The organism is Gemella sp. zg-1178, assembly GCF_018790995.1.
GTDB lineage: Bacteria > Bacillota > Bacilli > Staphylococcales > Gemellaceae > Gemelliphila.
In genome coordinates this window covers 1-48,311 of record NZ_JAHKEI010000002.1, presented here as the reverse complement: position 1 = coordinate 48,311, position 48,311 = coordinate 1, and the positions used below count along the sequence as shown (strand labels likewise).

Here is a 48,311-nt window from a genome sequence, read left to right as displayed (position 1 = left end):
AAGCGATAGACACAAAAAATATTTTATGCTGAATTTTGCGGTTGAGCAAAATAAAGCGATAGACACAAAAAATATTTTATGCTGAATTTTGCGGTTGAGCAAAATAAAGCGATAGACACAAAAAATATTTTGTGCTGAATTTTGCGGTTGAGCAAAATAAAGCGATAGACACAAAAAATATCTTATGCTGGATTTTGCGTGTTAGCAAAATAAAGCGATAGACGGAGGGTAATTTTAGGTGTAGAATTTTGTAGTTTATAAAATAAAGTCTGCAATTCGTCTTTTCTTTACAGTGTCTTATGCTGAATTTTGCGGTCGAGCAAAATAAAGCGATAGACGGAGGGTAATTTTAGGTGTAGAATTTTGTAGTTTATAAAATAAAGTCTGCAATTCGTCTTTTCTTTACAGTGTCTTATGCTGAATTTTGCGGTCGAGCAAAATAAAGCGATAGACGGAGGGTAATTTTAGGTGTAGAATTTTGTAGTTTATAAAATAAAGTCTGCAATTCGTCTTTTCTTTACAGTGTCTTATGCTGAATTTTGCGGTCGAGCAAAATAAAGCGATAGACAGGAAATAATTTTAGGTACAGAATTTTGTAGTTTATAAAAATTAAGTCTGCAATTCGTCTTTTCTTTACAGTGTCTTATGCTGGATTTTGCGTGTGAGTAAAATGAAGTGCTAGACGGATGATAATTTTATGTGCTGAATTTTGTATATAAGAAAAATTAAGAAATAACCATTCGTATAATATTTTAATTTTATAAAATACAGATATAAATTCTAAAAAATATAAAATAACAATTTACTTGACAAAAAGAAATAAAAAATATAGAATTAAATTAAGCAAAATTATTTAGAGTTAATATAATAAAAAGACAGGAATGGCGGTTCCTGTCTTTTCTTTTTCAAGGCTAGTTGCTTATTTATTTCTGTCTAACCATTTGCAAATATAATAAGCCGTTATACTTGCCATAACAGAAAAAATAAAATTATTTAGAGTTAACATAATTCCACCTCCTCCTATTGCTAGGTATCGGTAAAGCAACACTAATATTATAACATAAAATAAAAGTAAAATAATAATTTGCTTGACAAAAAGAAATAAACAATATAGAATTAAATTAAGCAAATTAGTTATTGTGAACACAATAAAGAAGACAGGAGGTCAATCCTGTCTTCTTTTACATTTTTTATGTAATGTTTTGTGGCTAAGCAAAGCGAAGCGATAAATACAAGAAAATTTTAATTTTATAATAGATGAAAAAGATAAAATATAAATTATTAAGTATAATAAAAATATAAGATATATTAATATAGAAATTTTAATAGGTATATTAGATTAGCAATTTTATAATTACAGGTAAAAATTATAATATATTGACTATTAGTTTTCAAGAGGCATTATATATATTTATAAGTAAATATAATCTTCTTAACAGTTAATAAAAATAATATTTATTGTATAATAATATAAGATTAAAATTAAGGAAGAATGTTATGAGTATTTTTATCGAAAGAATAGACGATTTTACAAAAGAAAAAAAATATCCGCCAACACCAAGTCAGTGGCAAGCTATAGGTATGAATGGTTGTGATATTTTAGTTTCTGCTGCTGCTGGTAGTGGAAAAACGGAAGTTTTATCAGAAAGAATATCCCGCAAAATAGCTTGTGATAAATGGAATATAGATAGGTTATTAGTTTTAACATTTACGACTGCGGCAGCAAAAAATATGCTGATAAGAATAGAAAATAAAATAGAAGAAAGATTATTAAAATCTGGTAGTAAGGAAGATTTACTCCATCTAAAAAATCAAAGATTATTAATGGGAGATGCTAAGGTTACAACAATAGATAGTTTTTGCCTAAATGTATTGAAAAAATTTTATTATTTAGTTGAAGAAAGCGTGGCAGGTAAAATAAGATATTTATCACCAAATTTCAAAGTTTTATCTAACAATAAAATTTTATTAAAAGATACTGTTGATTACACAATAGAACAATTTGCCCATGAAGATAAAAATTTATTAGATGTTTTGTTTGAAGTATTTGACAGTAAAGAAAAAATTATGACTTTTTTGATAAATTTCTATACAAAAATGCTAACTATTCCCAACTATAAAGATTATATTAAAAATAATTTAGTAAAAAATTTAAAAGAAGATACTAGCTATCAAGACATATATACAAGATTAAAAAGTATTAATACAAATAATATTTTTGAAGAATTAGCAACTATCCAGCAAGCTGTGTCAAGTTTATTAGCAATAAAAAATAAAGAAAATAATTTAGATTTTGCAAATTTAAGTAAGGAAAGACAAGATTTTTTTAATAAGCAAATAAAAAATTTAGACCTAGATGAAAGTTTTAATAATAAACAAGTTTTAAAAGAAGTTTTAACTAGTATCTTGCTTGATATAGAAAATAAAGATGTAGGAGCTGTGTATAATAAAATTTTGCAACTGTTAGATTTTTTAGAAGCAAAAGTAAAAATAGAATTATTATCCCTAGCTATTCCGAAAATATTATTGACTATTGATGACAATTTTATTTTGGAAAAACGCACACAAGGATTTTTAGATTTTTCTGACTTAAATCATCTAGCTATTAAGGCTTTGGAAAAAAATATTGATGGCAAAAAATATCCGACAGAAGCAAGTGAATATTATAAAAAATTATTTTTAGAAATATATGTAGATGAGTATCAAGATAATAACGACTTGCAGGAATATATTTTAAATCTTATTAGGGCAGAGGATACTTATTTTTTCAGAGTGGGAGATGTTAAGCAGTCTATTTACGGTTTTAGGGGTTCAAATCCAGACTTATTTGAAGAAAAGTACCAGACCTTTACTAAAATTTCTGATTTGATAAGTGATAATGATTTTGACGTTAATAGGGAATACAAATTCGATAAAAAACTCAAGGGAGTTTATGTTGTCCTAAAGGAAAATTTTAGAAGTTATGACAATGTTTTAAAATCAAGTAATTTTATTTTCAATAGGTTAATGTATAAAAAAAATGCAGGGGTAAGCTATGACAAAGACAGTGCCTTGTATTTTCCTAGCGTAAAAGAAAAAGAAGAACAAAGAATTGCTACCCATATTTTATGTGCTAGACCAAAACAAAAACTAAATAATGAAGTTATTATCCATAATATTGCTAGGGAAATTTCTCACGGTATCTCACAGGGAAATAATTATAGCGACTATGCAATTTTACTTCGTAGTGCCTTTAATATAAAAAAATACAAGGAAATTTTAAATTCTTATGGCATACCAGTATATTTTAAAGAAAAAGAGGGGCTAACCGAGTCGCACAGTTTTAATCTTATTTTAAACTTGATAAGATTTTTAGATAATCCGTCTTTTGATTATGCCTTGTCGGTCTTACTTCATTCATCTATTTTTAAATTTAGTAATGAGGACTTATTGAAATTATCCTTACTAGACGGAAAAAATCTTTATGAAAAATTAAAAATTTCTAAGGAAGAAAAAGCTAAATATGCCTTGAGTATGTTGCAGAGATGGTTGAACTTTAGTTTTAATTTCAAGCCTATAGATGTAGTCTTGCAATTTGCAAAAGATATTGATTTTATGGAATATATGCGAACTAAGGATATGGACGATACAGAAATTGATTATTACGAAAATTGTTTAGATATTATAAGAGAAGCTAGTAATAATATTAATCTTAGCTACACTTTAAAAGTTTTAAATGATATTAGAGAAGCTGGCGAATATGATACAAAAAGAAAATCTTCTAAAAATAGTGTAACAATTTCGACAATACACATTTCAAAAGGTTTGGAATACGAATATGTTTTTGTTGCAGAGTTAGAAAAAGAAATTAGTAAAAAAGATTATAGCGATAAAATTATTTTTTCAAGAGACTTAGGTTTGAGTATTGATGAAAAAATGTGGTATCCAGCTACTAACAATAAAAATTACTATTTAAACAGTTTATTTATTAAGAAAAAGTCTTATGAAGAGGAAATTCGTAATTTATATGTGGCACTAACAAGGGCTGTAAAAGGTTTATACTTAACGACAACAGCAGAAATAAATCTAGGTGGGGAAGAAAGTTTAGAAATTAATGATAAGGAGCAGACACTTGCAAAATTTGAAAGTGTAAAAAGTTTTGCTGATATGCTAAATATAGTGGCATCTTATTATGATATGGATAATTTAGCTGATGAAACAGAAGAGGATAGCTTGTTTAAAATTTTTGAAATTGATACAGTAGCAGAAAATGAAATAACAAGTGAAGATGTAAATTTTGATTTTCTAAATGAAGAGGTAAGTTTAGAAATAGCAGATTTAAACTTAGCAAGTTCTAGTCAAATAAAAAATGACACCTATCCAGCCAAAACTTCCTACTCAGCCTTAAAACAAGCTAACAATAAAACAAAAATCTCTCAAAAAGAAAAAAATGAATATTTGCTTTTAAAAAATCTAAGCAAAAAAAATAAGGCTAGCCAAGCCATAATGAAGGGAAATATTATTCATAAACTTTTTGAAAGAATAGTAATAGATTTTAGAAATAATAACTTAATTTCTGATATAAATTCTTATCTTGCTAGTTTGCTAAAAAGTTCAGATGATTTTTTAAATATTAAAGAAAAAAGAATTTTGAACCTAGAAGAATATGAATTAATAAATAATGAAATAGATATTAATTTAATTTCTACTTTTATAAATAGTAGGGTTATGGATATGGTAAAAAAATCTGACAGACTTGCCACTGAAATTTCATTTACCAGCCCAGCTCTAGCAAAAGAATTATTTAAAAATAGTAGTAGTGATATGAGTGTGATATTGCAAGGGGTGGTGGACTTGTTACTAATTGAAGATAGTAATAATTATACGATTATAGATTATAAAACGGATTATGTTACAGAAAAAACAGGTTTGAAAATTTTAAAAGAACGTCATGGAGAACAATTAGAACTTTACGCCCAAGCGGTTAAAAAATATTACGGAGCAAATATAAGTGTCAGAAAATATATTTATTCATATATATTAGGTCAACTTATAGAAGTCTAGTAAAATATTAAAATTAGACAGAAAAAATTGATTATGCTATAATTCAAGGGGTAAAAATTTTTGGAGGCTAATATTGGATACTATTAAATTTTTAATTGATTTTGTTTTGCACATAGATAGACACTTGAGCGAATTGATGAACACATATGGCACTTGGTGGATGTATGCAATTATATTTTTAATTATTTTTATTGAAACTGGCGTGGTTTTTATGCCGTTTTTACCGGGAGATTCTTTACTGTTTGCTAGTGGTACCTTGTGGGCTACGACAGGGAATAATTTTTTCATGCTTTTATTCTTGTGTCTAGCCGCGGCGGTAATAGGAGATAATTGTAACTATTTTGTCGGTAGAAATTTTTCAGATTATCTAAAGAAAAAATCTTGGTTTAAAAAATTCGTAAGTGATAAAAATTTGGAAGATGCAGAAAAATTTGTTGCTAAACATGGCGGAAAATCAATTTTTCTAGCAAGATTTTTCCCAATTATTAGAACGATTGTCCCTTTCATAGTTGGTGCAGGAAAAATGGAATACAAAAAATTTAGAATAATAGATTTTTTCGGTGGGCTAACTTGGTGTAGTTCATTTGTTACTGTGGGCTATCTATTTGGCAACATAACTTTTGTTAAAGAAAATTTTTCTTTGCTAATTATTGTAATAATATTAATAAGTTTAATACCTCTACTTGTTGGAGTGGTAAAAACAAAATTAAAAAAATAAGCTTGCAAGCATTCAGAATTTTTTCTGGATGCTTATTTTTTAAATTAAAATAATTTCTCAAATTTATATTTTATTAAAAATAAAAATTAAGAATTGCTAAATAATATTGAAAAAGGTTACAAGTAAATGTTATAATAGAAGAAATAAATATAAGGAGAATTAAATATGCCAAGAATAGTTGTTAAAGGAATGCAAAAAGCTGACTTAAAAGCTGTGAGTACAGAACTTTTAGAAAGAGTAGAAAAAATTATAGCTAGACCCAAGAATGCTTTTACGCTAGATTTATTAGAAAGTGTCGCTATCTATGACGGCCAGGAAATTTCTCGTGTCTATGTAGAAGTTTCTTGGAAGAGTAGACCTGTTGAAGTTTGCAAAGAAGTTGCAGAGTCTATCAATAATATTATAAAAAAAGCTGGTTACGAAAAAGTATTTGTTTACTTCAAAGATTTAGACTTAGAAAAAGAGTTTGAATTTTAAAATCTTAATTTAAAAATCTTGTCTTGTACAAGATTTTTTTATTTTGCAGTAAATTTTATTTTGCAGTGAATTTTTATTTTATATAAAATTAATAATTTTTTTATTTTTTCCTGTAAAAGTCTAAAATAATGAAATTTCATAGCAATATTTTTTTTATTATGTTATAATGAATATGGATTTTTAAGAAAGGAAGAAAGAAATATGAAAAATAATTTTAATGATAATGACCTTCTTGATAATGATTTAAAAGTAAGAGCAGAAAAAAATAACAAAGAATCATATCAAGAGCTATTAGAAAAAATAAAGACTAAAGTCGAAGCAGAAGCTACAAAAGCTGTAATGGAAAAAAATGATTTTGAAGAAACACAAATTATTAACAGAGAAGAATTAAATAGGGCCTTAGGTCGAGCTAATGCAAAAGAAGAAGAGGTTATAAAATTTAATAATGAATTTGTGGCTAATGAAAGTGGTAATTTTTTAGAAAATAATGAAACTCCTGACCAAAGACCAAAACCAGTGGTGGAAGTTTTGGGCATAAAAAAACGTATCGGTATAAAAACAATAGTTGAAGATATAACATTTGATATGTATCCAGGAGAAATTATTGGTTTACTTGGCCCTAACGGAAGTGGAAAAACAACTATTATGCGTATGATGGTTGGGCTGACAAAAATTTCTAAGGGGGACATTTATTGTTTTGAAAAACCACTCGGTATAGGAAAAACTAAGATGCTAGCAGAAGTTGGTTCGATGATAGAATCACCAGAATTTTATAACTACATGACAGGCTACGCCAACTTAAAACAAATCGCCCGAATTTCGGGCAAGTCAATTTCAAAATCTCGCATTAAAGAATTATTAGAATTTGTCGGTCTAACAAAAGTTGCTCGCAAAAAAGTAAAAACATATTCTCTAGGTATGCGTCAACGTTTAGGTCTAGCCCAAGCCCTACTACACGACCCGAAAGTTTTAATTTTAGATGAACCGGTAAACGGACTTGACCCACAAGGTGTTCAAGAATTTCGTAATAAATTACGAGATATAGCTTCGACGGGAGTTTCTATTATCATCTCATCTCACCTGCTAGATGAAATCGAAAAAGTTTCTGACAGAATTATAGTTTTAGAAAAAGGACGCATCATTGCAGACGACACACTAGAAAATATCTGTGGAGAAGAGGTAGAAAAAACTCTTATCACAACTTACGATGATGACAGGGCAGAAATCTTAGTTAGAGATGTAGATCTTGCTTATGAACGTAGCGAAGAAGGATTCGTATTTGAAAATATTTCTAAAGAAGACAAGGCTAGAGTAATTTCATACTTGGTTGGAAATTATGTAGAAATTGATACCATTAAAGTAGTTAGAAAAACTTTAGAAGAAAGATTTTTAGAAATAACAGGAAAAGGAGGACGATAATATGAAATTATTTATTAATGAGTTTGCAAAAGATTATAAAAAAATTTCTACATACTTATATTTCTTAATCTCTTTTGCAATTTTGTTTATTGTTAATTTTGCAAATACTAGAGGCGACATTAGCCAAGTTCAAGGGTATCATCTTATTGTAGAACTTTTAAATGTTGTAACAAGTATAAGTTATATTTTTATTTTGATAATGTTTGCTAATAATCTATCCCAAGAATATTCTCGTGGGACAATAAAATTCTTATATTCAAAACCAAAATCACGCTCTAGTATCTTAACGACCAAAATATTCTTAGCCATTTTTAATTATTTCTTATTTACACTTATACTGGTTGCTTTTGATTTTATTTTAAAATATTTTGTCTTTTACAAGGGGAAAATAAATTTACATACAGTCTTTACAGAAAAATTAGGTGAAGAAAACTTTAATAGAATAGTTTGGCAGCATCTAGGAATTATATTTTTAGCATCTCTAGTTACAGTACTATTCTATATTTCTTTGGTTTTATTAATATGTGTACTATTTAAAACGCAAATTTTATCCCTAGTAGTTGTTTTGGTTATGGTTTTAGCTGGAGGGGCTATAAGTGGCTTATCTACATTAATTATACCAAAATTTGAATACATAAAATATATCTTTACTAATATTCAATCTCTTCCTAGTTATTATATAAGTTTTAACGGAAGAACTATTATTGAAGAAGCATTTAAACTTAATGGTAGAAGTTTATTATTAATGGCATTAGCTTATACAGTATTTTTCACTCTAGTTTCATATATAGTGAATGCGAGAAGAGACATTACTTTAAGCTAAAATACTACAAAGGAGTCTTATATTGAAAACTACTTATAAAAAAATAAATAGAATAAAAGATATACTAGGAATAAATGGTAATACTTTAGTAGCTAGCTATAATAATTTCGATAATGATATTAGTAAAATTTCTCTTGATAATAAAGATTTAGATACACAGATAATTAAATTTTTAAAGAAAAGTAAAAATGAAATAATAAGTGATTTAAAAAATAATAAATTTGTTAAGGTTAAAAGTTGTATGGGAATTTATACAATGTTTTTAGCCAGCGAGGAAAATGCAGAGGAATTTTTTATACTGTCTCCTCACTTAGAAAGTTATATTTCTGTTGAAGATTATCAGGAAATGTTAGCCAAACAAAATATTATTATAACTGACGAAATTATTTCTATCTTGTTTTCTGTTGGCGTAATAACTAAGAAAAAATTTAATTATCTACTAGAATTAATATCTGACCAAGAAGATATAGATTACTTAAATGCTGTGGCAATTTATACGGATAATGGCGTAAAAAATTCTAAGAAAGTAACAAATAAAAAATACCATATTAGGGAATTACTGAATAATCGCGGAAAATTTAGCAAAGATATTTACGAGGCTGTCTATAATGGCGATGTAACGAAAATTGCTATGATTTACGACTTGAAGATTAAAGAAATTGGTCAAGCAGCATTTGAATTGGGGTTTAGTAGAACTAAAGAACAAAGATATTTTTTAAATGACGTTTTGTATTCTGCCCTGTCGCAAAGTGAAGCAAATTCACTTGATGTAGATGTTATGTGGATCAAGGTTAAAAACAAATTAGATAATGATGATTTCTCAGAAAATATTGTAAGAGGATATAGTATTTTAGTTGATAAGGAAAAATATAAGGACAAGCAACCGGTTGTCCGAAATTGCATAGCCTACATTAATGAACATATTCGTGAAAAAATAAACTTAGATAATATCAGTAGTGAATTAGATGTAAATAAGAGTTATCTATCATCAGTCTTTAATAGAGAAATGGGTTATAGTATAGTTGACTACATTCACGAAAAAAGAATTTCTAATGCCCAGTACCTATTAAAAAATACAGATTTTTCAATATCAGAAATTGCAGATTATATAGGATATTTTGATACAAGTTATTTTATAAGAATATTCAAATCACTTGTAAAATCTACGCCACTAAAATATAGGGAAAATTCCAGATATTTATAATAAATTTAGTGAAATAGATAAATAAATATTAAAAAAGGCTATACTTTTTAAATAGTATAGCATTTTTTATGAAATTTTTTAGTAGGAAAAAAATAATTTTAATAAAAAGGCGACTATTTAGTCATCTTTTTTCTGTTTATAGTCTACATACAGTTTTTTAATGATAAAATTTAATGTTATGCTTAAAAAATATAAGCCCAAAATAGTTAATAAGATTTCCACTAAATATTTTTACTATAATAATTGAAAATATTATTGCCAATAATGTTAGTTTTATATTAGTAGTAGTTTTTATTTTTTTGAATAATATTTTGAATAAAGTAATGATTTTAGTGTTATATAAAATATAATAAATAAAATTATAAAATTAAATATTCTATTGCTCTTGCCAATGACTGCATTTATAAGCATAATGATATTCTCCTGTGTGGTAACCTTGATATACTGTAGGTATCCAGTCTACTTTACAAGTTTAGATAGTCTAAGCAGTTTAAGTAATACTACTTATGGTGAAGTAAATATTAATCAATTTTTTATTTTTTCCTTTTTTTAATTATACTAAAAATTACAGGAGTAACTAAAATATTTATGATTAATAAGCTATGAGCTATTAAATTAGCATATTTATATGATGAGCTAAAGAAATAAATTGTAACTAAAATACATATAATAATATTAAATAAAAATATCTTTTTTTCTGTATTATTTAACATGCCCAATTACCCGCTGCACCAATGATAGTTCCTACCGTTGCTCCAGTTATACCTACCACCCAGCCTGCCGGACCAGCTCCAGCTAATATTCCAGCCCAAGTATATAAAGCAGTAGAAGCAACACTTAAACCAAACATAGCGTTAGAGCAAGCATTTCGAAATGTATAGATATTATTTATCATATTATTTTTAGATGTATTTCTAATTTCTTTTATAGTATTAGTCAAATCTCCATCACCATTTTCTTTTATAAAATGATCGTTTAAATTAGATATATATTGACTTATAATTATATCGTTTAATGGGCTATTTATTTCTTTAAGTCTTTGGTTAAGAGATGGATCATTAGTAAATTGAAATCTATATATGCCACTTTTCTTTTGTAATTTAATATAGTCTTTAATTATTAATGCTTCTTCTATATCTTTATTAGATATTTTAATTTGTGGTTTTTTTTCAGCCTTAGCCACATTATCATAATTACTAACTAAAGCAGAGATTGGCGTGATAATTAAGCTAGATGCTAACACTGCATTAGCAAATTTTAATTCTCTACTCATTTTAATTATCCTCCTTTATTGATAAAATTTTAATTTTGAAATATTGTGATCACTTCTATTTACATTTTTATTATATCATTAAGAATATAAGAAAACAAGGTCTATCTTTTTTTAAAAATATATGGTATAACAAGGGGGATTGCGGTTGCAAAACAAAGAAATCATTTCTAAAAAATAATAAAATTATTTTTTGTTTAATATTAAAATTTGAGTTTGAGAATTAAAAAAAGACGACTATTTGTCGTCTTTTTATTTATTTTTTATTTTAGTGTATAATTTTAATATATATATATATAATAGCTACAATTATTATATGAAAAATTACTGTTATTAAATTTAATTCTTTTTTAATATTATATAATATAATATTTCAATCGTTATTGATATTATACTTATTGAGATATAGTGTTTTAAAAAGTTACCCATTATTTATGTAGTCCCAAGTTAATTTTCCATTTTTAAATAAAGTACAACCATATTCTTTACTTCCATAAGTTTCTACTAATTTACCGAAAACAAAACTGCAAGCCCATCCCATTAAGGGACCAACAGCTGCTCCCCATCCTCCAGTTATTCCAGCTCCAATAACTCCACCAGCAACTGAAGCAGATATACAAGCAATTTTACTACTAAATAAACAAGCCCAACTAAAAGCTACTTCTTTTCCTTTAGACCTTTTATTTAATTTAAAATTTTTTTCTTTATTGTTATTATCTACTGAAATAGAGAATGAATTATCAAAATCTACACCATTCCAAGAATATAATTTAAAAGTTTTATCTTTATTTTTTTCTTCTGTTTGAGTTGAAACAAATTTTATTTCAGGTGTTTCATCTGTATAAAGATTGTAATAAGTGTTATCTTCCTCGCTAAAATAATTTATTATCGCTACTATTTTTTCATCATCTACTATTTGGTATGCTGATAAAAATTTCATATTATTTAAATTTAGATATTTTTCTATATCTTTGAAATTTTTTAATTGTTGATAGTTATTAAATTCTTTTATTTTATTATTTTCTACTTTAGCAGGGCAAATTGGGTTATCAGCCTTAGCCACATTATCATAATTACTAACTAAAGCAGAAATAGGTGTAACTAATAGACTTGAAGCTAAGATTGCCGATAAAAATTTTTTGTGTTTCCTAATTTTTATTGCCTCCTTTTTTTTAATTTAATATATTTATTTGCAAGAAAATATATTTTAAAATATTTTAGTACTAAGATATATCTTGCAGCTTAATCATAGCATATAAACATTATAAAACAAGGAAAAAAAGACTGAAAAACACCGCTATATTCATGAAAAACAGCACTCTGTTTAATTAAGATAAAAATATAAATAATACAGGAAAATTAACATCAGATTATAAAGTTTTCATGACTATTAAATTAAAGTAAAATTATATAGTAGACTTTTAAAATTAAACTGTATTAATTAAAAAATTTTTTGATTTATATTTATAATTTAAAAAATTTTTATAAACAAATAAATATAAATGTTTTATTGACATACAGGTTAAAATAATATACAATATTTAGGTGAATTATAAATTTTAATTCGCAGCTTATGTATTTATAACATAGGAAATTAACAATCAACTTAGACTTTTTAAATTCGGAGGGAGGGAAGTCCAATGTCAAAAACTGTAGTTCGTAAAAACGAAACACTAGAGGACGCTTTACGTCGTTTTAAGCGTGCTGTTTCTAAAAACGGTACAATTCAAGAAGTTCGTAAACGTGAGTTTTACGAAAAACCAAGTGTTCGCCGTAAGAAAAAATCAGAAGCGGCTAGAAAACGTAAATTTTAGTTATAAAACGCAAAATTTATTTTAGAAACTAAAATCTAAAGATTTCCCTCTTTTAGATTTAATAACCTTAGGAAATTTCCTAAGGTTATTTTTATTTTTCTCTTAAAATTTTTATTTAATAAAATATAATTAAAAATATTTTGTTCGTTATTTTAATAAAAAAATAAATATTATTTTCTAAATGTATGTATTTATGCTATAATAATCTTGTATAAAATATACAAAATATAATTTATAAACTTAAAAACAAACTTTTAAAATTTATATTTATTAGGAGAAAATTTATCATGACAAAAAGACGTGCTTTACTTAGTGTATCGGATAAGAAAGGATTAATTGATTTTGCTAGAGGTTTAATTGAGCAAAATTTTGAACTTGTTTCTACTGGCGGAACTTTTACCGTTCTTAAAGAAGCTGGGATTGAGGTAAAACAAGTATCAGATATTACAGGATTTCCAGAAATTATGGACGGGCGTGTAAAAACTTTGCACCCAGCAGTACATGGAGGTATCCTAGCTAATCGTAGTTTAAATCACCACTTAGACGCTATTAAAGAACATAATATTAAACCTATTGATTTAGTCTGTGTTAATCTTTATCCCTTTAAAGAAACTATTGCAAAAGCAGATTGTACAGAAGAGTTAGCTATTGAAAATATTGATATCGGCGGACCAACCATGTTACGTTCAGCTGCGAAAAATTTTAAAGATGTTATTGTTGCTGTTGCCCCTGATGATTATTCGGTAATTTTAGAAAAAATTGCTAGTAAAAGTGATGATTATGACTATCGCAAATCTTTAGCTGTGAAAGTTTTTGACCACACTGCAAGTTATGATAGACAAATTGTAAATTATTTTGTTGATGATAATATTGAATTAAGCTACACAAATAAAAAAACTTTACGCTACGGAGAAAATCCTCAGCAAAAAGCATATTTTTATAGCGACAAAAAGCCAGCTGCTAATACAATAGCAGGAGCTAAGCAGTTGCAAGGAAAAGAATTATCATATAATAATATTCGTGATGCAGATGCGGCCTTAGAGGTTGTAAAAGAATTTTCACATCCAGCAGTTGTAGCCGTTAAACACATGAATCCTTGTGGTGTTGGAGTTGGAGAAAATATTTATGAAGCCTACACTAATGCTTACAAGGCTGACCCAGTTTCTATTTTTGGTGGAATTGTTGCCCTTAACGAAGAAGTAAATAAGGAAATAGCAGAGGAGATGGTAAAAATATTCTTAGAGGTAATTATTGCTCCTAGCTATTCTAAAGAAGCCTTAGAAGTTTTACAAGTTAAACCCAATTTACGACTTTTAGTGTGTGAAACTACAAAAACACAGGCTAATACCTTGCAATATGTTTCTGTTTCTGGTGGTTTGCTAGCCCAAACAGTAGATAGTTTAGGACTAGCAGATACAGAATTTAAGGTTGTAACAAAGAAAAAACCTAGCCCTGAAGAAGAAAAAGCATTTGAACTAGCTTGGAAAGTAGTAAAACATGTAAAATCTAACGCCATTGTTTTGGCAACGAGTAAATCTACAATAGGTATAGGTGCCGGTCAGATGAACAGGGTTGGTTCTGCAAAAATTGCCTTAGAAAAATTAGACGGACAGGATAATGTTGTTCTTGCTTCGGACGGATTTTTCCCTATGGGAGATACGGTAGAACTGGCAGCTAAATTTGGCATAGGTGCAATTATTCAACCTGGAGGTTCTATTAAGGACCAAGATTCAATAGATGTAGCAAATAAAGAAAATATTGCTATGGTTACAACAGGTATAAGACATTTTAAACATTAATTTTAAGTTTTTAAACTATTATTTTAAAAATAAATTTTTTCCAAAAGGAGTTTGTGTATGAAAGTATTGGTCATAGGACGTGGTGGACGTGAACACGCACTTTGTAGAAAAATAAAAAAGAGTAAAAAAGTTGCTAAGGTATTTGTTGCACCTGGTAATGACGGCATGAGAAATGATGCTACATTAGTAAATATTGCAGAATTAGATTTTGAAAAATTAAAAGATTTTGTTAAAAAAGAAAAAATTGATTGGCTTATAGTTGGTCCAGAAGAACCTTTGGTTAAGGGAATTTATGATGAATTAAGTCCGCTAGTTAAAGTTTTTGGTCCTGATAAGTACACGGCACAAATGGAAGGGTCTAAGTCTTTTGCTAAGGAAGTTATGACAAGATTTAATGTACCCACAGCCGCCTATGAAGAATTTACAAATTTATCTTCTGCCTTAGACTATGCAAAAAATTCTAAGTATCCTCTAGTAATAAAAAAAGACGGTTTGGCAGCTGGTAAGGGTGTGGTAATAGCTAATAACTTTGGTGAAGCAGAGGAATGTTTAAAAAATTTTTATGGTGAAGATATTTTTTGCAAGATTGTTATAGAAGAATTTTTAGAGGGAGAAGAATTTTCTTTGATGGCATTTGTTAATGGAGAGATAGTTATTCCTTTTGATGAGATTGCCCAAGACCACAAAAGAGCCTATGATTTTGACAAGGGTGCTAATACTGGAGGTATGGGAGCATATAGTCCTGTTCCTCAAATTAGTAAAAAGGATCGCAAGCAGGCTATTGATGAAGTCTTACTTCCTGTGTGTAGGGGTCTTGCTAGTGAAGGAACTTCTTATCATGGTTTCTTGTACGCTGGACTAATTGCTAGCCAAGATGGTGTTAAAGTAATTGAATTTAATGCAAGATTGGGCGACCCAGAGGCACAAGTTTTACTTGAAAAAATGGATAGCGATATTATGGAAGTTATTGAAAAAATTTATAACAATGAAGAAGTAAAATTAAAATGGTCAGACGATGCAGTGTGTGGCGTAGTTTTGGCAGCAGAAGGTTATCCAGCGTCTTATCTTAAAGGAATTGAATTAGAGAATTTTACTTTAAAGGATACTTGCTATGTTGCCGCCTTAGAAGAGAAAAATGGGATTTGGTTTTCAAATGGTGGCCGTGTTTTATTAGTTTACGGACGTGGTAAAGACATAAAGGAAGCCAAAGCAAATGCTTATAAGGCGATTGATAACCTATCCTTAAGTCCAAAATTATTTTTTAGAAAGGATATAGGAGATAAGGCGATAAAATAAATTTTGATTTGTAAGTATAGCAAAAGTAAATAGCTATTTAGTGTCGAAATTTTTTAATATGAATTTTAATTTTAACCTAATTGAATATGAATTTTAATTGCTGCTAGAAGTTTTAAAACTTTTAAAATTGAAAATATAACTCAAGATATTCACTACATATCTTGAGTTTTTATTTTGTAATTTTCTATTTTATTTTTTAATTTTATAAACTTAGATATATTTTTAATTTTAAAGTTTATAAATATAATTTTTATACTATTAATATAGCAATAAAATATCCTAATTATTTATAATATTGTTAAAAATAAATAAGACGCAAGTTATATAAAAAACAAAAAGATAAGTTTTATTGAGGTAGGTAATACGGGGACTGCTATTCTTGCTGGAATTATAAAAAAAAGATTTGGTTAAATTTCATTGAGTGAATTTGATATAAATGAGAAAAAATTATAAAGTTTAGCTTTTATAAGTGCTGTAATAGAGGGGAATAAATGCTACTAAAAAGAGAACAGACTTGAGTGAAAATTAATTTTTACTTTTTATCTAAAAAATAAAAAATAACAGAATAAATTTATATTCTGTTTTTTATTGAATTTATTTTTTATATTAAATATTACTAAAAAATAGTGCAGATTTTTTATCTGCACTATTTTTATTTTTAAATTATGCTTCTAATGCTGCGTATGCATCGTTAAGAGTTTTCTTAAGAACATCAGCAGAATGTTTCATTTTAGCTAATTCATCTTCTGTAAGTTTTAATTCTACTACTTCACGAACACCTTCACGTCCGATAATAGCAGGTGTACCGATATATAGCCCTTCTACTCCGTAGTGACCATCGCAGTATCCAGATACAGCAAGTTCAGTATTTTCGTCACGTAAGATAGCTTTTACTATTGTCAATAATGAAATACCGATTGCATAGTATGTAGCACGTTTACGGTTGATAACTTCGTAAGCGGCACGCATAACTCTTTCTTCAATATTTTCAAAATCAGCTAGAGTAAATTTATTAGTTGATTCTAAGAATTGATTGAATTGTTTTCCGTAAACATAAACGTTAGACCAAGCGGCGAATTGAGTATCACCGTGTTCACCTAAGATGTAACCACGAACACTGTTAGGAGCTATATCTAATACTTCACCTAGCATGTAGCGGAATCTTGAAGTGTCAAGTGTTGTTCCAGAACCAACGATTTTGTTTTTAGGGAATCCTGTGAATTTTTGTAATGCGTTAGTTAATACATCAACAGGGTTAGAAGCTATAACGATAACCCCGTCAAATCCAGAAGCTACGATTTGCTCAGACATGTCTTTAACTACCTTCATATTTTTGTCAACAAGGTCAAGTCTAGTTTCACCTGGTTTTTGAGGTAGTCCACCACAGATTACAATAACATCTGCATCTGCACATTGTTCATATCCACCTGATGTAACTTTAATAGGTGGAACTAAAGCTCCAGCATGGTTTAAGTCCATTGCTTCACCTTCTGCTTTTTCTGCGAAGAAATCAATTAAACCTAACTCTTCGCATAAACCACTTGAATATAATTGATATGCAAAACTCATACCTACCATACCAGCACCTATTAAAACGACTTTTCTGTTTTTAGCTTTCATAGAAAACTCCTCCATTATTATAATTATAAATTTTTATTTTTTGAAAATTAATGAAATTATTAATTTCCTTATGAATTAATTATAGCACATTATTTTAAAAAAAGAAAGCGAAATCAAAAAAAAGATAAAAATTTTTTAAAATAAAATAATGAGTTTAAATTTTATGCTTTTTACTTATTTTTTCTATTTAAAAAATGAAGCTAATTTAATTTTACTTTATATAATTTATATAAGAAAATTTGGTAATATTCGAAATATATTTTACTTGAGATAAAAAAATGGTTTATAATAAATTTTTATTTCTTAATACTAGACTTTATAAGTTTTATTTGTTAGAATTATTATATTGATGAAAAGGTTTCAATTTTACAAATTAAATATTAAATAAAACAAGATTGAGGAGTGATTATATATATGGGAGTATCAACGATTTATGACGTTGCCAAGGAGGCTAAGGTTTCTATGGCTACTGTATCTAGGGTTGTTAATAATAATCCTAATGTTAAAGAAGCGACAAGAGAGAGGGTAAAAGAAGTAATTAAAAGACTTAAATATACTCCGAATGCAGTTGCAAGAGGTTTAGCTAGTAAAAAAACTACAACTATTGGGATAATTTTACCAGATATTTCAGACTTGTCTTCTTCTGAAACGGTTAGTGGAATTGAATCAGTAGCCAATATGTATAAATATAATGTTATTTTAGCTAATTCTTCTAGTAGCAAAGAAATAGAACGTGATATTTTAAATTCTTTTATGAGTAAGCAGGTTGATGGAATTTTATATGTGGGAGATTCTATGCCTGAAAGCACTAAGTCTTATTTAGAAGATTTGGACGTACATTTAGTTTTATCTGGGAATATAAGTACAGATAATAAATTTTATTCTGTGAATATTGATTATGAAAAGGCTAGTTATGATCTAACAAAAGAATTTTTAGAAAAAGGTCGTAAAAAAATTTCCTTGATAATTAGTTCCTACAATTCTCAAAAAGCTCAGCGTATTATTAGTGGTTATAAAAAAGCTCTTTCTGAATTTGCTATGGAGTTTGATTCTAGTCTAATTATTGAGGGTTATAAAACTTATAAAGATAGTGAAAAACAAGTTTTTGTACGTTTGAAAGATTTAGGGGCAGAAGTAGCAATCACCATGTTTGATGAAGCGGCTTTAGCAATCTTGCATCAAGCACAAGATTTTAAAGTTGCAGTTCCTAAAGAGTTAGAAATAGTTTCTTTTGAAAATACTAAGTTGGTAGATATGACAAGACCAAAAATATCAACAGTATTCTGTCCGATATTCGATATTGGAGCAGTATCTATGAGAATTTTAACAAAAATTATTGATATTGAAAAAGCTAAGAAAAAAGATAAGGAATTTGACGAGGGAGACTTAGAAGAAATTAAGGCTAATAATAATCAACTATTCCTACCACATAGAATTATCCACAGACAAACAACAAAATAATAAATTATCTAAGCCCCAGCAGAATTTTTGCTAGGGCTTGTCTTATTTTAATAAAAATAAATTTAATAATCTAATAAGTAAAATAAAAAATTTTTTGAAATTACAATAAAATTTGAAAAATAAGAGTATAATAAAAAACAAGGAAGTTAAATTCCTTGTTTTTTATTAACCTAAAACTCCGTATAATTAATTTATATATTTTATTTAAATAAAAAGCTAACAAGACCTTAAACTATTTTTCTAAAGTATTGCTAGTTTTTAGAAATTTATGAATATATACCTACTTAATAATAGCTAGTTTTTTATTCTTTAGGTAGTAGTAAGTAAATATCAGGGAAAGACCAGTAACTAGCCAAGTAGCTAAGTCAGCAAGACATATTGCTAAATAACCGTAAGTTCCTGTGAATAAAAAAACGACGATTACTCGCATAAGTAGTTCTATTATACCTGCAAACATGGCAGTTATAGCAAAACCGTAACCTTGTAAAACATTTCTATATAGTATTAGGAGTGCTAAAATAGGATAGCCCCAAACTACCGTATGAAAATAAGTAGTCGTAGCTTTTATTAGTTCTGGATTTTTTTCTTCTGTAAATAAGTTTGCGACCTGTTCACCAAAAGTTATTATTAAAAATGCAGCAAATATACTTATAGCAACAGAAATTAGGGCTGTGTAATTTACCCCTTTTGTAATTCTTGTGAATTTTTTTGCTCCGAAGTTTTGGCTGGTGTAGGTAGCCAAGGCACTACCCAAAGCCACATAAATATAGAGTACTATATTTTGAATACGAATTGCAACGCTAAATCCTGCTATGTGTTCTGTTGAAAAACCATTTAAAAAACTTTGAACTACAATTACACCAATTCCTGTAAAAGAAAACTGCATACCCATTGGTATACCCTGTAAAAGTAAATTTTTTAATAATTTTTTTTCGATAATTTTTTCTTCTTTTTTAATTCTTAATTGAGGGTATTTTATTATTATAAAGATGTAACAAGTTATGGCAGCTATTGTTTGACTAATAATAGTTGCAAAAGCAGAACCAACGATACCGTATTTTAAAATTGCTACAAAGATATAAACCAAGCTGGCGTTACTAACAACAGAAATTCCTAAAAATATAAGGGGTGCAAAACTATTTCCTATACTTCTTAATATTCCAGCAAATAAATTATAAAATAAATTGGCGATACATCCCAAATATAAAACAAGTAAAAAATTGTGAGTCATATCAAATAAATTTTCGGGAGTATTCATAAGTTTTAAAAAGTAGCCGTTAGTAAGTGATAAAATCATACTAAAACTCAAACCGACAATAATACATAAAATAATAGAATTATAGGCATATTTTCTAAATTTTACAAAATTTCCTGCACCGAAACTTTTAGCCATATTAATACTGAAACCCTGGGTAATACCGATAATAGAACCTATAACAACAAAGCTGACAGTAGAAGCAATACCTATAGAAGCAAGAGCCTCTTTTCCGACATACTGACCTAAGATTATCGAGTCAATAATTAGGTAGAGATTTTGCATAAGTCCACCAATAAAAATAAACAAAGCAAAGTTTAATATTTGTGGCAAAATTTTGCCTTTTGACATATCATTCATAAGCTACCCTCCAATAAAAAGCACTCAATAATTTTATACCTAATAACAAATAAAATCAATAGTAAAATAGGATAATAAGAATTTTATTAAATAATTATTTAATTTAAAACTCTTTCAAAGTGAAATTATTACATTTGTCATATTTTTTTATTATATCCTGTACTGAAAAATAATTTTATTTTTTATTACAATGTTTATAAGGGATAAAGCAAGGAGGGAAATTATGTTATTATCTGTTAAAAATTTAAGTAAAAAAATTGGAGATAAGGAGATACTAAAAAATATTTCTTTTGATGTGAAGGCTGGTGAGTGCCTTGCCCTGATAGGACCTAACGGAGCAGGAAAAACAAGCCTGTTCAAACATTTATTGGGTCAAATGCAGGCTTCAAGTGGGAGTATCAGAATAAGCAATAAAGAAGTTTCGGATATAAGTTTAAAAGAAGAAATTGCTATTTTGGGGCAAGAAAATTCTGTGCCGAAAAAGTTAAAAGTAAGAGAATTAATTGAGTTTTGTCAGACCATTTATAAAAATCATCTTTCTTTAGCTGAAATAGATGCCATTTTAAATTTTTCTTCGGAACAAAAAAATCAGTTGGTTAGTAAATTATCCGGAGGTCAAAAGAGATTTTTATTTTTTATTTTGAGTTTGATAGGCAAGCCTAAAATTTTATTTTTAGATGAACCAACTTCTGCCATGGACACTGAAACTCGAATACGTTTTTGGGAAATAGTTAATGACCTAAAATCAAAGGGTATGACAATTATTTATTCTTCTCATTACATAGAAGAAGTTGAACACACAGCAGAGCGTATTTTGGTATTAAATAAGGGAAGTTTAATAAAAGATACAAGCCCCTACGCTTTGAAATCTGAAGACTTAGAAAAAGAATTTACTATTCCTAGCAAATATCTACCACTTATAAAAGAAATAGAATTTATTAAAAACTTAGAAATTAAAAAAGATAATCTTGTTTTTAATACAAAAAATGCAGATGAGGTTTGGAATATTTTAAAAAATTCTTGTAGTCTGAATGAAATAGAAATACAAAATCGAACTTTACTAACGGCAATATTTGAAAATACAAAGGAGGGGAAATAAGATGACTAGTTTTTCAGCTTTATTAAAAACAGAGTGGCTTTTATTTAAAAGAAATTTATCATTATTTATTATGGGAATTGGTCTGCCTGTCATGATATTTCTACTTATGTCGTCTATCTTGACAAAATCTTATCCAGCAGAGATTATTCCCAATGTAATAAAATATATTATGATAGCAATGTGTATCTATTCTAGTATTTCTTTTTCTATAATATCTTTTCCTATGATGGTTGTTGAAGATAGGAATACAAAATGGTTTGATTTTTTAAGTATGAAACCTATTAAGATTTGGCAGTATTATCTGGTTAAAATTTTAAGAATAGTGGCTAATTTTGTTATTGCTATAATCTTTGTTTTTTCTATCGGTTACTTTGTTAAGGGGGTAAAACTTTCTGCTAGTGAATGGTTGATTTCTTTTCTAATTATTCTATTTGGTTCAATTTGTATGATGGGAATTGGTTTTTTATTAACACTGTTAAGAACTTCTGAACAGGTTGCAGCTTTTAGTAATATTATTCTTATATTTTTATCCATGATTAGTGGCTTGTGGTGGCCTATAGATACTTTTCCAGAATTTTTACAAAAAATAGCAAAATTAACACCGACTTATCATATCAATAATATGGCAAATGAATTTTTAAATAAAAAAGCCTTTGCTAGTAACTCATTTTTCGTCTTAATAGCCTATTTTTTCGTCTTAGTTTTTATTACCCTACTACTAAGAAAAAGATATAGGGCTTAGTAAGTTTATTGTGGTATAATTTAGGAAAGAATTTTTTAAAGAGGTACTTATGAATTTATTTTCTGTCTCAAAAGAAAAATACAGTTTAATGTTTTATATTTCTTTATTTTGGCTAATTTTTCCTTTTTACTACACCTATACAGGTGATTACCCTGCTTATATGTTTTACTTAACAGTTATAATGGGATTTTGCTATATCGCTTCACTCTATCTAGAAAATAAATTTATTTCTTATCTTATGTGGAGTTATATGTGCCTTTATTCTTTGGCTAGTGCTTTAATTTTTTCAGTATTTAATAGTATGATGTTTATTTATCATAGTTCTCTGATAAATTATAAGTATAAGGATACCAATATAAAATCTTTTAGACACTTTAGTTTTTTTCTCTGTATAGCCATAATTTATATAAATTACAGCTTATTAAGTAATGCAAAATTTTATGAGCGTTTTGTTGGTCTTGTCCTAGTTACGCTGTGTTTAATTATGCACCTATCCGCTAGACTTAATATTTTAACGGCTGAGAAGGAATATGAAAAATTAAAACACAATGAATATATTAATAATCTTCTTGCAGAAAATGAAAGAAATCGTATAGGTCGTGATTTGCATGATACACTGGGTCATGTTTTTGCAACTTTGAGCCTAAAATCAGATCTAGCCATAAAATTTTTGGAAAGAGGAAAATACTCAGAAGCTAAACAAGAAATAGCAGAATTTAATAGCATAACAAAGGATACTTCAAAACAAATTCGTCAGATAATAAATAATCTAAATTATAGAACTTTAGAAGAAGAACTTTATCTAACCAAAGAAATTTTAGACTTGGCAAATATAAGATTTGAAATTCATGAAAATTTTGCTAAGGGCAACCTATCTCCCACAGAACAGTCAACACTTGCTATGGTACTAAGAGAATGTATCAATAATATTTTAAAACATAGCGAAGCAACTTTTTGTAAAATAACTTTTCAAGAAGATGTAAAAGAATTAGCCTTTTATATAGAAGATAATGGTAAGGGTTTTGGGAATTTGACTGGTAAAGAATTAAAAAGTATCAAAGAAAGAATGATACTAGTAGACGGTAAGGTCGCAATAGAAAATATAAAAAATCCGACACAGATAAAAATAACTATTCCCAAAGGAGTAACAAAATGAAAATATTACTAGCAGAAGACCAAAGTATGTTAAGAGATGCCCTAGCCAAACTTTTACTTTTAGAAGATGATGTAAAAAATGTTATTCAAGCAAGTAATGGTGTAGAAGCCCAAGACTTATTAAGCCAAGATAATTTTGATGTTGCAATACTAGATGTAGAAATGCCGGTCAAGACAGGTTTAGACGTCTTAGAATATATCAAAGAAAATAATATGGCTACCAAGGTAATTATCGTTACAACCTTTAAAAGAAGAGGTTATTTCCAAAGGGCAATAAAAAATAATGTTGACGCCTATGTTTTAAAAGATAGGTCAATAGAAGAATTGATGACTACTATCAGGAGAGTTTTGCAAGGAAAAAAAGAATATTCACCAGAACTTATGGAAAATATTGTTTTGTCTGATAATATTTTATCAGCCCAAGAAATAAAAATATTATTGCTTATTGAAAGTGGTTTGAGCAATAAAGAAATTGCTAAAAAAATGTATCTGTCAGAGGGAACGGTAAGAAACTATATTTCTAATATTCTAAATAAACTTGATGCAAGTAATAGGCTAGCAGCTCTTAATGTGGCTAAAGATAGAGGATTTTTATAAACTTTAGAATGGCGAAAATTTTAAAATTATTTTAAATATAAGTTATCTTTATAAAAACTTTAGAAAAAATGCAAGAGTAAGAAATTATTTCTAATATTCTAAATAAACTTGACGCAAGTAATAGACTAGCAGCTCTTAATGTGGCTAAAAACAGAGGGTTTTTATAATTTTTAAAACGGTGAAAATTTTAAAAATTATTTTAAATATAAGTTATCTTTATAAAAAATTTTAGAAAAAATACCAGAGTAAGAAACTATATTTCTAATATTCTAAATAAACTTTACGCAAACAATAGACTAGCAGCTCTTAATGTGGCTAAAGACAGAGGCTTTTTATAATTTTAAAATGGCGAAAATTTTAAAATTATTTTAAATATAAGCCAAGGTTTAGCTAATATTTCACAAATATAAAGATATAAGTATAATTAAAGGCAAAAATTCTACAAGGTGCAGAGTTTAGCAAAAACACTTTACAAGTTTTAACATAAATTTTATTTTATTCACTTAAAAATTTAAGATATAATTTACTTTATAAAAAACTACCGATTTTATAAAAATCTATAAAACAAGGACTGAACTTTATCTTTTTATAATCAATACTTTAAGAATTGTATAACTTGTAGTTATTTTTAAAATCCCTATTTTTACTAAGATATAGTTTTATAAAATATTTATCTAAAAAATTATTTTAGTACCCTACAAATAATTTCTTGTTAGAGAGCAAATATTTTATAGGACTATATTTTTTTGCTATAATTAGTATGAAATTTATTTTGAGGAGATTTTAATGAAACTTATATCGTGGAATATTGATTCTTTAAATGCGGCACTTACTAGTGATTCTGCTCGTGCTTTGTTATCAAGAGATGTTATTAATACTTTAGTAAAAGAAGATGCAGATATAATTGCAATTCAAGAAACAAAATTATCAGCAACTGGACCCAGCAAAAAACATTTAGAAATTTTAGCTGACTACTTCCCAGCTTATGAAGTAGTTTGGCGTTCATCGGTAGAACCTTCCCGCAAGGGTTATGCAGGAACAATGTTTTTATACAAAAATACCCTGCCCCAACCAATCCTAACTTATCCAAAAATAAATGCACCGACAACTATGGATAGTGAGGGTCGTATCATAACTTTAGAATTTGCAGAATTTTTTGTTACGCAAGTTTACACACCAAATGCTGGCGATGGTTTAAAAAGATTAGCCGAAAGACAAGAATGGGATATTAAATATGCCGAATACTTGGCAGAATTAGACAAGCAAAAACCAGTTTTAGCAACAGGAGATTATAATGTTGCCCACAAAGAAATTGACCTAGCCAATCCAGCTAGCAACAGAACATCACCGGGCTTTACAGATGAAGAAAGAGACGGCTTTAGCAAGTTGTTAGCCCGAGGTTTTACAGACACATTCAGATATGTTCATGGCGACATCAAAGACGTTTATTCTTGGTGGGGACAAAGGGTAAAAACTAGCAAGATAAACAATACTGGCTGGAGAATAGACTACTGGCTAGTGAGTAATAGACTAGCCGATAAAGTTAGAGTATCAGAAATGATTGACTCTGGTGCAAGACAAGACCACACACCTATAAAATTAGAAATAGATTTAAATTTTTAAAATTATAATTTCTTTATTTTATTTTTAATATGTGCTATTATGAAAGAGGTATAATAAAACAAGAAAGAGGTGTTAAAATGCAAAAATTTTCAAGAAAATGGGAAAAAATTTGTGCTTGGATAGCTAATATTATCATGATTTTATTTTCAACCTTGCTTGCTTTCGTAGTTTTTAGTGGCGAACTTAGTGATTTAGTTAATAGTCAAGAATTCAAAGGAGCTTTTGAAGAAGGTTTAAGAAGTTCTAATAGAGCATCTACAAATTATGATTTAAATTTTTTATTGTCGAGCATAACTACATTTTTAAAAATTTATACAATAATCATTGTAGTAATAACAGTTCTTGCTATAATTTTTAGTTTCTTAATGAAGAAAAGAATATTGGCAGGAGTGCTATTTTTAATATTAGCTATACTGACATTTTTAGTAACAGTTGCTTGGCTATTCCCAGTATATATATTATACCTAGTTGTAGCTATAAGGTTATTTATTAGAAAACCAAATGATGATTTCAATAATTTCTCAAATAATAGTGAAGATAATAAAAATATTGAAGTTGATAAAATAGAATATATTTAAAAAAATCCCGTCTAGGCGGGATTTTTTATCCTAAAATACAAAATTACAAATAATTATTTCTTAAATTAAAAAAATTTTTTTCAGTAAAAAATTAAACTCGAGTTTTTTATTTTGAAAAACTAAGTAAAAAACCTTATTTTTATACTAAAAATTATAAGTATAGGAGTGGAGATTATTTTCTTGATATATTAATAATATATGCAGGTTTTAAAATGAAACTACTATTATTAATAGCAGCTATATTAAGTATAAGGATAAATATATTTCAAATTATTTTTCAGAAACTAAACGTAAATTTTAAAATAAAATCATTGCAAGAACTAACAAAAAATTTAGTTTTTACAATGATTTTTTATTTTGAATTAAATTTATTTTTTCAAATGCTAAATTAAAAATTTAGTCTGCAACAACTTTCAACTGACCCAAGATAGTAAATAATTTTTCTTGGGCTTCTTCCAAAGTGAAGCTAGTTTTTAGCAACCAGTAGCTAACAAAGGCAGTAATTCCTCCCGAAAAAATATGAATGTAGGAAGTATCAATTTGCATTGAAGTTCCATCAACTCCTTGCATATTAGCAGAAATCAACATTTCATTAAAAGCGGCAGAAAAGGCTGCTGGCTGACTAGTTAATAGTTGATAAATTACAAAACGATGTTCTTCAACCGCCCTTAGAATATTATCTAAAAATAATCTGTTTTCAGCTTCTGTAATACTAGCTAAGTCTTTGACAAGTGGTTCACAGGCCTGTTCGATTGAAAAAAGAATTTCTTTTAGCATACTGTCGTAAAGATGTTCTCTGGTTTCGTAATGTTGATAAAAGGCATTTCTTGACACTTGGGCTAGGCTGCATATTTCCTTAACAGAAATTTTAGTTATTTCTTTTGTTTGTAGTAATTCTAAAAATGCTTTTTGCAAGGCTAATTCAGTTTTTTTAAAACGTAAATCTTCTTTTTATTTTTCAAATTTTATTTTAGCAATTAATTTATTTAAAAATTTCAATAAAATAAAAAATATTTTTACCCATCAAATTTAAAAAATTTTGTAATAATTTTTAATTAAGATATTAAAAAATAATTTTATGTTTAGATAAATTACCCCAAAGATATTAAAAATTAAATTTCACTTTACTTATAAATAAATTACAAAATTTTAAATTAATAGTTAGAAATTTATTTCCCAATCTATCAAATAAATTCACAGCCATAAAACTTTACCCTAAAAGTTTCAATATTAACTTAGAACTTATTTTTGCAGGAAGAATTAAAGAAAATTTTTGAATTTACCCTCTTAATAAATTAGAAAAATTTAGAATTTTATTTTCCAAGCTAACATAAAAATCCCAAAGAATAAAATTTTTTAGCCTCTGGGATTTATTTTTTAAATAATTTTATTAATTTTTAAATTTGCCAACTAAACTACTAGGTAATTTGCTCGTAATACTTTTTGTTATAAAAAATAGGATTATTAAGAACAAGCCTTTAATTATATTAAAAGGAATAATACCGTAGGCTACGATAGTTTTAACATTAGTTACTATGTCTGATAAGTTTATTATGTAACCGTACAGGGGTAATAAAATAAAATAATTCATTAAAGACATTACTAATGTTATAGCTACAGTTCCTACTATTCCACCTATAATAGTTTGTACATTTCCTTTTTTATAAAAATATACTAAGCAAGTTAAGAATACAAACTCAACTATTATATTGGCTATACTTCCTGTTGGTTCGTGTGAAATTAAGGAGAAGTGCAGGAAATTTTTTAGTAATGATATTACTAAAGTTTGTTTGTAACCTAATATAGATAAACCTACAAATATAGGAATAAATGATAAATCTAAAGTTAAAAATGGTGGCAAAAAAGGCACAGCCATTTTCACTAAAGATAGAATAAGAGAAACTACTGCAAGAAGTGCAGTTAAAATAAGTGTATGTGTATTTTTTTTATACATATTAACCTCTTTCCTATCTTCTAAAGGCAAAAAAATAACGTATTCAAAATTGAATACGAGGCATAATGGTACAACAAATAAACTTTCTACAAAGTTACCTATGACCTATCTTCTACCATCCAGACTATACTGTCGGTTTTGGAATTGCACCAAATCAGCTTACGCTCGCAGACTTTACTGCCGATCGGGAATTTCACCCTGCCCCGAAGATAATATTAAATTTTATAGCTAAATTATAGCTAAAAAAATATTCTTTGTAAAGTAATAAGTTGTATAAATAAGCAATTAATATTTAAAAAATGGATGCTAAATTTACAATTATTCTATAGTAATTTGTAATTGTAGAAAAAACTTTTAAAAAATGGTATATTAAAGCTAACCTTATACATAAAGGAGGATAATAAATGAGTACTTATAAAATTCTGGTTGTAGATGATGAAAAACCCATTGCTAAAATATTAGAATTTAATTTAAAAAAAGAGGGTTATGAAGTTGTCATGGCTCATGACGGAGAGCGTGCAGTTGATTTAGCCTTTAGCGAAAATCCAGATTTAATTTTACTTGACTTGATGCTACCAAAAAAAGATGGTATGGAAGTGTGTAGAGAAGTTCGTAATAAAATGAATGTTCCTATCATTATGTTAACAGCAAAAAATAGTGAAATAGATAAGGTCTTAGGTCTTGAGTTTGGGGCTGATGATTATGTAACAAAACCATTTTCAACTAGAGAACTGATGGCAAGAGTAAAAGTTAATTTAAGAAGAACTGCCAAAGCTAACGAGGAAAAAGCTGAAGAAGAAACTGATGAATTAAGAATTAAAGATATAGTTATTTATCCAGAAGCATATATAATTAAAAAACACGGAGAAAATATTGATTTAACTCGCAGAGAATTTGAATTGTTTTATTACCTATTCCAACACAAAGGACAAGTTTTAACAAGAGAAAATTTATTGCAGACAGTTTGGGGTTATGACTATTTTGGAGATGTCAGAACCGTGGACGTTACAGTAAGACGTTTACGTGAAAAGATAGAAGATGATTCAGCAAATCCAATTTATATTGCTACTCGTAGGGGGGTAGGATATTTTATGGGAGTAGATGAATAATGGCATTGGAATTAAAACGTAAAAAAAGATTTTTTTCATCAATTCGTTTTAAATTCGTAATAGTCTATGTTTTAGTTAATATTATATCCTTACAACTTGTTGGAGTTTATTTTACAACGCAACTGAAATCAAAAAATATTACTACCTTTCAAAATACAATAGTAGAGCAAGAGAAAAAGTTAAATTATAACATTTTAGAAGAAATGGTAAAAATACCGACAAGTGCCGACAAGTTAGCCATAGAAACCAACATAAAAAAAATAGCTACCGAGTTCACAACTACAAAATTATCACTGCTAAATATAGTTGATAATGAAATGACCATAGTTGCATCGTCAACAACAGACGGAAGTAAAAATTATTCAGGCAAACGTTCTGTTGACCCTATCGTTAGGCAGGTAATCAAGACAGGAGAAAGTGCCAGCAAAGAACAGACTGATGACAGTGGCAAAGTCTACTGGGTTTATGTAACACCGGTAAAAAGTGATGACCAAATTTTAGGAGCTATCTACATAGTTACAGATATTGGTAGTGTCTATGATGAAATTGCCGATATGTCTAACCTCTTGCTTATAGCAACTGTATTTTCTATTTCGGTGGTAACTTTTATAGGATTTTTTGCTTCAAAAACTATAACAAACTCTATCGAAAAAATGAGTTCTCAGGTAGATAATATGGCAGAGGGAGAATACGGAAATATTATTGGCATAAATACAAATGATGAAATTGGAGATTTAGCCATAGCCTTCAACCAAATTTCAAAAAAAATTAAGGAAGAACAGGGCATTACAGAAGCCGAAAGAAGAAAGTTATCAACTATTATAAGTAGTATGATGGACGGAATTATTTCAACCGATAGTAGCGGAAAAATAATTTTGATAAATCAAAGTGCCAAAGAAATGCTAGCCTATGATGAAGATTATATATTCATAGGTAAGGATGTTTTAAAGATATTAAATATTACAGAATACCAAACAATTTCAGAAATATTAGAAGCAGAAGACAGTCTTTTAATATCTATAAATGAAAATGATGAAGAGTTACTTTATAGAATAGAATTTACTCAGGTTATAGCAGAAGACCCAAATGAATTTTATTCTTTATCAAAAGTAGACGGTTATATCATAGTCTTGTACGATGTAACCGAAAAAGAAAGACAAGAAAAAGAACGTAGAGAATTTGTATCAACCCTATCTCACGAACTTAGAACACCACTAACAACTATGAATAGTTACATAGAAGCCTTAGAAGAAGGAGTAATTCACGACAAGGAATTAGCCCCAGCCTTTATAGACACTATTCATAAAGAAACTGTCAGAATGATTCGTATGGTAAATGAACTAATGCAACTCGGCAAGATGGATATAAAAGAGGAACATTACGACAAGGAACTTATGGATATAAATAAATTGGTAGAAAAAATAGTTGAACGTTTTAAAATGACCCACACCGATAAAAATTTTATTTTACATACACCAGAAGAACCCGTATTTGTTGATGGTGATTATGACAAACTTACCCAAGTATTCGACAACATAATAAACAATGCTGTCAAATATTCACCAAACGGAAAAAATATTGTTGTGCGTGTTAGACAAAACTACAATCAAAATAGGGTCAGTATATCCATAAAAGACGAGGGAATAGGTATACCACTAAGCCATATCGACAAAATATTTACCCGCTTTTACAGGGTGGATAAAAGTCGCCAGCGTAGCATGGGGGGAACAGGTCTAGGTCTATCTCTAGCAAAATCTATTATAGATGCCCACAGGGGAAAAATTTGGGCACAAAGTAGAGAGGGTTACGGAACTATTGTTTTTGTTATGCTACCTTCTGAAAATATGGCAGAAGAATGGTTATAGAGGTGAAATATGTTGAGAATTAAAAAAGAACGCATAAAAACATTTATTCTTCTAATTTTAATAAGTAGTAGCTTATTTTTAACCTATATAATAGTTGGCTACAAAACAAACTATGAAATACTAGGTGGTATCATAGAAGCTAAACAAGAAAATCAAAACATAACAAAAATACAACAAAATTCTCTGAACCTACTAAGCCCCTACATAATAATAAAAAATAATGTAAATGCTAGGGAGGAACAAGCACTACCAAATACCATTACAAAAGTTTCTAATGTAGAAGCCATTAAAAATAAAAATAATATTTCTCAGATAATAAAAGAATTGTCAGACTTAGATGTAGAAGTTTCAAGAATTAGTAATAATTCTATTAATGACATAATAACTCAAAGTAAAAACTACTTTATCATGAAATATAAAAACGATATTGACACTCTGTCATCGCAGGTACTTTATTCAGATGTAGATAAGCAGGCAATCAATTTAGATATTGATACAATTTTGCTATCAGATTCTAAAGACAACATCCTTTATTTTTACAAAAATGGAACAGAAAACTATATGCAGGTAGTTTTTAAGGAAAATATTTATAAAAGAATAGATGATTTATTTGTTAAAAATTCAAAAACATATAACAAGTATGTAATAGCTGGGTCTAGAGATTTTTATGTAAAAAAAGTTGCTGACTATACCATAGATGAATATAATACCTACAAGGTTGATATCAAAGATGTTTTTAATGATATTTTTAGTGCTAAAGGAAATGTCAAAATTAGCACATTAGCTTCCGAAACAAAAGAAATTACAGACGGTTATTCTATTCTTAGACAAAATGCAGACAGCATGATTTACATAAATCCATCTAACATGATAAATAATGCCAGAATTTTAAAAAGTAGTGAGATACAGTCAGAAGCAACAAGTTTTTTAATTTCTAGTTACTTGCCAAATTCCTACTATTCAACTCTTGGAATTGACGGAGATACAATAAGCTATCAAGAAGTATATAAAGAAGGTTTTGCATTTTCTGATGATTTAACAAGTGATATTAAAGTAAAAGTTACTAAGGAAGGAGTAGCTCAATTAACTATTCCTAGAGTTCATAAAGAAGCCCTAGTTTCTTCTAGCAAGTTGCCACTATATCACTTAGAAAATATAGCTGTAGTATTAAATTATATATATGCGAAGTTAGATATAGAAAAATTTATGGATATGGAATTAGCTTATAAAAAAACATATAAGAAGGATAGAATTATATACAGTCCAGCTTGGTATATAAATTATGACGGTAAATATTATAAATTTTCAGACTTAAAAGAAAAAAGGGTTAAAGGTGAATTATAATGGATTGGGGAAAAATAAAAACATTATTTATATATTTATTTCTAGTCTTTAATTTAATCTTAATTTCGATCTACGGATACTTAGTATATAAGAACAGGGTTGTAAATTATCATGAAATAGAGGCTATTGGTGCCTCTATGAAAAATGATAATATTACTGTCAAAGAGGTAGATAACACCAAAGAAAATTTAGGTTATCTATCAGCAGTTATTAAAAGAGTTGCTGAACCAGATTTAAGTTCTAAAGTTGGTTCTTACTCTTATTCATTTGAAAGTAAAGACGGACTAGAAAAGTTAAATATTAAATTAGAAAAACCTTTGACAAATATTAATTCTCCAAATTATAAGGAATTACTTAGCAGTTTTGTTAATGCAGACCTAACAAAAAATAAAACCTATGTTTTTGATGCTTATTTACCTAAAGAGCGTGTGGTGAATTTCCGTCAAACCTATGAAGGTGTGGTTATAAATTCTAATAAAAATGCCCTGATTCAGTTTGAAGTTGAAGATGACGGGAATATTTATAGACTTAGCCAAACAGCCTTTACAGATTTTAAAAAAGAAAATACGACAAATATAGCTTCTTATTCGCAGGTAATAAATAAGTTATACCACGAAAATCTTATCCCAAGGGATAGTGAAGTTAAGGCTACGATAGGTTATTATACCTATATTTCAAATGTAAAAAATCAAGTTTTAATACCGTCGTGGAAAGTAACCATAAGCGTAAAAAATAAAAATATCGAAAAAATTTATTATGTTGATGCTATTAATATCAAAATATTAGATAAGAATGAATAAAATATTTTAATGTAAAGAATATAATAAAGATTTATATAAATAAAAAAAGACAGCCGTAAAGTTGTCTTTTTTATTATTTAAACTTTTTAAATTTTTTATCAACGAGCTTTACAAAGATAATAAAAACTCTCAGAAATAATTTCTGAGAGTTTTTTAGTGTTCGCTGTTACATTTTAAACTTAGCAACTCTTGTATTTGATTTAAAGAATATTCTAGATGGTCTCGTTTTACATATAAAGAGCCGTATTCTCTTGTATCAATAATGCCAGCCTCTTTTAGTATATTTGTTTGATAAGTTATTGCGGGGGGTGATACCTGGAAAAATTTACTGAGTTTTTTATTAGTATTTAAACCAAAACTAATCATTCTTAAAATATCTAATCTTGTATCATCAGATAGAGCCTTTAAAACTTTTTTACTAATTACTTCAGCTTTTTTCATTTTTTTAGCATAAAAAATTGAATCAAGACCTATGCAATAGATGGGTTTATTGTGGGTGTTGTTAAAAGTTGTATCACCTTCATTAGGTTTAGTAATAATGTTGATACGGTTAGCTCCAAACATCAGGGGAACTACCTCTATTTCATTACCACATCTTTCTGCTTCTTCTAAGGAAATTCTTTTTATATCCTTATATTCTCTTTGCAGGGCTGATAATTTTTCACTTCCTAAAAAGTTGATACTAGCCTTATAAATTTCTGCCTTATCCATAGCTAAAACTTTTTCTAATTTTTTACTGAACAAGTCTTCAGCTTTTGTGAAATAATTTAAGTAAATTGGATATATAGTTTCAAAAACTTTAAGGGTGTTAGCTATAAATTGGCTAGGATTTTCATATATTTGCAGTAGATAGTATTTTACTTGACCACTTTCTTGCAGATTTTTTATAGCTTCTATAGTTTCAGCGTCATTACAAGATGTCGTACCTATTAACATTTTTAATGTAAATTTTATTTCTTCATCAGTCAATGTTTTTATGGCAGTTAAAAATTCATATACATTTTCTATATTTTGTTTTTTGTATAGACTTCTATAAGTCATTTGCAACATGGGATAAAAAGGAGAGCAGAATACATTATTAAAATCTAAAATGAGGGAACTAATTTCATTATATATAGCCTTGTATAGTGTGTAAAATTCAATAGTATCTATTTTATTTTGTTTTTCTTCTAAGCTAAACATATATTCTGGATTTAAACATTCAAGCCCGATTATGAAATCTAGCAACTGTCTTTTTTCTTTTGATGAAAATTTCATGATTTTATTCCTTATTTAATATTATTATAAGTATAATTTTACATTAAAAATTTATTTAATTCAATTTTTTAATTTTAATATAAGTAGGAAAAATAAATATTTTAATTTTTGAATTTATGTCAGTTTATATAATATTATGTTAGTTAAAAAATATTTTTATGGTATAATATGTAAATATAAATTTTAGAGGAAAATAAATAAGAGGAGATGTTTTTTTGAAAATATCTATATTGGCAAGTGGTAGTACGGGCAATAGTATTTATATAGAAAAAAATAATTTTCGCTGTCTTATAGACGCAGGTACGACCGGAAAAAGAATAACAGAAAACTTAAAAAAAATAGGTAGAGATATTAAGGATATAAATCATCTGTTCGTAACTCATGAGCATGTAGACCATATTAAGAGTGTTGGAGTTTTAGCAAGAAAATATAATATACCGATTTATGCCAACAAATTAACTTGGGAAAATATGAATATCGGTCAGATAGATACAGACTTAAAATTTCATTTTGAAAAAGATGAAACAAAAGATTTTGATGGAATTAGTATAAGTAGTTTTGGAGTAAGCCACGACGCAGCAAATCCACAATTTTACACCTTTGAAAGTGGCGGTAAAAAAGTTAGCATTCTCACAGATACTGGTTACATATCTGATAAGATGATAGAGCAAATTAAAAATTCTAATAGCCTAGTATATGAGAGTAACCACGAAGAAAATATTTTACTAAGTTGTTCATATCCCTGGAAAACAAAACAGAGAATATTATCTGACAGGGGACATTTGTCAAATACAGACGCGGCAAATTACCTAACAAAAATAATAGGAGATAAGACAAAAAATATCTATCTTGCCCACCTAAGTTTAGAAAATAATACTAAAGAATTGGCCTATATGACGGCAAGAGGAGTTCTATCTAACTATGGTTTTGACTGTGAAAATGATATAAATATTAAAGATACAGACCCGGAAGAACCGACCGACTTAATTTATATCTAATTTACTAAAATAAAATTTTAAGAAATTCATTAGAAGTCTAGAAATAATAATTAAACATATATTTAAAGGAAACAGGAAATTTAAAACATATTCAATTAAATAATCAGAAAATTACATAATTTTCAGTAAAATATAAACAATTTACTATTGCAATTTGCTATAAAATCTTATAATATATATACTATGTTAAAAAATAATAACTACAAATCAGACTATTGATTTGTGAAACTCAGGGGAGGGGTAAATAGGTGAAAAAATTATTAGAAATTAAAAATTTAGAAACAGCATTTAGAATAAAAGATGATTATTTTAATGCAGTAGATGATGTAAGTTTAGACTTATATAGTAATGAAGTGCTGGCAATAGTTGGAGAGAGTGGCTGTGGTAAATCTACTTTGGCTACAACAGTTATGGGGCTACACAATGAAAACCTAACCCGCTCTACTGGAGAAATTATTTATAATAATAAAAATTTATTAGACCTATCTGAAGAAGAATTAAATAAGATAAGAACTAAAGAAATAGGAATGATTTTTCAAGACCCCCTATCATCTTTAAATCCACTACAAAGAATTGGGAAACAGATAGAAGAAGCTCTTGTATATCATACAGAAATGAAAAAAGATGAACGAGAAAAACGTGTTATCCAATTATTAACACAAGTTGGAATACCAAATCCAGAACGTTGTTCAAGACAGTATCCTCATGAACTTTCAGGAGGTATGCGTCAACGTGTTATGATAGCTATGGCCTTATCATGCAAACCGCAAATTATTATTGCCGATGAACCTACAACGGCGCTTGATGTTACAATTCAAGCACAAATTTTAGACTTGTTAAAAGAATTACAAAGTGAAATTCATGCAGGAGTTATTTTAATTACACACGACCTTGGAGTAGTTGCCGAGATGGCTGACAGGGTTGCTGTACTTTATGCAGGACAAGTTGTGGAGTTAGGAAATGCAGAACAAATTTTTAAAAATTCTAAACATCCATACACAAGAAGTTTATTAAGAAGTATTCCCCAACTTGACGGAGAAGAAAATGATGCCCTTTATGCCATTGAAGGGATGGTACCATCAATTAAAAATCTTGATAGACAAGGTTGTCGTTTTGCAGCCCGTGTACCATGGTTAAAAGCTGAAGACCATGAAGAACATCCAAAATTACATGAAGTAGAAGAGGGACATTTTGTTCGCTGTACTTGCCACGAAAAATTTACATTTCCAGGGGAGGATAAATAATGATAAAAATTGAAAATTTAAAAGTACACTATCCAATCCGTGGTGGATTTTTCAATACAATTCAAAGTTATGTTCACGCAGTAGACGGAGTAGATATAGAAATAGGTGCTGGTAAAACATACGGACTAATCGGAGAATCTGGTTCTGGAAAAACTACTGTTGGGAAAGTCGTACTTGGTTTAGAAGAAGCAACGAATGGAACTATAACTTATAAAGATGAAGATGTAACTAAAAAAGCCAACAGAAAAAAATTAAACTACAATAAAGATGTGCAAATGATTTTTCAAGATGCCATGTCTAGTTTAAATCCTAGAAAAAGAATTATTGATATTATTTCTGAACCTATTAATAACTTTGATAACCTATCTGAAGAAGATACGAAAAAACGTGTTTTAGAATTATTATCAATAGTCGGTATGGGTGAAGATGTTTTGTATAAATATCCATTTGAATTTTCAGGAGGACAAAGACAACGTATTGGTGTCGCTCGTGCCATAGCTTGTAATCCACGTCTTATAGTTGCTGATGAACCAGTTTCTGCCCTTGACCTTTCTGTGCAGGCACAAGTTCTAAACTTTATGAAAAAAATTCAAAGAGATTTTAATATTTCCTACCTATTTATTTCTCATGATTTAGGTGTTGTTAAACATATGTGTGATTATATTTATATCATGTATCGCGGAAGAATAGTTGAAAGAGGAAATCGTGATGATATTTACAATAATCCTCAACACATTTATACTAAACGTTTAATTGCTGCTATTCCAAGTACAAACTTAGACAAGGCAAAAGAAATTATTAAAATTCGTGAAGAAGTAGAAAAAGAGTATCAAAAACATCAAAATGATTATTTTGATAAAGACGGCAAAGTCTATGCTCTGAAAAAATTAACAGATACACACTATGTAGCTATGAAAGGAGGGGAAAAATAATATGTGGAAAGTAATATTAAAACGTGTTATCGTCATGATTCCTCAATTATTTATTCTTAGTTTATTAGTGTTTGGTATGGCAAAATTAATGCCTGGCGACCCATTTTCAGGTCTTGCAGAAAATCCAAAAATTTCACAAGAACAAATCGAGCATATTCGTATGGCAAAAGGATTTTATGACCCATGGTATGAGCAGTACTGGCACTGGTTAAAAGATTTCTTCAAGGGTGATTTTGGTCTAAGTTATGTTACTGGTAAATCGGTAAATACCCTAGTTGGAGAAAGAATTTTTAATACCCTAAATCTTTCAATCCTAACAGCCATATTAACTTATGCAATAGCTATACCCCTAGGTATGTATGCAGGTAGATATAACAATTCAAAAGGAGATAAAGCTATCAACTTATATAATTTTGTAGCCTTATCAGTTCCTAACTTTGTTCTTTATCTAGTTATGATTTTATTATTTGGTTTCCAATTAGGTTGGTTTCCAACAAGCGGTTCTGTTGATTTAGGTCTTCAACCAGGAACATTATCATATTTCATAAATAAATTACACCACTTAATCTTGCCAGCAACAACTATGGCATTACTAGGTACGGTTGGGACTATTCAATACTTGCGTAATGAAGTTATCGAAGCAAAACAAAGTGATTATGTTAAGACTGCCCGTTCAAAAGGTGTACCTATTAAGAGAGTATATTCAGGTCATATCTTTAGAAACTCTTTATTACCGATAGCAGCCTTCTTTGGATTTACTATTACAGGATTATTTGCTGGTGGTATTTTCGTAGAAACAATTTTTGGTTATCCAGGTATGGGAGAGTTATTCTTCAAGTCGGTAACAGATAGAGATTATAGTGTTGTTACAACATTAATGTTATTTTCAGGATTTTTAACACTGGTTGGTAGTGCTTTGTCAGATATTATTATGGCAATAGTAGACCCACGTATTAAGTTGGATTAGGAGGATTATTAAAATGACAGAAATTAAAAAAAATGAAGCTGTAACTAAATATCCTTCGGCATTTTCAGTTGTAGCACGTGAATTTAAAAAAGATAAGATTGCATTAGTATCATTAATTACTTTGAGTGCAATAATATTATTTGTTATCGGATTTAATATCTATATTCGTTTGACAGATTTATATGCCAGCTATCATGAAGTAAATATTTTAGATAGATTTTTATTACCGGGTGAAGATGGTTTCTTACTAGGTACAGATGCTGGAGGACATTCAGTATTCGGCTGGTTAATGATGGGGATAGGAAATTCTCTTTTAATATCGGTTCTAGTAACTACTTTAACTGTTGGTTTTGGAACACTAGTAGGACTTACAATTTCTTACTATGGAGGAGCGGTAGATAATATTGCAATGCGTATTATTGACTTTTTAGTTATTCTTCCCTACCTAATGATTATCATAGTTTTCGTTAGTGTTTATAGGGGATATGGCGTGATAAGTTTTATCCTTATGCTTGCTATATTATCTTGGATGGGATCTGCCCGTCTAGTACGATCTAAGACTCTATCTGAATCGAGACGTGATTACGTTCTTGCTTCTAAAACTATGGGGACAAGTGATTTTAAAATTATGTTTAAAGGGATATTACCTAATATCGCTTCTATCATAATAGTAGAAGCAACCCTATTGATAGTATCTAATATGGGGACAGAAGTAGCCCTAACATTTTTAGGTTTCGGTTTACCAGCGGGAACACCATCAATAGGAACTTTATTATCTTACGCTCGTGATGCTGATATTCTAGTTCATAGAATGTATATATGGTTGCCAGCAGCCCTATCAATTTTAGTTTTAGCCTTATGCATAAACTATATTGGTCAAGCCCTACGTCGTGCCTTAGATGCAAGACAAAGATTATAAAAAAGAAGATTAGTTTTACTAATCTTCTTTTTTAGTGAGTAAATGTTTTTTAGATAAATTTTTAATGATATCTATATTTACTCAATTTCTTCTCTAATTGTTTTTTCTTTTTTATGCTCTTTAAATATACTTCTAAACATTACTATAGCTGTGGTAATAGAAGAAATAGCAATTATTATTCCTAAAAATTCACTTTCAATAAAGTATTTATTTATAAAATAAATTAAAATATTAGTATATACAAGTATCTGATATTTGTCTGTAAACATTTTATCTCCTCCGCCTGCTTATATAAAATTTATTTTTTATCCCTTAATTATCTTATTATAACATATATTTTTTATAATTATAAGTCTATTTTTAATTTTATTTTATGCTAGTATGATAAAAAAGATTAGTATTTATAAAATTAGTAGACTTAGAAATAAAAAATTAAATTTTTATATTATTTGTCAAAAAATATTAGTTAAAGTATTTAATTAATATGCAGAATATATTTATAAGGATTGATAATATGAACTTGAAAAAATTATTTAAAATATCCCATATAGTTGATAATTTAAAAAATAAGAAAAAAATAAAAAATTATATAAGGATAACTTTATAAAATTTAATATACTTGTAAATACATTGCTAATAATTCTCATAAGAAATGATATTAGGAATAATCTTCAGGCTAAAACAATATTTACGATTATATTCTTGTTATTAGTATCTTTATTTTTCAATAATTACATTTATGATTATTGAATTAATGATATAATAAAAATTTTAAGTTTGATAATGTTAATTTCATTATTCTTTTATTACAATGATTACCATAAGTGATATATGGCTAAGATAATTTTGATTATAGCAATTAATGTATTACAAGATTTATTGTGATATAGTAAATTTTTGCTTTTAGGAGACGTGGCTATGATTAAAAATTTAATGTTTTTTATTTTTATTAAAAAAATATATTTATAAGAGAATTATCAGATATATATATTATCCTGTTCTTTTTCTGATAATATTAATAATAAAATTCAAAAAATTTGGATTAGTATACGAAAAAGACGACTAAATAGTCGTCTTTTTAAATTTTCAAATTCAAATTTTAGTATTGAACAGAAAAAATAATTTTATTATTTTTTATAATTATACTATTTTGCAAACGCAACACTCCTTATTCTGCCATGTATTTTTTAAATATAATACTTGTTTTTTGCCTTTGTATATGTTATAATAAGAATGCAAATAGAAGTGATCACACTATTTAAAATATTAAAATTTTATTAATGAGGAGGACGATTAAAATGAATAAAAAAGTCAAAATTGCTAGTGCTATTTTAGCCTCCAGCTTGCTTATAACACCAATCTCTGCTTTAGTTAGTAATTATGATAATGTGGCTAGGGCTGAAAATAGTAAACAAAAAAAGAAAGAGGTAGTGAGTAGAAAATTTTTATCTTCAGAAGAACATAAAAAAATAGTAGCTAAATTATATGAAGATAAACTTATCGATGACAATAAAAAGAAAGAAATAGAAAGTATATTACAGGATAGAAGCTTCGGGGGCTGGGTATGGGTTGAAAACTTTAGTGATGGGGCTAAAGATGTGCATATTCCAGGATGGTTGATTGCTTCTGGTTCTGTTGGAGGTGTAATAGCAGTAAATGAGGCTTTAGCAACTGTAGCAGCTTCTTCATCTTTAGTGGCTAAAATAATGGGAACTTCCTCTTATCGTGGTTTAACATGGCTTGCTAATTTAGCTGTAGGTTCTTTTACGTGGGACGCTATGAAAAATGGAATAGTTTTATACTACACTAATCCACAAGAAAAATTAATTTGTGCTTTTGGAAATTGCTACTATGATACTGTTTATACATTTAGTCATATGAGAATAGATTACTAATATGTTAAATGATACAATAAAATCTATCTTAAATTACAAGCAATTTTTTGATATATATGGCATAATATTAGTTACTATAAATTTAAATTTATTTTTTAGAATTGGAAGTAGCTGGCGTATAGGAAATTTCTATAATTTACACACTTTAAAAATAACTATTATATCCTCTATTCCGATAATTAGCTTAATATGTATAATAAGTTCAGATATGAATAAAGTAGCTCTGTTAAAAACAATAACTACATCTACTTTAACTTTAATGTTTTTTACTGTAATAGCAATAAAAATATTAAAAATTCATTATTTAAATTATAAAAATAAAGCTAATAAAAAAGACGACAAATAGTCGTCTTTTTAAATTTTCAAATTCAAATTTTAGTATTGAACAGAAAAAATAATAAAATTATTTTTTATAATTATACTATTTTGAAAAGGCAACCCTTCTTATTATAATACATATTCCTTTGATATAATACTTGTTTTTTGCCTTTGTATATGTTATAATAAAAATACAAATAGAAGTGATCACACTATTTAAAATATTAAAATTTTATTAATAAGGAGGTTCATTAAAATGAATAAAAAATTAGCTTCAGGTCTTAATGGAATAGGTAAATTAGGTTCCCTTATATATAACGTTGCAAAACATCAAAAAAATTTAGGATATGGAAATGTAGAAGCCCTTAAAAGAGCTACTAGAATAGTATTAAAAAACTTCCCTGACAGAGATTTAGAAGCAAGATATCAATTATTTTCAATTGATGGAGTAATAAGAAGTTGCACTTAAATAAATATATTATTTATATATTCTACTTATTTCCATTATCTATAACTATACAATTTTTAAATGCAATATTTTTAAAAAGTAATGTGATATATATAATATCTAATATTTTGTGTGCATTGTCAATTGTGGTATATTTATTTGCAATTTATTATAAGAAAAAATATAATAAAAAAGACGACAAGTAGTCGTCTTTTTTAATGAAAAATATTTTTAACTCCCTAAATATATAAACTAAAAAATTTTTTAATTAATACAGTTTAATTTGAAAAGTGTACTATATAATTTTGCTTTAATTTAATAGTCATGAAAACTTTATAATCTAATGTTAATTTTCCTGTATTATTTAAGTTTTTATCTTAATTAAACAGATGCTTGTTTTTCATGAATATAGCGGTGTTTTTCAGTCTTTTTTTCCTTGTTTTATAATGTTTTATATGCTATGATTAAGGTGTAAGATATATCTTAGTAAAAAATAATTTTAAAATATATTTAGTTGCAAATAAATATATTAAATAAAAAATAAAAGAGAGAAATATCATGAAAAATCAAATTAAATTTACAAGTGCTGTTCTTTCAGCTAGTTTAATTATAGCTCCCATTATGCTTGGGAAAAAATTAGAGTAGCAGGAGGAGCTTTAGCATCTTTAGGGGCAGAGATACTAGGAATAAAAGGAGTGTCTGATAATTGTTTCGAATAAGTGATACAATAGCATTATTCATCGTAATATTCATTGTAATATTTTTATTAATAGAAAGTATTATATACAAAAAAAAATATTTAAATTCCAGTAGAATTTTAACAAATTATTTATTGAATAATAAAAAAGAATTAAAATATATAGCACATACTATTTATAATTGTAAAAATGAAATAGAAAAAATAAAAAAAATTAGAAAAATTTATAATTTAGATATATTGAATGCTAAAAAAATAATAAATAAAATTTATGAAATAAAAGACGACAAATAGTCGTCTTTTATTCGTTCATTCAAAATTATTTTTATTTCATAATAATTTATCCTCATATAAAAACATCCCTAATAAAGTAGAGGAGATTTAATCAAAAAAACTTTCTTGCTTAAATTTTTTAGTTTTCATTTCTTCTATTTCTAGCAAGTCTTTTTCTTGTCCGAAAATAAAGTCATCATTTTTCTTATAATTATCACTTTTAACTTTTTTACTTAACTTGTCAAAATTTCCCTTTTTAAAATCTAGGATAGCTTCTTTGGCTAGCTTGTCAACTTCTTCATTTAGACTAACGCCACTGTGGGCCTTAACCTTAATAAAATCAATTTCAACCTCTTGCATAATTTTTTTGGCAAAACTTGCATAATATTTTGTATAGTCAAGGTTGGCTTGCCAGTCGCCTTTAGCCCAAGCAGCTATGCCCATGTAGTCAAAGTAGATTGCTATTTTTTTAATCTTATTTTCTAGTGCATAGTTCATAACGAATTTTGCAGCTTCTAATTCTCCTGCTACATTGCGTAATTCTGCAATTTCTCTGTTCTTGTTTGCTAGTTTTTTTACTATTTTATTTCCCTTATCAACAATAACAATTCCAGAGCCGTAAGTAAATGTTTCTACATCAAAACTACCGTCGATAAAGGCGTAAGTTTCATATTCATTTGTAGTATTTGGATTTTCTTTTATTTCATCTTTTAAAAAGTTTTGGGCATCTTGTAAACTAGCAAATGCTTTATATATTGCCCCCTTGTAGCCCTTAACCTGTATTTGACACTCTTCCCAAGTTTGAAAAATTCCTGTTTTTTGTCCTTTTTTTACTGCGTAAAATTTTGCCATATTCCTCCTAGATTAGTTCAACAATATTTTTAAAAATATCCCTATCCTTACTATATAAGTTGTAAATTCTGCTAACTCTTATGTCGTGTTCGAAAAATTCAGCATTATTTTTTTTCAATTTTTGATGAATATAAATTTTATTTTTATTATTTATTTCACGGATTAGATAAGTTTTATCTTTTTTTACAACCAAGGCTCTGACGTGCCTAATAGCTGCCTGCATTTCTTTTTTTGTAGATTTAGTTAGGATATTAATTAATATTCTACTAACTCTTTTTTTACTATATCTCTTAGAAGAAATTAAATTTACCAATTCTTCATAATTATTAGCAAGTAAATTGGCCTCGTATATCCTATTTTCCAAGCCCTCTGTAATATCATAAATATTTTTTAGACCTTCTTTACCAAGACTAATTATTTCATACTTAATTAAGGAATAAAAATCTTTCTCACTTAATTTTTTTGAAGTTGCCAGTTCTTCAAGCATATAGTTTGATAAGTAGGAATTTATAAAATCATTATCTATATTTTTTCTAATGCTTGTCGCACTTAAAAATTCTTTTTCTACTAACTTTTCTTCATTTAAAGCTTGTCCCCTGCGTTTGACTGCTATAAGTTTAATGTGGGGAGCAATTCTTTGCAAAGTTTTATAGTAGCTATAAGCCAGAATAAAGTTGGGGCTATCCTTAGGAATGTTGAAGAGTTGAGCCATAATTTTTGGATAACTATAACCAAGTTTTGTTAAGTCCTTGATTTTTTTTAGGGTGCTTTCTTCCTGTTCTGCCTTATAAATATTTTCAAAAAGAGCAATATCAATTTCACTACCAAAAATTAGATGACTTATTCCACAGGCGACTAGTATCTCAATACTTTTTTTTGCGAAGTCATCACTATAGGCAACACTCGCCCTGTAAGGCAAGGCTAAAACCAAATCACAAGCAGCCAAAACAGCAACTCTTGCCCTCTTATAGCCGTTAATAATAGCAACTTCTCCACGCTGGGTAAAAAATTCACTCATAACACAGATAATTTCTCCCGAACCATTATTTAATTTTAAAAAATTTTTTGCTTGGTCAATCAAAAATTCATGCCCACTATGTAAGGGATTAAATTCTGCTATTATTCCTATTCGCAAGACATTTCTCCTAGAACTAATTAATATTTTAATTATAGCCTAAAAAAAAATATACTACAAATAAAATTTATTTTAAAATATTAATTTTTAAGCTAGTTATTTTTTAAAAAATAAAAAGTTCGCCTTTAATAAATTTATAAAAAGCCTATTTTAATAGCTTTTAGAAGTTTAAAAAATTTCGATACTAAATATTATTTACAAAAAGAAATAAATTACGAACTTCAAAATAAATTTTAAGTTCATTTAAAGTTTGTATTATATATTTATCAAATAACTACTATTAGTAGTTATATTCTTCATAAACTTTCCTTTTCTATAAAAAGCGACCTAGGTCGCTTTTTATTGTATTTAAATTAAAATTATTTATAAAAAATAATAAATTTATTTCTTAATTTTTTTATCCGAATTATTAAAATTTTAATTTAAGTTTAAAAGTAATTTTGATATTTATAAGTACTTAATATACTTTTAAAAATTATATTTTCTAAAAAAAATTTAAAATAAATTAAAAAAAGTTGTTGACAAATAAAAAATGATATGCTAATATATCTACAAAGTTAAATATTTACCTATATTCAAATAAGTAACTTATTAGAAAGTTTAACAGAGAGTGTATGTAGCTGAAATTACACAACTAAGAAAATTTGTGAAAATGGTTTGAATGGTATAAAAAAGTGAGTAGTAATGAACTTTTTTCGTTTTTTGTGTTACGTTACAAACACGCATTATAGATATTAATTCTAGACATAATATCCGTAGTGGCTGAGTTTCGTTATAGACGAAAAAGTAAGGTGGTACCGTGAAATTTATTTCGCCCTTATTCTCTTAGGAGAGTAAGGGCGTTTTTTATATTTAACTTAAAATAGAGTATTACTTGTGAAAGGAAATTTAAAACATGAAAAAAATATTATCATTTTTAACAGCATTTATCCTAGCATTTGTATTAATAGGATGTTCTTCATCTAGTTCAACTTCAACAGAGGGCAAAAAAGGAATTGATGTAGAAAAATTAGACCCAAAAAATCCAGTTACAGTTAAAATAGGAGCGACAAACGTACCTCACGCAGAATTATTAGAACACGTTGCACCACGATTATTAAAAGAAGGTATTAAACTTGATATTGTAACTTATCAAGACTACTACCTACCAAACAAAAATTTACAAGATAAAGAAATAGACTTAAACTACTTCCAACATGTACCATTCTTGAATAAAGAAATTCAAGAAAAAGGCTATAAATTAGAAAATGCTGGGGCTATCCACATCGAACCTATTGGTTTATATTCTAAAAAAGTAAAATCATTATCTGAACTAAAAGATGGAGCTTTAGTATTAGTTTCTAACAACAAATCTGAATGGGGAAGAGTTTTAAAAATCTTGAAAGATAATGGTTTAGTAAAAATTAAAGATGGTGTAGATGTAATTACAGCAACTTTTGAAGATGTAGTAGAAAATCCTAAACACTTAGTATTCAAATACGACAATGACCCTGCAATCATGGTTCAATACTACAAAAATGGCGAAGGTGATTTAGTATCTATTAACACTAACTTTGCAGTAGATGCAGGAATTAATCCAAAAGCTGACTCAGTAGTAATAGAAAGTGGAGAAAACAACCCTTACGCTAATATTGTTGTTACTAGAGCAGGAGATAAAGACAAAATTGTTACTAAAAAAATTGTAGAAGCCCTAAAATCTGCTGATACAGTTAAATTCATAGAAGATAAATACAAAGGTGCAGTGTTACCTGTAAAATAATTAAAAATTATTGCTTTAATTCATTAAAAAATAAAAAAGAAACTATAAAAACTTATAGTTTCTTTTTTTATATTTTCAGATTTTATTAAATAAGGGAAATATTATTTTTATATACTACTAAGAAAATATTTTACCCATATTATTTTTTATTTCGTAATTATCCATAAAGCATTCAACATTACCGTTAAAGTTAAGTTTGAATTGTAAAACTCCATAATATGAAGAAGTTTCTGATAAATCTTTATTAGTTCCGAAGAAATTAAAATATGAGAATAATAACAAAGTATTTATAGTTTTATATTTAGTTAAATAATCTCCTGCTTGGATAGAAAATAATTTTTATTTTAACTTTTATTTGACCTGTTAAATATTTTCATAATATAATTAACTTTAATATATCTAAGATATGCATATTATGATAAATAAAAAATAAATATGTTTTGGGAAAATTGTATTTAATTAATTATATGTCAAATATTATTTATATCATATTTTTTTGTAGATATTTTGTTAGCATTAGATAAGATATAATTTTATAAAAGGGGTTGTTTATTATGACGATTATATATTTAATTATCATAGGTTTATTACTAATTTTCTTATTTATTCTAAAATATGTTATGAAAATAAATGATAATATAGAGAAAATAATAAAGAAACTAGAGAAAGACGACAAATAGTCGTCTTTTTTAAATTTTCAAATTAAAATTTTACTACTAAAAAAATAATGTTATTATTTTTTATAATTATACTATTTTGCAAACGCAACACTCCTTATTCTGCCATGTATTTTTTTAAAATATAATACTTGTTTTTTGCCTTTGTATATATTATAATAAAAATACAAATAGAAGTGATCACACTATTTAAAATATTAAAATTTTATCAATAAGGGGATGATTAAAATTAATAAAAAAGTCAAAATTGCTAGTGCTATTTTAGCCTCCAGCCTGCTTATCACGCCAATATCTGCTTTAGTTAGTAATTATGATAATGTGGCTAAGGCTGAGGGAAAAGAAAATAATCAAATTAATATACAAAAACATATTGAATATATTGATAGTAAAATTTATTTAGAAAATAATAATTTAAAAATCAATAAAGATGCTATTTTAATTTATATAAAAGAAAATTGGAATGAAATAAATATAAATAATCAATTCAAGACTCCTGAAGATTATTATCAAAATAT

The 48,311-nt window shown here is 27.6% G+C and carries 42 protein-coding genes and 1 riboswitch; of the genes, 31 read left to right on the top strand and 11 right to left on the bottom strand.

Annotated elements, in window-relative coordinates; all coding sequences use genetic code 11:
* The first annotated feature begins 1,497 nt into the window (after positions 1-1,497).
* From KMP12_RS00890 to KMP12_RS00865, 6 genes are all read left to right on the top strand, one after another.
* A complete protein-coding gene (locus KMP12_RS00890) occupies positions 1,498-5,043 on the top strand; it encodes a UvrD-helicase domain-containing protein (RefSeq protein WP_215755860.1) in 3,546 nt (1,181 codons plus the stop codon).
* A gap of 73 nt (positions 5,044-5,116) precedes the next feature.
* Positions 5,117-5,761, top strand: a complete 645-nt coding sequence (locus tag KMP12_RS00885; protein WP_215755859.1) for a VTT domain-containing protein — start codon at positions 5,117-5,119, stop codon at positions 5,759-5,761.
* Between the two features lie 165 nt (positions 5,762-5,926).
* Positions 5,927-6,238: a DUF1904 family protein gene (locus KMP12_RS00880; protein ID WP_215755858.1), complete on the top strand. Its 312-nt coding sequence runs from the start codon at positions 5,927-5,929 to the stop codon at positions 6,236-6,238.
* Between the two features lie 201 nt (positions 6,239-6,439).
* Positions 6,440-7,657: an ABC transporter ATP-binding protein gene (locus KMP12_RS00875; RefSeq protein WP_215755857.1), complete on the top strand. Its 1,218-nt coding sequence runs from the start codon at positions 6,440-6,442 to the stop codon at positions 7,655-7,657.
* 1 nt (position 7,658) lies between these two features.
* Positions 7,659-8,480: an ABC transporter permease gene (locus tag KMP12_RS00870; protein ID WP_215755856.1), complete on the top strand. Its 822-nt coding sequence runs from the start codon at positions 7,659-7,661 to the stop codon at positions 8,478-8,480.
* A gap of 22 nt (positions 8,481-8,502) precedes the next feature.
* Positions 8,503-9,684: a helix-turn-helix transcriptional regulator gene (locus tag KMP12_RS00865; RefSeq protein WP_215755855.1), complete on the top strand. Its 1,182-nt coding sequence runs from the start codon at positions 8,503-8,505 to the stop codon at positions 9,682-9,684.
* Between the two features lie 706 nt (positions 9,685-10,390).
* On the opposite strand, the gene KMP12_RS00860 is transcribed toward KMP12_RS00865, so the two are convergent.
* Together KMP12_RS00860 and KMP12_RS00855 are read right to left on the bottom strand one after the other, a co-directional pair.
* Entirely contained in the window at positions 10,391-10,957 is a 567-nt protein-coding gene (locus KMP12_RS00860; RefSeq protein WP_215755854.1) for a hypothetical protein, read from the bottom strand.
* A gap of 418 nt (positions 10,958-11,375) precedes the next feature.
* Positions 11,376-12,017, bottom strand: coding sequence for a hypothetical protein (locus KMP12_RS00855; RefSeq protein WP_215755853.1), 642 nt, complete (start codon positions 12,015-12,017; stop codon positions 11,376-11,378).
* A 577-nt stretch (positions 12,018-12,594) separates the two neighbouring features.
* Between KMP12_RS00855 and rpsU the strand changes: the two genes are divergently transcribed.
* The 3 genes from rpsU (at position 12,595) to purD (ending at position 15,863) form a co-directional block, all read left to right on the top strand.
* Positions 12,595-12,768, top strand: coding sequence for a 30S ribosomal protein S21 (rpsU, locus tag KMP12_RS00850; protein ID WP_135156913.1), 174 nt, complete (start codon positions 12,595-12,597; stop codon positions 12,766-12,768).
* A gap of 287 nt (positions 12,769-13,055) precedes the next feature.
* The gene (purH, locus tag KMP12_RS00845; protein ID WP_215755852.1) at positions 13,056-14,567 is read left to right on the top strand and encodes a bifunctional phosphoribosylaminoimidazolecarboxamide formyltransferase/IMP cyclohydrolase; all 1,512 of its coding nucleotides are present in this window, start codon (positions 13,056-13,058) and stop codon (positions 14,565-14,567) included.
* A 57-nt stretch (positions 14,568-14,624) separates the two neighbouring features.
* A complete protein-coding gene (gene purD / locus KMP12_RS00840) occupies positions 14,625-15,863 on the top strand; it encodes a phosphoribosylamine--glycine ligase (RefSeq protein ID WP_215755851.1) in 1,239 nt (412 codons plus the stop codon).
* Positions 15,864-16,526: 663 nt separating this feature from the next.
* Here purD and KMP12_RS00835 read toward each other — a convergent pair.
* A complete protein-coding gene (locus KMP12_RS00835; protein WP_215755850.1) occupies positions 16,527-17,483 on the bottom strand; it encodes an L-lactate dehydrogenase in 957 nt (318 codons plus the stop codon).
* Positions 17,484-17,897: 414 nt separating this feature from the next.
* On the opposite strand from KMP12_RS00835, the gene KMP12_RS00830 reads away from it, so the two are divergent.
* A complete protein-coding gene (locus KMP12_RS00830; protein ID WP_215755849.1) occupies positions 17,898-18,944 on the top strand; it encodes a LacI family DNA-binding transcriptional regulator in 1,047 nt (348 codons plus the stop codon).
* A 280-nt stretch (positions 18,945-19,224) separates the two neighbouring features.
* On the opposite strand, the gene KMP12_RS00825 is transcribed toward KMP12_RS00830, so the two are convergent.
* A complete protein-coding gene (locus KMP12_RS00825; RefSeq protein WP_215755848.1) occupies positions 19,225-20,559 on the bottom strand; it encodes an MATE family efflux transporter in 1,335 nt (444 codons plus the stop codon).
* A gap of 223 nt (positions 20,560-20,782) precedes the next feature.
* Here KMP12_RS00825 and KMP12_RS00820 point away from each other — a divergent pair, with 223 nt between their 5' ends.
* From KMP12_RS00820 to KMP12_RS00795, 6 genes are all read left to right on the top strand, one after another.
* Positions 20,783-21,658 (top strand): ABC transporter ATP-binding protein, encoded by an 876-nt coding sequence (locus KMP12_RS00820; protein WP_215755847.1) that lies wholly within the window; start codon positions 20,783-20,785, stop codon positions 21,656-21,658.
* 1 nt (position 21,659) lies between these two features.
* Complete coding sequence (locus tag KMP12_RS00815) at positions 21,660-22,400, top strand: ABC transporter permease (RefSeq protein WP_215755846.1); 741 nt, start codon at positions 21,660-21,662, stop codon at positions 22,398-22,400.
* A 49-nt stretch (positions 22,401-22,449) separates the two neighbouring features.
* Positions 22,450-23,556 (top strand): sensor histidine kinase, encoded by a 1,107-nt coding sequence (locus KMP12_RS00810; protein WP_215755845.1) that lies wholly within the window; start codon positions 22,450-22,452, stop codon positions 23,554-23,556.
* Positions 23,553-24,152, top strand: coding sequence for a response regulator transcription factor (locus KMP12_RS00805; protein WP_215755844.1), 600 nt, complete (start codon positions 23,553-23,555; stop codon positions 24,150-24,152). Before KMP12_RS00810 ends, KMP12_RS00805 begins: the two co-directional genes overlap by 4 nt.
* Before the next feature lie 786 nt (positions 24,153-24,938).
* Positions 24,939-25,775 (top strand): exodeoxyribonuclease III, encoded by an 837-nt coding sequence (locus tag KMP12_RS00800; protein ID WP_215755843.1) that lies wholly within the window; start codon positions 24,939-24,941, stop codon positions 25,773-25,775.
* A 77-nt stretch (positions 25,776-25,852) separates the two neighbouring features.
* A complete protein-coding gene (locus KMP12_RS00795) occupies positions 25,853-26,353 on the top strand; it encodes a DUF4064 domain-containing protein (RefSeq protein ID WP_215755842.1) in 501 nt (166 codons plus the stop codon).
* A gap of 396 nt (positions 26,354-26,749) precedes the next feature.
* Here KMP12_RS00795 and KMP12_RS00790 read toward each other — a convergent pair whose 3' ends face one another.
* Together KMP12_RS00790 and KMP12_RS00785 are read right to left on the bottom strand one after the other, a co-directional pair.
* Positions 26,750-27,268 carry a TetR/AcrR family transcriptional regulator gene (locus tag KMP12_RS00790; RefSeq protein ID WP_215755841.1) on the bottom strand — a complete coding sequence of 173 codons (519 nt, stop codon included), beginning with the start codon at positions 27,266-27,268 and terminating at the stop codon, positions 26,750-26,752.
* A gap of 475 nt (positions 27,269-27,743) precedes the next feature.
* Complete coding sequence (locus KMP12_RS00785; protein WP_215755840.1) at positions 27,744-28,307, bottom strand: ECF transporter S component; 564 nt, start codon at positions 28,305-28,307, stop codon at positions 27,744-27,746.
* A 103-nt stretch (positions 28,308-28,410) separates the two neighbouring features.
* Positions 28,411-28,522: riboswitch (FMN riboswitch) on the bottom strand.
* A gap of 189 nt (positions 28,523-28,711) precedes the next feature.
* Here KMP12_RS00785 and yycF point away from each other — a divergent pair.
* Genes yycF through yycI form a run of 4 tightly spaced genes read left to right on the top strand, consistent with a single transcriptional unit; the run spans position 28,712 to position 33,425 of the window.
* Positions 28,712-29,416: a response regulator YycF gene (gene yycF / locus KMP12_RS00780; RefSeq protein WP_215755839.1), complete on the top strand. Its 705-nt coding sequence runs from the start codon at positions 28,712-28,714 to the stop codon at positions 29,414-29,416.
* On the top strand, positions 29,416-31,281 hold the full coding sequence (locus KMP12_RS00775; RefSeq protein ID WP_215755838.1) for an ATP-binding protein: 1,866 nt from the start codon (positions 29,416-29,418) through the stop codon (positions 31,279-31,281). The genes yycF and KMP12_RS00775 overlap by 1 nt, the downstream gene beginning before the upstream one ends.
* A 9-nt stretch (positions 31,282-31,290) precedes the next feature.
* Complete coding sequence (locus KMP12_RS00770; protein WP_215755837.1) at positions 31,291-32,625, top strand: hypothetical protein; 1,335 nt, start codon at positions 31,291-31,293, stop codon at positions 32,623-32,625.
* Complete coding sequence (yycI, locus tag KMP12_RS00765) at positions 32,625-33,425, top strand: two-component system regulatory protein YycI (RefSeq protein WP_215755836.1); 801 nt, start codon at positions 32,625-32,627, stop codon at positions 33,423-33,425. Before KMP12_RS00770 ends, yycI begins: the two co-directional genes overlap by 1 nt.
* A 153-nt stretch (positions 33,426-33,578) precedes the next feature.
* Here yycI and KMP12_RS00760 read toward each other — a convergent pair whose 3' ends face one another.
* A complete protein-coding gene (locus tag KMP12_RS00760) occupies positions 33,579-34,682 on the bottom strand; it encodes an ArsR/SmtB family transcription factor (protein WP_215755835.1) in 1,104 nt (367 codons plus the stop codon).
* A gap of 215 nt (positions 34,683-34,897) precedes the next feature.
* On the opposite strand from KMP12_RS00760, the gene KMP12_RS00755 reads away from it, so the two are divergent.
* The 5 genes from KMP12_RS00755 (at position 34,898) to KMP12_RS00735 (ending at position 39,742) form a co-directional block, all read left to right on the top strand.
* The gene (locus KMP12_RS00755) at positions 34,898-35,680 is read left to right on the top strand and encodes an MBL fold metallo-hydrolase (RefSeq protein WP_215755834.1); all 783 of its coding nucleotides are present in this window, start codon (positions 34,898-34,900) and stop codon (positions 35,678-35,680) included.
* Positions 35,681-35,928: 248 nt separating this feature from the next.
* Positions 35,929-36,924: an ABC transporter ATP-binding protein gene (locus KMP12_RS00750; protein WP_215755833.1), complete on the top strand. Its 996-nt coding sequence runs from the start codon at positions 35,929-35,931 to the stop codon at positions 36,922-36,924.
* The gene (locus KMP12_RS00745) at positions 36,924-37,856 is read left to right on the top strand and encodes an ATP-binding cassette domain-containing protein (protein WP_215755832.1); all 933 of its coding nucleotides are present in this window, start codon (positions 36,924-36,926) and stop codon (positions 37,854-37,856) included. The genes KMP12_RS00750 and KMP12_RS00745 overlap by 1 nt, the downstream gene beginning before the upstream one ends.
* A 1-nt stretch (position 37,857) precedes the next feature.
* A complete protein-coding gene (opp4B, locus tag KMP12_RS00740; protein WP_215755831.1) occupies positions 37,858-38,823 on the top strand; it encodes an oligopeptide ABC transporter permease in 966 nt (321 codons plus the stop codon).
* Between the two features lie 13 nt (positions 38,824-38,836).
* A complete protein-coding gene (locus KMP12_RS00735) occupies positions 38,837-39,742 on the top strand; it encodes an ABC transporter permease (protein WP_215755830.1) in 906 nt (301 codons plus the stop codon).
* Positions 39,743-39,819: 77 nt separating this feature from the next.
* Here the strand turns inward: KMP12_RS00735 and KMP12_RS00730 are convergent, their stop codons facing one another.
* A complete protein-coding gene (locus KMP12_RS00730) occupies positions 39,820-40,011 on the bottom strand; it encodes a hypothetical protein (protein ID WP_215755829.1) in 192 nt (63 codons plus the stop codon).
* A gap of 1,029 nt (positions 40,012-41,040) precedes the next feature.
* Here KMP12_RS00730 and KMP12_RS00725 point away from each other — a divergent pair.
* The 4 genes from KMP12_RS00725 to KMP12_RS00710 all read left to right on the top strand — a co-directional run bounded on the left by KMP12_RS00725 (position 41,041) and on the right by KMP12_RS00710 (position 43,394).
* Positions 41,041-41,637, top strand: coding sequence for a hypothetical protein (locus tag KMP12_RS00725; protein ID WP_215755828.1), 597 nt, complete (start codon positions 41,041-41,043; stop codon positions 41,635-41,637).
* A 1-nt stretch (position 41,638) separates the two neighbouring features.
* The gene (locus KMP12_RS00720; protein ID WP_215755827.1) at positions 41,639-41,983 is read left to right on the top strand and encodes a hypothetical protein; all 345 of its coding nucleotides are present in this window, start codon (positions 41,639-41,641) and stop codon (positions 41,981-41,983) included.
* Positions 41,984-42,211: 228 nt separating this feature from the next.
* The gene (locus KMP12_RS00715; RefSeq protein ID WP_215755826.1) at positions 42,212-42,424 is read left to right on the top strand and encodes a hypothetical protein; all 213 of its coding nucleotides are present in this window, start codon (positions 42,212-42,214) and stop codon (positions 42,422-42,424) included.
* 685 nt (positions 42,425-43,109) lie between these two features.
* A complete protein-coding gene (locus KMP12_RS00710) occupies positions 43,110-43,394 on the top strand; it encodes a hypothetical protein (RefSeq protein WP_215755825.1) in 285 nt (94 codons plus the stop codon).
* A gap of 87 nt (positions 43,395-43,481) precedes the next feature.
* Here KMP12_RS00710 and KMP12_RS00705 read toward each other — a convergent pair whose 3' ends face one another.
* Both KMP12_RS00705 and KMP12_RS00700 read right to left on the bottom strand, forming a co-directional pair.
* A complete protein-coding gene (locus KMP12_RS00705) occupies positions 43,482-44,225 on the bottom strand; it encodes a ribonuclease H1 domain-containing protein (protein ID WP_215755824.1) in 744 nt (247 codons plus the stop codon).
* A gap of 7 nt (positions 44,226-44,232) precedes the next feature.
* Entirely contained in the window at positions 44,233-45,360 is a 1,128-nt protein-coding gene (locus tag KMP12_RS00700; protein WP_215755823.1) for a nucleotidyltransferase family protein, read from the bottom strand.
* An 895-nt stretch (positions 45,361-46,255) separates the two neighbouring features.
* Here KMP12_RS00700 and KMP12_RS00695 point away from each other — a divergent pair.
* Positions 46,256-47,119 carry a MetQ/NlpA family ABC transporter substrate-binding protein gene (locus KMP12_RS00695; RefSeq protein WP_215755822.1) on the top strand — a complete coding sequence of 288 codons (864 nt, stop codon included), beginning with the start codon at positions 46,256-46,258 and terminating at the stop codon, positions 47,117-47,119.
* Positions 47,120-47,236: 117 nt separating this feature from the next.
* Here KMP12_RS00695 and KMP12_RS00690 read toward each other — a convergent pair whose 3' ends face one another.
* Positions 47,237-47,401 (bottom strand): peptidoglycan bridge formation glycyltransferase FemA/FemB family protein, encoded by a 165-nt coding sequence (locus tag KMP12_RS00690; RefSeq protein WP_215755821.1) that lies wholly within the window; start codon positions 47,399-47,401, stop codon positions 47,237-47,239.
* A gap of 614 nt (positions 47,402-48,015) precedes the next feature.
* Here KMP12_RS00690 and KMP12_RS00685 point away from each other — a divergent pair.
* On the top strand, positions 48,016-48,311 hold a 296-nt coding region (locus KMP12_RS00685), incomplete at its 3' end, for a hypothetical protein (RefSeq protein WP_215755820.1).

Coding starts and splice junctions, on each gene's coding strand:
- KMP12_RS00890 (WP_215755860.1), top strand. CDS start 1,498: ATGAGTATTTTTATCGAAAGAATAGACGATTTTACAAAAGAAAAAAAA.
- KMP12_RS00880 (WP_215755858.1), top strand. CDS start 5,927: ATGCCAAGAATAGTTGTTAAAGGAATGCAAAAAGCTGACTTAAAAGCT.
- KMP12_RS00875 (WP_215755857.1), top strand. CDS start 6,440: ATGAAAAATAATTTTAATGATAATGACCTTCTTGATAATGATTTAAAA.
- KMP12_RS00870 (WP_215755856.1), top strand. CDS start 7,659: ATGAAATTATTTATTAATGAGTTTGCAAAAGATTATAAAAAAATTTCT.
- KMP12_RS00860 (WP_215755854.1), bottom strand. CDS start 10,957: ATGAGTAGAGAATTAAAATTTGCTAATGCAGTGTTAGCATCTAGCTTA.
- rpsU (WP_135156913.1), top strand. CDS start 12,595: ATGTCAAAAACTGTAGTTCGTAAAAACGAAACACTAGAGGACGCTTTA.
- purH (WP_215755852.1), top strand. CDS start 13,056: ATGACAAAAAGACGTGCTTTACTTAGTGTATCGGATAAGAAAGGATTA.
- purD (WP_215755851.1), top strand. CDS start 14,625: ATGAAAGTATTGGTCATAGGACGTGGTGGACGTGAACACGCACTTTGT.
- KMP12_RS00835 (WP_215755850.1), bottom strand. CDS start 17,483: ATGAAAGCTAAAAACAGAAAAGTCGTTTTAATAGGTGCTGGTATGGTA.
- KMP12_RS00830 (WP_215755849.1), top strand. CDS start 17,898: ATGGGAGTATCAACGATTTATGACGTTGCCAAGGAGGCTAAGGTTTCT.
- KMP12_RS00825 (WP_215755848.1), bottom strand. CDS start 20,559: ATGAATGATATGTCAAAAGGCAAAATTTTGCCACAAATATTAAACTTT.
- KMP12_RS00820 (WP_215755847.1), top strand. CDS start 20,783: ATGTTATTATCTGTTAAAAATTTAAGTAAAAAAATTGGAGATAAGGAG.
- KMP12_RS00815 (WP_215755846.1), top strand. CDS start 21,660: ATGACTAGTTTTTCAGCTTTATTAAAAACAGAGTGGCTTTTATTTAAA.
- KMP12_RS00810 (WP_215755845.1), top strand. CDS start 22,450: ATGAATTTATTTTCTGTCTCAAAAGAAAAATACAGTTTAATGTTTTAT.
- KMP12_RS00805 (WP_215755844.1), top strand. CDS start 23,553: ATGAAAATATTACTAGCAGAAGACCAAAGTATGTTAAGAGATGCCCTA.
- KMP12_RS00800 (WP_215755843.1), top strand. CDS start 24,939: ATGAAACTTATATCGTGGAATATTGATTCTTTAAATGCGGCACTTACT.
- KMP12_RS00795 (WP_215755842.1), top strand. CDS start 25,853: ATGCAAAAATTTTCAAGAAAATGGGAAAAAATTTGTGCTTGGATAGCT.
- KMP12_RS00785 (WP_215755840.1), bottom strand. CDS start 28,307: ATGTATAAAAAAAATACACATACACTTATTTTAACTGCACTTCTTGCA.
- yycF (WP_215755839.1), top strand. CDS start 28,712: ATGAGTACTTATAAAATTCTGGTTGTAGATGATGAAAAACCCATTGCT.
- KMP12_RS00775 (WP_215755838.1), top strand. CDS start 29,416: ATGGCATTGGAATTAAAACGTAAAAAAAGATTTTTTTCATCAATTCGT.
- KMP12_RS00770 (WP_215755837.1), top strand. CDS start 31,291: ATGTTGAGAATTAAAAAAGAACGCATAAAAACATTTATTCTTCTAATT.
- yycI (WP_215755836.1), top strand. CDS start 32,625: ATGGATTGGGGAAAAATAAAAACATTATTTATATATTTATTTCTAGTC.
- KMP12_RS00760 (WP_215755835.1), bottom strand. CDS start 34,682: ATGAAATTTTCATCAAAAGAAAAAAGACAGTTGCTAGATTTCATAATC.
- KMP12_RS00745 (WP_215755832.1), top strand. CDS start 36,924: ATGATAAAAATTGAAAATTTAAAAGTACACTATCCAATCCGTGGTGGA.
- opp4B (WP_215755831.1), top strand. CDS start 37,858: ATGTGGAAAGTAATATTAAAACGTGTTATCGTCATGATTCCTCAATTA.
- KMP12_RS00735 (WP_215755830.1), top strand. CDS start 38,837: ATGACAGAAATTAAAAAAAATGAAGCTGTAACTAAATATCCTTCGGCA.
- KMP12_RS00730 (WP_215755829.1), bottom strand. CDS start 40,011: ATGTTTACAGACAAATATCAGATACTTGTATATACTAATATTTTAATT.
- KMP12_RS00725 (WP_215755828.1), top strand. CDS start 41,041: ATGAATAAAAAAGTCAAAATTGCTAGTGCTATTTTAGCCTCCAGCTTG.
- KMP12_RS00720 (WP_215755827.1), top strand. CDS start 41,639: ATGTTAAATGATACAATAAAATCTATCTTAAATTACAAGCAATTTTTT.
- KMP12_RS00715 (WP_215755826.1), top strand. CDS start 42,212: ATGAATAAAAAATTAGCTTCAGGTCTTAATGGAATAGGTAAATTAGGT.
- KMP12_RS00705 (WP_215755824.1), bottom strand. CDS start 44,225: ATGGCAAAATTTTACGCAGTAAAAAAAGGACAAAAAACAGGAATTTTT.
- KMP12_RS00695 (WP_215755822.1), top strand. CDS start 46,256: ATGAAAAAAATATTATCATTTTTAACAGCATTTATCCTAGCATTTGTA.